The following is a 57671-nucleotide window of genomic DNA, read 5'->3' as shown; positions in this document are numbered from 1 at the left end:
GGAAGTTCTGTTGCATCAAGTACGCCGGTAAAGAACATTTCCTTACTGAGAAAACCGTTAAATGGCGGCAGACCGGCCATGGAAGCAAGACCGATTAAACTTATGGTAAAGGTAATCGGCATTACAGACATAAGACCGCCGAGTTTGCGGATGTCCCTGGTGCCGGTTTCATGGTCAATGATGCCTACAGCCATAAACAGGCCGCCTTTAAAGGTAGCATGGTTAATCAGATGAAAGACGGCTGCCATGACGGCGAATGTGTAGTACTGTCCCTCATTGGCCACATCAAAGTAAAGAGCAGCAGAACCGAGCCCGAGCAGAGTCATAATCAGTCCCAGCTGACTGACTGTTGAAAAGGCGAGAATTGCCTTCAGATCTTTCTGCCTTACAGCAGAAATAGAACCCCAGGTGAGCGTAATAATACCCGCTGCAGAAACGATCCAGAACCATTCCGGCATCCCGCCGAACACCGGAGTGAACCGGGCAACAAGATATATACCGGCTTTAACCATTGTAGCTGAGTGAAGATAGGCACTTACGGGTGTCGGGGCCTCCATGGCATCCGGCAGCCAGATGTGAAATGGAAACTGAGCCGATTTGGTAAAGGCGCCGGCAAGTACAAGCAGCATGGCAGGGACCGCCAGCGGACTGGCAATGACCTGGGCACTTTGTTCAATAATGCCCTGGATGCTGAATGTGCCTGTTATCACATAAAGAAGCGAAAAGCCGGCAAGCATGGCAAATCCGCCCGAAACTGTGATCAGCATTGATTTCTGGGCACCGTAGCGTGACTTTTCCTTATGGAACCAGTAGGCGATTAAGAGAGATGAAGCCAGACTGGTTAACTCCCAGAATACATAAATCACAATCAGGTTATCAGTAAGGACAACCCCGAGCATGGCACCCATAAACATTAACAGATATACATAGAAGTTATTAAGCGGCTCGTCCTTTTTGTTTGCAATATAGAAGATGGAATACAAAACGACGAGCGCTCCGATTCCCGTAATAAGGAGAGCAAACAGCAGACTTAGTCCGTCAAGATAAACGGTAAAGTTGATTCCAAGTGACGGAACCCACGGAACTGTTTCCTCGACAACTTCCATTCCCTGTCCGGTTGTCACAAAAGTGAGCAGATAGCCAAACAGGATGACTGGTAAAGGCAGGATAAACCACCCTGTATGTACGTTCCGGAACCATTTATATAAAAAAGGAATGAAGATCGCTAATATAAACGGTGATAAAACGAGATAATGCAGTAACGACAAGTGAGAGACCTCCTCTTTATTCTTAGTTGGGCTGGCGGTTTCAGGGTGCTCCTTACAAACATACGTAAGATTATAATATAAAACGAAAAGCCTTGCATCCAATAACCACAGGGATTCCGCGGACTTTTCACCGGTTTGTTAAATAGGAAGAAACCGAAATTAAAGGAGCTGGATTTTTATTTTTCTGAATACGGCAGCGGAAAACAGATTAGCATTTAAATCCCTCTATGAAGGGATTCAGGGCTTTTCAGATGGCTTTTTTAAGTCCCGGGATTTTTTTATGGCCATATCCCGTATAAATGGCTGTTCACGGGTCTGGGCTGGCGGATTTACTTTGCTGGTCCGATATTTAATCGTAGTGTATCCCTGCTTTACCCGTACTATTAGTTAATGGTGCTTTCGTGTGGTAAAGCAATTCCCTTAAGGAGCTGGACAGAAACGCGGTTATCACCATGAAACAGCAGAATCCGCTGTTTTTTTCATCAGCAAGTATACGAGTCCAAAAAAAATACCACCCTAAAAGTAAGATTAGGAGTGGTTTATTTTATGAAGCGAAGATGGTTCATTTCCATTAGTGTATTTACTCTTCTCTGTCTGGCTGCTGTTCCTGTCCATCTGCAGGCAACCAAAACGATTGTTGACCGGCAGACCGATGCGTTTGAATATGACCGGGAACGCTTTGAAGGACTTGAAGCAGATGACAGAACATTGCTGGACGAATGGAAATTCAAGCCCCGGGAATACATTAAGCGTTCAAGAGGAAACCGGGACTGAAAAATTAATGCAGCTTTTCGGGGTGTCGTGACGTACTTGCTATGTCACGACGTTTTAATTCCTGTGTAATAAGGAAAATGAAATCATCATGCAGCTGCAGTTCCCTTGCTTTATAGTAGGTTTCAATCAGAAGATCATCGGTGAGATGTCGCATAGCCCCTTGCCGCCTCATGGCAGCTTCACCTCCTGTGATATATCCGGCCCTCCGGCCATTCGTTAGTCCGCTCGCCTGGTGGTGATTTGATAGTAACAGAAAAAAAACAGAGGAACAACCGTTCGTGATATCCACAGAACACGGTGGATAAACTGTGGATATCCTGTTTATAAAAGGGGGGATTCCCCGCAGGATAAACGGGGTTTTGTGAGTATGTTTTTCCACAGCTCATTAAATCCGGAAGAATGTCGAAAAATATATGTAATTATTCTGAAAAAAGCACTTTCCTTCATTATAAAAAGGTCTTTTTGTTTATCAGGTAAATCTAAAAGGAATATCGATTATTAAAGACAAATGATACTTTATCCGGATTTTAAAAGGAATGTTTGAAAAAACAGGCACAATAAGGGTATTATGAAGGGTAGCGAAAAACTGGCCGGGTGCATCGTCTCAGGAATTGGAGTGCATAAGTCTGCCGGCTTACCGCTTTACATATGGAACAGAAAAGAACAGGCACCGCTGTTGTCAGCGGGCAGCCTTATAACAATGGAGGGCTTAGCGTGATTAAACGATTTGTACCTGACCAGTATGTTCCTTCAATTTTTGAAATATCCATAGAGGAACTAAAGGAAAAAGGCATTAAAGGAATTATTACCGATCTGGACAACACCCTGGTGGAATGGGACAGGCCTGATGCCACTGAGGAACTTATTGAATGGTTCCGCAAAGTAAAAGCCGAGGGAATCGATATTGTGGTAGTTTCAAACAATAACGAAAAGAGAGTGAAGGCTTTTTCCGATCCCCACGAAATCACGTTCATTCACAGTGCAAAAAAACCGCTGACAAGGGCTTTCAAAACTGCCTGTAATATCATGAAAATCAAACGGAGTGAAGCAGTTGTGGTGGGTGACCAGCTGCTTACGGATATATTCGGAGGCAACCGGGGTGGATTTCATACGATCCTCGTCGTACCGGTTGCAAAGACCGATGGAGTATTTACAAGAGTCAACCGCCGTATGGAACGGGTTGTCTTCAGATGGATGAAACGAAAGGGGCTGATCGAATGGGAGAACAAGAAGGACAGCACCCGGTAATCTGTGCGGGCTGCGGAATAACCATTCAGACAGAAAATAAATCAAAGCCGGGTTATACACCGCCTCAGGCACTGGAGCGTGATGTAGTCATCTGCCAGCGCTGCTTCCGCCTCAAGCACTATAATGAAGTGCAGGATGTACCGCTGAATGATGATGATTTTCTGAAAATCCTTAACGAAGTGGGTTCAAAGGATGCTCTCGTCGTTAAGATCGTGGACATTTTCGATTTTCATGGAAGCTGGCTACCGGGGCTCCACAGGTTTGTGAGTAAAAACCCGGTTCTGCTTGTGGGGAATAAATCAGACGTACTGCCGAAATCAATCAAGCATCCGAAGCTTAAGCAGTGGATGATGGAAACGGCAAATGAATATGGTCTCAAACCGGTTGACGTTCATCTGATGAGCGCCGAAAAAGGGACTGGGGTCATGGAAACGGCAGATCTTATTGAAAAATACCGCAAGGGCCGGGATGTTTATATCGTCGGCTGTACGAATGTGGGGAAATCCACATTTATCAATCGCCTGATTAAAGATTTTGGCGGCGATGACGAGTTCCTTATAACAACCTCCAACGTGCCGGGAACGACGCTTGATATGATTGACATCCCTCTTGATGACGGTTCGTCCCTCTTCGATACACCGGGAATTGTCAATCACCACCAGATGGCACACCTGCTTACTCCGGAAGAACTGAAAACTGTTACTCCCCGTAGGGAAATTAAGACAAAGACCTATCAGCTCAATGAAGGTCAGACGCTTTATTTCGGGGGTCTTGCGAGGTTTGACTTTATTCAGGGTGAACCGCAGTCTTTTACGGTTCATATGAGCAACGAACTGTATGTTCACCGGACAAAAACCGCAACGGCAGACGAGCTTTACAGCAGCCATCTCGGAGAACTGCTGAGTCCGCCTTTTAAGGAGAATGCAGGGGATTTCCCTGAACTGAAAGGCCGTGAATACAAGATTTCAGAAGAAAAAACCGATATCGTATTTTCGGGGCTCGGGTGGGTAACTGTTCACGGCAGTGGAACTGTGGTCCGTGCAAGTGTACCGGAGGGTGTACAGACAGGAATCCGCCGGTCGTTTTACTGATGGAAGGAGTGGATGAATCCATGAAAATGCAAATGGGCGTGTTTGGACACCCCGTAGCCCACTCCATGTCTCCTGTTATGCACCAGGCTGCCCTCAGGGAACTGAATCTGGAAGGAAGCTACGAAGCTTATGACATTGCACCGGACGAACTGAAAGAGGGAATAGAAAGTGTAAGAAGTGAAGGGTACCGCGGCATCAATATCACCCTTCCTCATAAAGTGGCTGTTATGGAGTACCTCGACCACGTATCCGAAGAGGCGCAGGCCATCGGAGCTGTAAACACGGTTGTAAACGAAGACGGAAAACTGACGGGCTATAATACAGACGGCCAGGGGTTTCTTGAATCCGTCCTTGAACGTACGGGTGATCTTCCGGACAAACGTGTTCTCATTATTGGAGCGGGCGGAGCAGCCCGTGCAGTAAGTGTTTCCTTTGCCCGCCACGGAGTTGAGGAACTGGTCATTACGAACCGGACTCTTTCAAAGGCAAGGGAAATAGCGGAACGCTGCAGGCAGTGGTGCGAGGTCCGGGTACTGCCGGCAACAATGGCCCAGGCTGCTTTTACCGGTTTTGACCTGATTGTAAATACAACACCCATTGGCATGTTTCCCGACACTGACCGCATGCCTATGTCCCTTGAGACGGTCAGAAGGAACGCTCTTGTTTGTGATCTGATCTATAACCCGGAGCGGACCAGGTGGCTGTCAGAAGCTGAAAAAAGAGGGGCAAAGACGCTAAATGGAATTGGTATGTTCGTCAACCAGGGGGCACTGGCCCTTGAGATGTGGACCGGAAAAAAGGCACCGCGTATCGCCATGGAAAAAGCGGTTGTGGAAGAACTGAAAAAGAAGCTATAGCTGAGACAGGATGCCGGGCCGGACAGAGTGGCGAATTGACGCTGGTTTCATAGATCCCAATAACCTGTAAACAGACGTCCGGTTCAGGGCGGAAACGCACGAACAGAAAGGAGAAGCATCATGACACTCACAGGTAAACAGAAACGTTTTCTTCGCGCCGAGGCGCATCACCTCAAGCCAATCTTCCAGGTAGGCAAAGGCGGGGTGAATGAAAACCTGATCACTCAGATTGAAGAAGCGCTCGAAGTACGGGAGCTTATTAAAGTGAGCATCCTGCAGAACTGCTTTGAAGACAAGCACCAGGTGGCAGATGAACTGGCACAGGGAGCAGGGGCGCACAAAGTTCAGGTCATCGGAAACACGATTATTCTGTATAAAGAATCTGAAAACCAGAAATCGATTGAACTACCGTAAGGATGTGACAGCATGGGCAGACGGATCGGGATTTTCGGCGGCACCTTTGATCCTCCGCATCTTGGACACGCGCTGATCGCCGAAACGGCTTTTCACGGTCTATCTCTTGATGAAGTGTGGTGGGTGCCGAACAGGCGGCCGCCGCACAAGGAAAAAAAGAGTGAAACAACTGACGAGGAACGATTGTCGATGGTCTCGCTCCTCTGCAGTATGCGTCCTTATTTCCGGATGAGTACAATTGAGTTTGAGCGGGAAGGTCCCTCATATACAGTTGAAACACTCGAACATTTTCGCAGTAAATACCCTGACTGCAGATTTTATTTTATAATTGGCGGGGACAGCATCGAGACGCTGGGGGACTGGCATGAAATTGACCGTATATTGGAGCTGGTATCATTTGCGGGGGTTAGTCGCCCGGGATATAAATCCAGACCGGACAGAGAATATCCGGTTGAGCTGCTGGAGGGGCCCGTATTTGATGTTTCATCCACACAGATCAGAAACATGATAAAAGAAAAACGGCTTAATTCCTTCCTGCTTCCTGATCCTGTTATATCCTATATTAAGGAGCACGGTCTGTATGAATGAACAGGATGCACTGAAAGCCGTGGAAAAAGAACTGAGGCCCAGCAGGTATGCGCATACGCTCCGCGTTAGGGACAGTGCCGTAACACTTGCTGAAAAGTACGGAGTCAGCAGGGAGGATGCCCGTCTGGCAGCTGTTCTGCACGATTATGCCAAATACCGGCCTGCCGACCGGATGAAGCAGGTGATACTGGAAGCCGACTGGCTGGACGATGAGTGGACGAAGTACGGGGAGCCGATACTCCACGCACCTGCTGGGGCTGTTTATGTAAAAAACGAGCTCGGCTGTACCGATCCGGACATTCTCGATGCCATCGTGTACCATACAACGGGGAAAGCCGGGATGACACTGCTTGAAAAAGTTATTTTTCTGGCAGACTATATAGAACCGGGGCGAACCACTCCCGGAGTGGATTCTGTCAGGGAGGAGGCTGAACATTCCCTTGACAGAGCATGTTTCCTGGCTCTTTCAGGCACCATACAATTTCTTGTCCGGAGAAGACAGCTCATTTTCCCGGACACAATTCACGCCTATAATGATCTGGCAGGTAAAATTATGCGTAAAAACTGATCAAATAAACAGACATGCAGACGGACTTCCGTCATAAAAAAGGAGGCTTTATTTTCCCTATGAAATCAAAGGAATTACTGGACCTTGCTGTAACAGCCGCGGATGACAAGCGGGCGGAAAATATAATAGCACTGGATATGGAAGGGATTTCGCTGATGGCAGATTACTTTGTTATCTGTCACGGTAACTCACCTAAGCAGGTTGAAGCGATAGCCCACGAAATTAAATCCAAGGCGCAGGAATCAGGGGCAGATGTGAAACGTATGGAAGGAACAGACGAAGCGCGCTGGATTCTGATTGACCTGAATGATGTTATTGTTCATGTTTTCCATAAGGACGACAGAACGTATTACAATCTGGAAAAACTCTGGGCAGATGCTTCTGAAGTTGATCTCGCTCCTGTGCTTAATCCGTAGGGGAGCAGCGAAATGGTATATAAGCACTTTGCCTATGTCTACGATCTTCTGATGGAGGATGCCCCCTACGATTCATGGACCCGGTATGCAGGTGAGCGTCTGCCCGAGCGGGCGAAACTGCTTGATGTGGCCTGTGGCACCGGCACTTTTACCGTGCGTATGGCTAAAGCAGGCCACAGCGTAACCGGCGTGGATCTGTCCCCGGACATGCTGGCAGTTGCCCAGCAGAAGGCTGTGGAAGAAGGTCAGAATATAACATTTATCAGCCAGAATATGAAGGAGCTTGACGGCTTTACAGAGATGGATGCCGTTACTGTTTTCTGTGACGGCATGAATTATCTGCTTGACGAGGATGAGATCAGGAAAGCATTTGAATCTTTTTCCCGCGTCCTGAAAGAAGGGGGCACACTTCTGTTTGATGTGCACAGCTCCTTTAAAGTGGACTCGGAATTTGATTATAAGGTTTACGCGGAAAACGGGGAGGACGTATCGTATATCTGGTACGCTTCTCCGGGGGAATATGAGAACAGTGTGAACCACGACCTCACCTTTTTCATCCGCAGGGAAAATAATACATACGAGCGAGTGGATGAAGCACATACCCAGCGCACATTTGATTCGTCTGTTTATGCTTCTCTTCTCGATGAATGCGGGTTCGATATTGTTGAGATCTCATCCGAGTTTGGAGAGAAGGCTCCCGTTCATCAGACCGACCGGATTTTTTTTCAGGCAGAAAAAAGAAGGAAATAAGCGACCTGTGTCGAATAAAGAAAAGGAGCTGCGGGGATTATGTACCCCTGCGCTCCTTTTCCATCTGCTTTTGGATTAGATATTTGTCTTCATCAAACTTTTCATGAGTTCTGACGAAAAGCTTATGAAACATATCTCCTGTTTCGTCGTTTAATACCTTCAGCCCTTCCCCGGTCACTCCGCCCGGAACGGTCACTCTCTTTTGCAGGGTGGAAAGCGTGAACAGCTTTTCCTGCAGCAGCGCCCCGTACCCGATCATCATATGTTCTGCAATATGGGTTGCTTCCTCACGGGTGATCTTTGTTTCTGCAACAGCCGCTTCAATCATTTTTTCCACCAGAAAACTGATAAACGCCGGTCCGCAGCTGGCGAGGTCCGATGATACTCTTGTAATCGCCTCATCGATTTCAAGGGGCGCCGAGAACGTTGTGAAAAAGTCATCCATTTCCTTTTTATGAACCTTGTCGATCTTAGAGCCGTAAGTGACCAGTGATGCACCTTGGCCTGCCCTGTTGACAATGCTTGGCACAAACCGCACAGCCCTGCATGTCACCATGCTTTCAAGCTGGGATATGGAAAGTGGGCTGGTAATGGAAATGAGTGTCTTATTACCGGTGAGCTCCTCATTATATTCTTCGAGAATCGGAATCATCTGGAGTGGTTTTACACACAGAAAGATCCAGTCACATTTCTGAATCAGCTGACGAAGACCTGCGGAAACGGTAACCCCTTTATACTGTTCTGCTATTACGCAGGCTTTTTCCATCGTGCGATTGTGAATGGTCAATTGAGAGGGCAGTGCCGCCTTAGATTCCAGGATTGCCTCGATGAGAATCCTCCCCATGCTGCCGGTACCAATAAAACCGATTTTCCTCAATCGATTCCCCTCCTTTTCACACGTATTTTCCTTTCATTGTATGACCCTGCAAAACCGGATAGAACTTTACCCGGGTCAAATCCATACTGAGGAGTCCAGGATCATGAATATTCCCCCGCGAGTTAAACGATTGATCCCATACCTGCTGGCTGCAGGGGTGGTTACTGCCGTTTTATTTTACGTGCTGTGGAATCAGCATAAAACTGACACGGTCTTTGATGACTGGGAAATGCCGGCTGCAGAGGCAGAAACGAATCCTGAATTACCACCGGATGAAGTGGAGATTGTGATTGTCGTTGATGTAAAAGGAGAGGTTTCTGTTCCGGGTGTCTATCTGCTCGAAGAAGGGATGCGTGTTCTCGATGCAGTGGAAATGGCAGGCGGGTTTACGGAGAAAGGGAATCGTGATGGTGTAAATCTTGCACAGCGGGTGAGTGATGAAATGGTAATTTATGTTCCTGCGGAAGGGGAGGATGTGATGCCGGAAATGGCTGCGCCAACTGCGGGAGGAGCGGGTGAAGCACTCATTAACATAAATACAGCCAGTCAGTCGGAGCTTGAGAACCTTCCGGGAATCGGTCCCGGGAAAGCCCAGGCGATCGTTTCCTACAGAGATGAACATGGCTCGTTTTCCATATCGGCTGACCTGATCAATGTTCCCGGAATCGGGGAGCGTACACTTGAACAGCTTGAACCCCTGATCCGGGTAAAGTAAATGGTTGGAAGGGGAGCAGGAATTGACGGATCGTGATCATTTTGTCTAAACTGAGAGGGAAAATATCAGCACCAAGGAGGCACCAATAGTGGAACGAATTTCGTGGCATCAGTATTTCATGGCCCAGAGCCATCTTCTTGCGCTCAGGTCAACGTGTACGAGGTTAATGGTCGGCACGACCATTGTGAGAGATAAAAGAATCATTGCCGGAGGCTATAATGGTTCCATTTCCGGCGGCAAACACTGTATTGATGAAGGCTGTTACGTCATCGATTCCCATTGTGTCCGCACCATACATGCGGAAATGAACGCTCTGCTTCAGTGCGCCAAGTTCGGTGTACCTGCTGCCGGTGCGGAAATGTACGTCACTCATTTTCCGTGTCTGAACTGCTGCAAAGCGATCATTCAGGCAGGTATCAGAAAGGTTTACTTTGCCACTGAATACAAGAACCACCCATATGCCATAGAGCTTTTTGAACAGGCAGGAGTTGAAGTTCAACAGGTGGAACTCGAGGAAATGGTTCTTGATACTAAGAACAGTGAGAAACTGGCCTTTACGGCGGGTCTCCTGAGTGAGCTTGAAAAACTTGGACTCGGCAGTGAAGAACTGGAGGAGCTCAAAGAGCAGGCGAACGAGCTCTATACCGGGTCAGTGTAAAGTACCGCCCATTATTTTACCCTGATTTCATTAAGTTCTTTTCGGAAAGATTGTTGTTTTTCTACGCTGCTGGCGGACGCTTTCCGCGGGCATCGCTTCAGCCTCCTCGGGAAAAACGCCCTGCGGGGTCTTCACCGGATGCTACTCCCGCAGGAGTCGCCGCCCTTCACTCCGTAATTTCCTAAAAAAGGAACAATCAATCCGAAAACAGCGTTTTATTAATGATGAAGTCAGGGTAAACCGGGCCGGATTGTAATATCCTCTTTAAAGACCTCTCCATCAACAGAAATTCCCCCCAAAAAAAAATATCAAATTTAATTAGAATTTTCCTCACATCAAATTCCCCGAAAGAAGGAACTTTCCCATGATTCGTCCTGCGCTTTTTTATGCCTTCATTACCCTTTCTGCCGTGATGTGGTTTCTGGACGGACCGGGTTTATGGACATTTACGGTTACTGCAATGACCTTCATCCTGATTTTTGTACACCGAAAAAAACTGAACCGGTCAGCGCTTCTGGGGATGCCCGTCTGGTTTCTCGCTGTGTCGGCTCTGACTTTTTACCATGGCATCAGCAGTGAAACGTTATTAACAGGAACGGAAACGGTACTCCAGGGGACAGTTCACTCTGTGCCATCTGAAGGAGTGTCGGGATTAAGGTTTGTGTTAAAAACGGAGAGTGGTGAGAAAGTTCAGGCTGTCGTACCGGATCCCACTGGAAATCCGCCGGACTATAACAGCCTATGCCGTCTGTCCGGAAACCTCGAAGAGCCGGCTAAGCAATACAATGAGTTTGGGTTTGATTATAAACGCTACTTGAATCAGCAGCGGATTTCCTGGCTGTTTTATGCAGGGGAATACAACTGTGTGCAGAAAACATCGGTGAAAAGTCTCCTTTACTCTTTCAGGGCGGACGGTATTGAGCGGCTTGGTTTACTTGCAGAAGAGGATAAAGGAAGACACGGGGCTTCGGTTATACAGGCTCTTGTGTACGGAGAGAGGGGGACAATGGAAGAGGGCCATCGTGAAGCGTACCGGGTCATCGGTGTCAGTCACCTGCTGGCTGTCTCCGGTCTGCACGTGGGCCTTGTAGTATTTCTGCTTCTTTTCGTTCTTCAGAGAACAGGTGTCACAAAGGAAACTTCATTTACGCTTGCTATTTGTTTTCTCCCTTTTTATGTGGTGCTGGCCGGAGGAGCTCCCAGCGTCACACGTGCAGCAATGATGGTAATGGCGGTGCTCATCGCGCTGAAGATCAGCCTCCCCTTAAAGCCGGTGGACAGTATTTCAGGTGTATTTATTGTTCTTCTGCTCTGGGATCCGGCCAATATATATCACATCGGTTTTCAGCTTTCCTTTCTTACAACATTTGTCCTTATTCTCTCAGGACGGATTCTCAGCCGGTCCCAAAGCTGGTTTGGAACAATCGTCAGGGTGACTGTGCTTGCCCAGCTGGCATCATTTCCTGTAGTCATTTATCAGTTCCATGAGTTTTCGCTTCTGAGTATTCCGTTTAACTTCGTGTTTATTCCCTATATTTCATTTGCTGTTCTTCCCCTTTCCCTTCTTATTGCCATCCTTCTGCCTTTTGCTGCTCTTCCCGCACAATTACTGTTCTCTTTTGTAAGCTCCACACTTGACGTGTTCCACGGTATCATGTTTTTTCTGAATGATTTATCACTGTTCAGGATCACGTTTGGACAGCCGTCTGACCTGATGGTTTTTCTGCTGTATTCCATGACTGTTTTGCTTTTTTACTTTTGGGAACAGGAGTTTCGGCAAAGGGTGCTTGCGGCTTCCGCAGTTTTGGCTGGTCTGTCTGTTCTGCAGGTCATGCTTCCATACATTGATCCGGAGGGACGGGTTACGATGCTCGATGTGGGACAGGGAGATGCTTTTCTGGTTGAGCTTCCCTACAGGGAGCGCGTTTACCTGATTGATACGGGAGGCGCTGTTTATTTTGGAGAAGAGGCGGTTTCTGCCGGCCCGGGCGAGCGGGTTCTCCTTCCTCATCTCCGGGGAAGGGGGATTACAAAAATCGACAAGCTCATTCTCACCCACGGTCACGCAGACCATATTGGTGAAACGTGTCTGCTGACTGAACATGTAAATATCGGCGCTGCTCTTTACCCTGCCGGAGGAATGCACTCACTTCTTGAACTGGAGGTGAAGGACTGTCTGGAGGAGGCCGGGATTCCACTGATTGTGACATATGTAGGTCTCAGCTGGACGAGAAATGGAGGGCAGTTCAGAGTTCTGTCCCCAAACGGGTCTGAGTCGTCCGAGAACGACCGTTCCATAGTGCTGGAAGCTGTGATGGGCGGGTATAACTGGCTGTTTACGGGCGACATTGAGGAGGAGGCTGAAAAGAGAATTACCGCTGATTATCCGGATCTGGAGACAGATGTGCTCAAAGTGGCACACCACGGGAGTATCAGCTCGTCTACTCACGAATTTATGGAGATTGTGAAGCCGCAAATAGCTTTAATTTCTGCAGGGAGAAAAAACCGGCACGGTCATCCGTCTGCAGAAGTAACGGACAGGCTTGAAAATGCGGGTGCCCTTGTATACAGAACGGATCAGGACGGCGATGTTACTGTTACATTCCGGAACAAAAAAGGGATTACGGAAGTGAGGGCCGTGGCGGGGAGGGAATAATGGGATAGTGCATGCTGGTTTATGTGATCAGCATGCTTTTTTGACGGCAAAATAAAACACAACGCTTTTAGGCGTTGTGTGCGGAACGGACTATTGCTATGTAGACTGTGCAGTCTGACGGCTGCTCGTATTACCAGATCAGGTCGATTGCCTGGGCAATAACAAAAATGGTTGCGAAGAAACCGAAAACTACAACAAAACCTACAGCACTGTCAATAAAGTCGTTTCGTTTGGACTGTACATTCTTTTCGAATTCGTTCATCGTTATCCCTCCTGTATCCTTCTTTAGTATACGTGAACAGGTGTTAAAAATCCAGCACTTAATGTGGCTGTTCTTTGTCTGTTTTTCCCTGAATTTAAAAAATCAATCGTATTGGGGCACATTTTGCCATGTGCGGCCATATACTTTCGATTAAGTACCGCAGCACCACGAGGACTGGGTACGGAGGCAGGTTCTGTTATGTTTTTGCTAAGAGTTGTCACCTATACAGTGTCTGGGCATAGGATATCATAATTAACGACAGAGAGAAAAGTGGTTCGTGAAAAAAGAATATGGATTATCGCTTGAGGTCTTCAACCGCGGGGAAGGCTGACAGCGTTTATCATAAATGGGGAATGATTTAACGGCATCATTCCCCTCTTACTTTCCTGCGGACAGGCATCTCATTCAGGATTCGGCTGGCCTGTTTTTTTTTATTTGTGATAAACTATCCGGGAGAGGAGCGGGTCTGATTGTCGTATTTTGATATCATTAAACATCTGAAACGCGAAGAACCATCCGGCCTTTATCTGCTGTACGGCAGTGAAGACTTTCTGATTACAGATACATTACAGCGGATTGTGGGCAAAGTACTTCGCCAGGAGGAAATGGAATTTAACCTGTCCAGGCTGGACATGAAGGAAACGCCTGTTGAAATAGCGGTGGAAGAGGCTTATACGTTTCCGTTTATGGGCTCCCGCCGGGTTGTTATTTTAAAGGAAGCGTGGTTTTTTACAGGAAGCAGGGTGAACTGGAAAACCGAGCATGATCTTAAAAAGCTTGAAGCATACATACAGAATCCGGCACCGGAAACAGTTTTTATTGCCGTGGTACCGAGTGAAAAAGTGGATGAACGAAAGAAAATTACGAAACTCATAAAAAAACACGGTAAAGTAATGGAAGGGAAACCCTTTGAGGAGCGGGAACTTCTTGGATGGATGGACGAAAAGTCAAAAGAATACGGTGTGGAAATTGAAAAGGAAGCAAAGGAGCAGCTCCTTGCTCTTACAGCTTCCGATCTGATGATGATTACATCGGAGCTCAATAAACTCGCGGTTTACTCCGGTGAAGGCGGAACAATTACAAAACAGGCAGTGGATGATCTGGTAGCCAGATCGCTTGAGCAGAATATTTTTGCTCTCGTGGACGGAGTTGTTAAAGGACGGATCGACGTGGCATGGAGGATTTTTGATGACCTGCTGAAGCAGAAAGAAGAGCCGATAAAAATCCTCAGTCTTCTGGCAAGGCAGTTTCGGATTCTCTACCAGGTCAAACAGCTCTCCCAGCAGGGATATTCCCAGAAACAGATGGCCGGACAGCTGAAGCTTCACCCCTATGCGGTAAAACTTGCGGCACAGCAGGCAGGCCGGTTCGATGATCGCCATCTCCTCGGTCTGCTCGACGACCTGGCGGATACCGATTACCGTATCAAAACGGGACAGCTGGACAAGGTGCTGGCTGTGGAACTGTTTCTCTCACGCCAGAAAAAGCGGGCTTAGCTTCGCCTGACGATTATCCCCGGGCAGAAGCGAATAAAGTGCCGGCAGTCGTTAACAATGAAAAAACCGGAGTCCCTGGGGGCTCCGGTTTTTTATGTACAGCCATTGAAAGGAAAATAAAATGGCATTCGCCCTGGAGGCGATCATGCCATGTTATTTTACCTTATGCGTTTACGCCGTTAAGAAGTCTCTGAAGACGGGACTTTTGACGGTTCGCTGCGTTCTTATGAAGAAGACCTTTGTCAGAAGCTTTATCGATCTTTTTGGTTGCCACCAAGAATGATTGCTGTGCAGCTTCTGCGTTGTTAGCTTCAACTTGCTTTTCAAAAGTCTTAACAGATGTACGAAGGTCTGATTTAAAAGCAGCGTTCTGAGCACGACGCTTTTCAGTCGTACGGCCACGCTTAATTGCAGATTTAATATTTGCCATGCCTTTCACCTCCCTGATGCAACCGTAATTCGTAAAAGTACGTTGTTATAATCATTTGTGTGCAACATAATGGATTGTACCAAATGGCATTTTAAAAATCAACAAAAGAATGAAAGGCGCGCGGTTGGTTCATCCTAACCCTGAGTAAATTTTGTATAGAGGTGAAGGGATATGGAGCAGAAGGAACTTGATCTGAGTAAATACACCGTCCGCACGGATCTGGCCGTTGAAGCACACGAGATTGTTCAGGAGGAACAGCAGGGGGGCAGACCCGAAGAGGAAGCCGAACAGCACATTGAAGGAGTTATTATAAAGGAAAGAGAAGAAGAGGGCATTAACATTACCCTGGTGGATATTGACGAGCAGGGCGCGGAAACCATGGGTAAAAAACCGGGAAAATACTTAACTCTCCAGGTGCAGGGAATCCGGAAAAAGGACAGCGAACTCCAGGATAAAGTGGAGGAAGTGTTTGCAAGGGAATTCAGTCGATACCTTGAGGAGCTGGGCATTGACAGGGATGCAAGCTGTCTTGTGGTGGGTCTTGGCAACTGGAATGTCACCCCGGATGCCCTGGGACCGCTTGTAGTGGAAAATCTTCTCGTAACCAATCATCTGTTTGAGCTCCAGCCTGAGCAGGTGAGTGAGGGTTTCCGGCCGGTAAGCGCCATTACGCCGGGGGTCATGGGCCTTACCGGGATTGAGACGAGCGATATCATTTTCGGAGTGGTTGAAAAATCGAAGCCTGATTTTATCATAGCTGTAGATGCTCTTGCCTCCCGGTCCATAGAGCGCGTAAACACGACGATCCAGATTTCTGATGCCGGCATTCATCCGGGCTCCGGGGTAGGGAATAAACGCAAGTCCATTGATAAAAATACCCTTGGAATCCCGGTTATTGCTGTAGGTATTCCAACGGTGGTGGATGCGGTGTCCATTACAAGTGATACGATCGACTATGTGCTTAAGCACTTTGGCCGAGAAATGAAGGAAAAGGACGATCCGAAACGATCCCTTGCACCGGCAGGAATGAGCTTCGGGGAAAAGCGTGAGCTCACCGAAGAGGATCTTCCTGCCGAAGAGCAGCGCCAGCAGTATATGGGGATTGTCGGAAGCCTGGAGGAGCATGAAAAACGGAAGCTGATTCAGGAAGTGCTCGCACCGCTCGGCCATAATCTGATGGTGACGCCAAAAGAAGTGGATGAGTTTATCGAGGATATGGGCAATGTTCTGGCACTTGGTTTGAATGCGGCCCTTCATGGTGCAGTTAATCAGGACAACACGGCAGCGTATACGAAGTAAGTGAACGGAACCGGAAATGGCAGGTTAGGCCATTTCCGGTTTTTTGCGCTTCTAATCCCTGCACCGAGAGCCTGTCCTATTTTGTGGTTCTGCCGGCCTGTCTGCCTGCATAGGCTGAATTAACAGGTGACAACGGGAGGTGGCAGAGTGAGGCAGGGACCTTACAGGCCGGCTTTTAAGAGCCGGACAAGCAGTTTCAGAAAATATCTGTTCACGTCGGTCACCGGCGTTCTTTCTATTTTTATTATGGCGTCGATTCTTACGGCTTTCGGGCCTGGTTATTCACTCAGTTCCGCATCCATCAGCGATTTCAGCGATCATCTGACAGGTGAAATGCTCGTGCACGTAATAGGAACGGAAAACCGATATCTGACGCAGGAACTTCCTGAAGACAGTGCGCCGCCTCAGCTTTCGTCTCTTGTGTTTGAACTTGCCACAAGTATCGATCCGGATGATCCGAGAAGTCTTCTGGCCAGGGAACTGCCCGGCATCGCCCTTTTCGGCGGTGAAATTCTCGTTGCCGGGGAGGGGACAGACTTTACCACAATGCCGATGGAGTCGGCCCCGCCTGCCGAAGTAATGATGGAGGAGCGGGAGGCAGCGACCGAGCGCCTTGAGGAAATGGACGAAATGAAAGAAGCGATAGCAGAGCTGACGGCGGGAAAAGATCCGCCAAAAACAGTTCATATCATACATTCACATAACCGGGAGTCGTTTCTTCCTGAGTTGAAGGACCCGGATATTCCCAGGCATGAAGTTTTCCATGAATCAGTTAATATTACCCTTGCAGGGGAAAGACTCGGGCAGGAACTTGCGAAACGGGGAATCGGGAGCGTGGTGGATACTTCCGATGTTACGAGTGAACTGAGGACGAGAGGCTGGCAGTACGGCCGGTCCTACGATATGAGCCGTGAACTTGTTGAGGAAGCGATCAGCGAACACGAAGATCTTAAATTCTTCTTTGACCTCCACCGGGACAGCGTGCCCCGCGAGGTAACGACCGCGACAATAAATGGTGAGGTTTATGCCCGGACATTCTTTGTAATAGGGCGGAACCATGAAAGCTTCGAAAAGAACAAAGCACTTGCGGAGGACCTTCACTCGAGAATAGAGGAAAAGTTTCCCGGTTTAAGCCGTGGGGTATTCGTGCCAGACGGTCCCGGATCCAACTCTTTATATAACCAGGACCTATCGGAAAATTCCCTGGTCGTTGAATTTGGCGGCATAGACAATACACTTGACGAAGTCTACAGATCGGTGGAAGCTTTTGCTGAAGTGTTCGCAGACTTCTACTTTGAAAAGGATGAGAGCTAAACCAGCTGAGGAGGAGAAAACAGATGGCCCCATTTTTACTGCGCTGCTTTTTTATCACGACGGTCTTCTTTGGCGGATTTGTATTTGGAATCGTCTATGTGAATCATCTGAGCGGGTCGTTTGGGACAGCCGGTGAACCCTCTTCTCTTCAGCTTCAAATACCTGATATTCATCTGAATGAAACTGTCCCTGATCAAATTGAAATGGAAGACGGAGATCATCTCGTTATATACGGCGAAGGTGATGAAGAAATAAAAAAAGACCTGATAACTTCCGCGGATGTTAAAAGGGATCTGGCTGAAAAACAGAGCGGGTCTGGCAGCGGAAACTTCTTTTCTGATGTGGGACTGGGGATTGCCGGAGCACTGGAAGCGGTTTTTAAAGGAATATATGCAGGATTTGGTTCCAGCTGAATATCTTAGAGGCTGGTACAAAAGAGTTTTCGATTTAAAAACAATGCTGATAATCGGTTTTCGATAGTTCGCACCGTTTTGCTGATCTTAAATAGGCTGATAAGCCTTTCGGGCAATGTACTTTCTTAATGTCATCGCCATCAGGGAGAATCCATATTCGTTGATTGTTCAAAAATCACGAGACGCCTGCGGGAAAAGCAAGAGCTGAAGATCCGCCGGGACGCTCTATCCCGGCTGGCTGAAGCCTTGCCCGCGGCAAGCGAGTGTATTTTTAAACAATCAACTTTTAGAATACTGAAGAAAGGCTCTCGCCCATGGTGAGGGCTTTTTTTATCAGCTTGGTTATTTGCGAACTTCTTTGCTTTTCCCGGGCTGCAGGTGGGGCTCCCGGAACTATTTAGTGTTTGTTACCCCCGGTGATTATTGCTATAATGATGGATAGCCTTAAGAATGGTTACATATGGGGAATACAGGCGCATGCCGGTCGAACCGGAACAGGCGGCCTGTCACATAATAGAGAAAACAGAAGTGACGCAGCCCTATGAGCCGGTCTGCTGCACCAGTTTATGATACCGGTAGGAGTGAATGTGAATGAATAACGAACAGCGTATCCAGAGGCGCGAGAAGATCCGTAACTTCTCGATTATCGCCCATATCGACCACGGAAAATCCACGCTTGCAGACCGGATACTCGAAAAAACGAGTGCGCTGACACAGCGTGAAATGAAAGACCAGATGCTCGATGCCATGGACCTTGAACGGGAACGGGGAATCACGATTAAACTGAACGCCGTTCAGCTTAAATACAAAGCAAACGATGGTGAGGAATATATCTTTCACCTGATCGACACCCCTGGACACGTGGACTTTTCATATGAAGTTTCCCGGAGTCTGGCTGCCTGTGAAGGAGCCCTGCTGATTGTTGATGCTGCGCAGGGGATCGAGGCCCAGACACTGGCTAACGTCTACCTGGCCCTTGATAATGACCTTGAAATCATCCCTGTTGTCAACAAGATTGATCTTCCGAGCGCCGAGCCTGACCGCGTAATGCAGGAAGTGGAGGATATCATCGGTCTTCCGAAAGAAGATGCCATTATGGCCTCTGCCAAAAACGGAATCGGCATCGAGGAGATTCTCGAAACGATCGTTGACAAAGTGCCGGCACCGCCGGGCGATCCCGAAGCGCCGCTGAAAGCGATGATTTTTGACTCCCTTTATGACCCTTACCGCGGGGTGATCGTCTACATCCGGGTTGTGGAAGGAACGGTCAAGCCGGGTGATAAAATTAAGATGATGGCGACCAATAAGCAATTTGAAGTTCAGGAGATCGGTGTATTTACTCCGAAACCGACTGTTCAGGATGAACTGACTGTCGGCGACGTAGGGTACCTGGTAGCTTCGATCAAAAATGTAAGTGACAGCCGTGTGGGGGATACGATCACCAGTGCAGAGCGGCCGGCCGCCGATATGCTCCCCGGCTACCGTAAACTGAACCCGATGGTGTTCTGCGGACTTTATCCGGTGGATACGAATGATTACAATGCGCTCCGCGACGCACTTGAAAAGCTCGAGCTCAATGATGCTTCCCTTCAATATGAGGCGGAAACGTCCCAGGCACTCGGATTTGGTTTCCGGTGCGGATTCCTCGGTCTGCTCCATATGGAAATTATCCAGGAGCGGATTGAGCGTGAATTTGACATCACACTGATTACAACAGCACCAAGTGTTATCTATAAAGTTCATACCACCGATGGCGAATTGAAGCAGATTGACAATCCGTCCATGATGCCGGACGCACAGAAAGTCGACCACGTGGAAGAGCCTTACGTAAAAGCCGAAGTGATGGTGCCAAACGATTTCGTTGGCCCGGTCATGGAACTCTGCCAGAAAAAGCGCGGAGACTATCAGGACATGAAGTATCTCGATGAGAACCGTGTTGTGATTACGTACCATATTCCTCTTTCCGAAATTGTCTATGACTTTTTCGATACCCTTAAGTCGAGTACAAAAGGGTATGCCAGCTTCGATTACGAACTGATCGGGTACAAGGAAAGCCGTCTTGTGAAGATGGATATCCTGCTGAACGGGGAACCGATCGATGCCCTTTCTGTCATTGTTCACCGCGACAGTGCCTATCAGCGCGGGAAATCAATCGTGGAGAAGCTGAAGGAGCTTATCCCGAGGCAGCAGTTCGAAGTGCCGGTTCAGGCAAGTATCGGTCAGAAAATCATTGCCCGCTCAACGATTAAGGCGATGCGTAAAAACGTTCTTGCCAAATGTTACGGCGGAGATATTTCCCGTAAACGGAAACTTCTTGAAAAGCAGAAAGAAGGTAAACGCCGCATGAAGAGTGTGGGAAATGTGGAAGTGCCTCAGGAAGCATTCATGAGTGTACTGAGCATGGATGATTCGGAAAAGAAGTAAATCAGCAGAGTGTTCCGGGAGTGCGTTAATCTGCCTGTCCGGGGCACTTTTCTTTTACGAAGCAGTATGGGTGTAAAGGAAGCAGAGGGCCTGCGCCGGAGCTCCTGCTGAAATAAGAGGAAAGGTCAAATTTTACAATAAAGAAAGGCGGTGAGCAGATGGGGCCGAGAGCCGTCTATGTTCATGTTCCGTTCTGTGAACAGATCTGTCACTACTGTGACTTCAATAAGTTTTTCCTGAAAAACCAGCCGGTGGACGAGTACCTGAATGACTGTGAAACCGAGATGAGCCGGACAGTCGCCCGGTTCCCGTTTGACCGGATAGAAAGCATCTACGTAGGGGGAGGCACTCCTACATCCCTGTCGACCGTCCAGCTTGAAAAGCTTCTTCTGGCGATCCGCCATCACTTTAGGATCAATGAGCCGGACCGTATCGAATTTACCGTGGAAGTAAATCCCGGCAGTGCAGAACCGGACAAACTGGCGATGATGAGACGAAACGGCGTAAACCGTCTGAGTATTGGCGTACAGACTTTCGACGGGGATCTCCTTAAAAAAATCGGTCGGGATCATAAGCCGGAAGATGTGACCGATACGATTGAAAAGTGCCGTGAAGCTGGATTTGAAAACATCTCCATTGACCTCATGTTCGGCCTTCCGGGGCAGACGCTCAGCAATTTCGAGGATACGATCGACCGTGCCGTATCCCTCGGAATCGAGCACGTGAGCGCCTACTCCCTTAAAATTGAAGAGAAAACTGTCTTTTACCAGCTTGCAAAAAAAGGCAGACTTTCCCTTCCGCATGAAGATACGGAAGCGGATATGTACGATCTTCTGATCTCAAAGCTTGCGGAAGCCGGTTTTCATATGTATGAAATCAGTAATTTTGCCAGAGGGAATAAAGAAAGCGTTCATAACATCACTTATTGGAACAACGAAGAATATTACGGGATCGGTGCCGGCGCCCACAGCTATATGGAAGGTGTGCGCAGGCAGAATCACGGTCCCCTGCCGAAGTATATGAAGGCAATAGCTGATGGAGAGCTCCCCTACAGGGAGGAGCATGCTGTTCCTGTAAAAGAGCAGATGGAGGAAGAGCTCTTTATGGGTCTGAGAAAGACAGAAGGTGTTTCTCTTTCCCGTTTTGAAAAGCGGTACGGAAAACCGGTCACCGAAGTATTCGGCGCCACTGTCGATAAGCTCATGAAGCAGGGGCTGCTTGAGCGCTCCGGAAGCTGTCTCAGACTGACTGAAAAGGGCCGTTTTCTTGGTAACGAAGTGTTTGAGCATTTCCTGCTCGATTGACTGGTAACAGGGGATTTCCGACGGTACAATCAAGTGCCGCGGAACAGCCCCTTTTATCTTGACAACCGGAAATGAAATTGATACTTTATATTATAGATTTAGCACTCGTTAACCGGGAGTGCTAACAGGGAGGGATGTTCATGCTCACAGAACGACAGCTGCTCATACTTAAAGCGATCATTGATGATTATGTTTGCCATGCAGAGCCCGTCGGTTCCCGGAGTGTTTCCAAAAGGGACGACATGAACTTCAGCCCGGCGACAATCCGGAACGAAATGGCGGATCTCGAAGAACTCGGTTTTCTTGAGAAGCCGCACAGTTCTGCAGGCAGAATTCCGTCTCAGAAAGGGTACCGGTACTTTGTCGATCACATGTTATCACCTGCGGCGCTCAGTAAAAATGAAGTGTCCGATATCAGGCTTATGTACGAACAGCGTTTTCTCGAGTTTGAAAAAATCATTCAGCAGAGCGCAAAAATTCTGTCGAGCCTGACGAGCTACACGTCAATTGTTCTCGGCCCCGAAATATTTGAATCCAGGCTTCACCAGATTCAGCTTGTGCCGATTTCAAAAGACAATGCAGTAGCCATAATAGTGACGGATACAGGTCATGTTGAAAATCAGGCGGTTTCAATTCCTGAAGGTCTGGATATAGGAGAGATTGAGAAGATCGTCAATATTCTCAATGAGCGTCTGAGAGGGGTTCCCCTCATTCACCTGCGCCACAAGCTCACAACCGAGATCCGTAATGTCCTGGCGAAGTATATCGATCACCACGAACAGGCGATAGAGCTTCTGAACAGCGCATTTAAGGACTCCCACAATGAGAAAGTGTATTACGCAGGCAAAACGAACATCCTTTCGCAGCCTGAATTTAACGATGTGAACAGAGTAAGAGAGCTGCTAAATACACTGGAAGAGGATGCTCTCGTATCCAGGCTGTTCCGTTCAGAGGAACAGGGAGTAAGAATCAGGATCGGGGAGGAAAACCAGTTTGCCCCGTTTGATGACTGCTCTGTTATTACAGCAACCTATTCGATGGACGGCAAGCACCTTGGCACCGTGGGCATACTCGGTCCGACAAGGATGGAATATCAGCGTGTTGTAGGTCTGCTTGACTTCTTTTCAAAGGATCTGACGAACCTGCTTAAACAGCGGTATCAAAAATCCGATTAACGGAAATATTGACAAATGTATGCAACGGTATTATTCTCACATACTGGGTAGTTACCGGGTCTCTTTTGCCGGCTTCGTGCAGGTAAAAGAGACTGTTCCATGAATAGAAACATATTTTTTATGCTTTTGAGGAGGTGAACGGAATGGAACAGCAGGATAAAAAAACACACACAATTGAAGAAGAGGAACTCGAGCGTGTGGAAAAAGAAGCAGACGCTGAGCAGACGGCGGATGAAAACCCGGCTGCAGAGGCGGAAGCTGAACAAACCGAGCAGTCAGAATCAGAGGATAACAGCATCGGTGTGGAGGAACTTGAAGCAAAGATTGAGGAACTCAACAACCGTATTCTCCGCAACCAGGCTGATTACGATAATTTTCGACGCCGTACACGCAAGGAAAAGGAAGAGGACGCTAAATACCGCGCCCAGAAGCTTGCAGAAAAGCTGCTTCCGGCTCTCGATAACTTCGAGCGGGCGATGATGGTTGAGGTTGAGTCAGAAGACGGCAAAAGTCTTCTCCAGGGAATGGAAATGGTTTACCGTCAGATCAGGGAAGCACTTGAAGCTGAAGGAATTAAACCGATTGAAGCAGTTGGAACACCATTTGATCCCCACTACCATCAGGCGGTTATGCAGGTACAGTCCGATGAACACGAATCAAACACTGTAGTCGAGGAAATGCAGAAAGGCTACATGCTGAACGATCGCGTCATCAGACCGGCTATGGTCAAAGTGAGCGAATAAAACTACATACTTTAACAGGAAATGGAGGAATTTAGAATGAGTAAAGTAATTGGTATTGACTTAGGAACAACAAACTCATGTGTGGCAGTTATGGAAGGTGGCGAAGCGACGGTTATCCCGAACGCGGAAGGAAGCCGTACAACACCATCAGTCGTTTCCTTTAAGGATGGTGAGCGTCAGACAGGTGAAGTGGCTAAGCGCCAGATGATCACCAACCCGAACACCATCGTATCCATTAAGCGTCACATGGGTACAGACTATAAAGTCGAGGCAGAGGGCAAAGAGTACTCTCCTCAGGAAATCTCTGCGATCATCCTTCAGAAACTGAAAGAGGATGCAGAAGCATACCTTGGTGAGAAAGTAACCAAAGCGGTTATTACCGTACCTGCCTACTTCAATGACTCCCAGCGTCAGGCAACAAAAGATGCAGGTAAAATTGCCGGTCTTGAAGTGGAAAGAATCGTCAACGAGCCGACTGCAGCTGCGCTTGCGTACGGTTTTGAAAAAGAAGAAGATCAGACGATCCTCGTATACGACCTCGGGGGCGGTACATTTGATGTATCCATCCTTGAGCTTGGAGACGGTTTCTTCGAAGTACGCGCCACTTCCGGAGACAACAAACTCGGTGGTGACGATTTCGACCAGGTGATCATTGACCACCTTGTGGACCAGTTCAAAAAAGACAACGGCATCGACCTTGGCCAGGATAAAATGGCTCTTCAGCGCCTTAAGGATGCCGCTGAAAAAGCGAAGAAGGATCTTTCCGGTGTTTCCCAGACTCAGATTTCCCTTCCGTTCATCACAGCGGACGCGTCAGGCCCTAAACACCTTGAACTGAACCTGACCCGCGCGAAGTTTGAAGAAATGAGTGCAGACCTTGTGGAGCGTACAATGGGGCCTACCCGTCAGGCAATGAGCGATGCCGGTCTTTCTGCAAACGAAATCGACAAGATTGTTCTTGTTGGTGGATCCACGCGTATTCCTGCTGTTCAGGAAGCGATTAAGAAAGTAACAGGCAAAGATCCTCATAAAGGTGTAAACCCGGATGAGGTTGTTGCTCTTGGTGCTGCTGTTCAGGCCGGTGTACTCACTGGAGACGTTAAGGACGTTGTTCTTCTTGACGTAACACCTCTTTCACTTGGAATTGAGACGATGGGCGGCGTATTTACAAAGCTGATCGACCGCAACACAACGATTCCAACAAGCAAATCCCAGACGTTCTCCACTGCAGCTGACAACCAGCCGTCCGTGGATATCCACGTTCTTCAGGGTGAGCGCGAAATGGCAGCAGACAACAAAACTCTTGGCCGTTTCCAGCTGACTGATATTCCACCGGCACCGCGTGGAGTACCGCAGATTGAAGTATCGTTCGATATCGATGCCAACGGTATTGTAAACGTACGTGCGAAAGATCTCGGTACAAATAAAGAGCAGTCCATTACGATCACTTCCTCTTCAGGTCTTGATGAGGATGAAATCGAGCGCATGGTAAAAGAAGCTGAGGAAAATGCCGAAGCGGACAAGAAGCGCCGTGAGGAAGTGGACCTTCGCAACGAAGCGGATCAGCTCGTCTTTACAACAGATAAGACGATTAAAGAGCTTGGCGAAAGTGTCGAGCAGGAAGACAAGGACAAAGCGGAAGCTGCAAAAGAAAAAGTCCAGGAAGCCCTGAAAGGTGAGGACCTCGAAGCGATCCGCACAGCAAAGGACGAACTCCAGGAAGTCGTTCAGCAGCTGTCTACGAAAATGTACGAGCAGGCAGCCCAGGCGGCTCAGGCCCAGCAGGAAGCCGAGGGCGGAGAAGCAGGCCAGGAGCAGCAGTCTGAAGACGACAACGTTGTTGACGCTGAGTATGAAGAAGTAAACAACGACGATAAAAAACAATAAGCAGTGCTGATATGAGAGAGGGTGTCCCGAATCTGAAGTGCCAGGCACCTCCGATATGGTATACGGCATAGGAAAAGAAAGACGCTGTATACGACATCTGTTGGAGAGAGCCGGGCACCTGAGAGGGGGAGACCCTCTTTTTCATGCACTGTAGAATGTTGCGGGAGAAACGAGTCAGTGATAAGATATTCGTTATGGATTAGCAGTCGGGAGTGGATACGATGAGCAAAAAAGATTTTTATGATGTGCTCGGAGTCGGACAGGATGCCTCCGAGGCGGATATAAAGAAAGCATACCGGAAGCTCGCGCGCCAGTACCATCCGGACGTGAACAAGGAAGCGGGAGCAGAGGAAAAGTTCAAAGAAGTCAAGGAAGCGTACGATACGCTCAGTGACTCACAGAAACGTGCCCATTATGACCGCTTCGGTCATACCGATCCGAACCAGTTCGGTGGCGGAGGTGCCGGTGGAGGTGACTTTGGCGGTTTTGGTGATATCTTTGACATGTTCTTCGGAGGCGGCGGGCGCCGTGATCCAAATGCCCCGCGTCAGGGATCGGATCTTCAGTACACCATGACTCTGGAGTTTAAGGAAGCGGTTTTCGGCAAAGAAATGGATATAGAGATCCCACGTGAAGAAACGTGTGAGACGTGTCACGGTTCCGGGGCAAAACCGGGAACGCAGCCGGAGACTTGCAGGCACTGCGGTGGTGCCGGACAGCTTAACGTGGAGCAGAACACACCGTTTGGCCGTGTCGTCAATCGCCGTGTCTGTAACCACTGTCAGGGTACCGGCCAGATGATCAAGGACCGCTGTAAGACTTGCGGCGGCCAGGGTAAAGTGAAAAAACGCAAGAAGATTCACATTAAAATACCTGCAGGTGTCGATACAGGCCAGCAGATCCGCGTAGCAGGACAGGGCGAACCGGGTGCCAATGGAGGACCTCCCGGAGACCTGTTTGTCGTCTTCAACGTGAAGCCGCACGAGTTCTTCAAGCGCGATGGCGATAACCTGTACTGTGACATGCCGCTTACTTTTGCCCAGGCTGCACTCGGTGATGAAATCGAAGTGCCTACCCTGAAAGGCAAAATCAGCCTGAAAATTCCTGCGGGCACACAGACGGGTACGGAATTCCGTCTGAAAGGCAAAGGAGTGCCGAATGTACGCGGTGCCGGACAGGGCGACCAGTTTGTCCGCGTCCGTGTTGTCACACCGAAAAACCTTTCTGAAAAACAAAAGGAAATTCTGCGCAGTTTTGCAGAAGAAACCGGATCGTCACCAGATGAGCAGAATGACAACTTCTTTGCCAAGGCAAAGCGGGCGTTTAAAAGCTTCGGTGAATAAAATCAAGCTGGGGAGCTGATGGATTATGAAATGGTCTGAAATTAGTATTCACACTACACAGGAGGCAGTTGAACCGGTAAGCAACATCCTGCATGAAGCCGGTGCCAGCGGGGTCGTTATTGAAGATCCCGGGGATCTGACCCGTGAATGGGAAACTGCATTCGGTGAAATCTATCAGCTTTCCCCGGATGATTATCCGGAAGAGGGAATTATTCTTAAGGCGTATCTGCCGGTAAACAGTTTTCTTGGTGATACGGTGGATGAAATCAAGGGTGCAATCAGTAACCTGATCACCTATGATATTGATATCGGCCACAACCATGTTACCCTCAGCGAAGTGAACGAAGAGGAGTGGGCAACAGCCTGGAAAAAATACTACAAGCCGGTAAAAGTGTCGGACCGGCTGACCATTACCCCTACGTGGGAAGAGTACGAGAAAGTGTCCGACCAGGAACTGATCATCGAACTGGATCCGGGTATGGCATTTGGAACCGGTACGCACCCCACCACTGTTCTGTGCATGCAGGCTATTGAAAAATATATGCAGGAAGGTGACCACGTTATCGATGTGGGAACAGGTTCCGGTGTACTCAGTATTGCCTGTGCCAAACTTGGGGCGGGCCGGGTGCTGGCAATGGACCTGGATGACGTAGCGGTGAGAACAGCCAATATCAATGTGAAGCTCAATAAAGCCCAGGACGTCGTTTCCATCCGCCAGAACAACCTGCTTAAAAACGTGGATGAAACGCCGGATCTGATCGTGGCTAATATTCTCGCTGAAGTCATTGTACGCATGACAGACGATGCTTTTGAACAGCTGAATCCAGGTGGGACAATCATTACATCCGGTATCATCAGCGCCAAACGCAATCTCGTCAAGGATGCTCTAAGGAAGAGCGGATTCACGATTGCCGAAGTCATTGAAATGGAAGACTGGCTGTCGATTGTGGCAGAAAAGCCGGAGGCATAGGCCATCGGTCTGCCGATTAAGTACAGACAGAATCGGTTTAATTAAAACCTGTTTCAGGACAGAAAAATAATCCCATTCCTATAGGGAACGGACTTTAGGTGATTCAGATGCAGAGGTATTTTCTGGATGATGCGCAATTCCAGCATGACGGTGTTATAATGACTGGAGACGAAGCGAAACATACAGCGAAAGTGATGCGAATGTCAGAAGGTGACGAGGTGGTATGCTGCAACCGCTCCGGCACCTGTTTTCGTGTGCGTCTCACCAGCGTAAGCGCGGAGAGAACCGAAGGAACAGTTCTTGAAAGAGAAGCGCGTTCCGCTGAACTTCCGGTGCATGTCACCATTGCATGCGGTCTGCCGAAAGCAGATAAGCTTGAACTCGTCATTCAGAAAGGCACTGAGCTCGGAGCAGCTGAATTTATCCCTTTCGAAGCAGAGCGTTCCGTTGTAAAGCTTAATGCCGGAAAAGTGCAGAAAAAGCTGGAACGCTGGACGAAAATTGCCCAGGAAGCAGCCGAACAATCCCATCGGAGCCGTGTTCCGTCCGTTCGGGAAGTCATGACATTTAAGCAGCTTGTTTCCCTCGTATCCGAGTATGACAGCGTTGTTGCTGCATACGAAGAAGAGGCAAGAAACGATGAGAAAAGCCGCCTGTCACAGGTGTTAAACGAAACAGACCCGGGAAGCCGCATACTTGTTATTGCCGGTCCCGAAGGCGGTTTTTCTGATCGTGAAATTGAAGATCTGACCCGGGCCAAAGCCGTGTCCTGTGCTCTCGGTCCCCGGATTCTGCGGGCTGAAACAGCCCCGCTCTATGCCCTTTCGGCAATTTCCTACCATTTTGAATTATCGAGGTGATCACACATGCCTTCCGTTGCATTTCATACATTAGGCTGTAAAGTAAACCATTACGAAACTGAAGCGATCTGGCAGCTTTTTAAAAAAGCCGGCTACGAAAAGACAGAATTTGATCAGACATCGGATGTATACGTCATTAATACGTGTACAGTTACGAATACCGGAGACAAGAAGAGCCGTCAGGTGATCCGGCGTGCGATCCGGAAAAATCCGGATGCCGTTATCTGCGTGACGGGGTGCTACGCCCAGACTTCACCTGCAGAAATTATGGCGATTCCCGGAGTGGATATTGTTGTAGGTACACAGGACCGTCACAAAATGATTCCCTACATTGAACAGTTCCGTGAAGAACGTGAACCGATTAATGGTGTGGGCAATATTATGAAAACACGTGTGTACGAGGAACTTGATGTGCCTGCATTTACGGATCGTACCCGTGCCAGCCTCAAAATTCAGGAAGGCTGCAATAACTTCTGTACGTTCTGTATCATCCCGTGGGCACGCGGACTTCTCCGTTCCCGGAAACCGGAAGACGTTCTCGTACAGGCCCGTCAGCTCGTGGACGCCGGCTATAAGGAAATTGTCCTTACCGGAATCCATACCGGAGGGTACGGGGAGGATATGAAGGATTACAGCCTGGCTGACCTTCTTCTTGAGCTTGAAAAAGTGGAGGGGCTTAAAAGGATCCGGATTTCCTCCATTGAAGCAAGTCAGATCACAGACCGTGTTATTGAGGTTATTGACCAGTCCGAAAAAATCGTCCGGCATCTTCACGTACCGCTGCAGTCCGGTTCCGATACGGTTCTTAAGCGCATGCGCAGAAAGTATACAAATGCATTCTTTGCCGAGCGTGTCGGCCGTCTTCACAAGGCCCTGCCCGGGCTGGCAGTAACAACTGATGTCATTGTCGGCTTTCCCGGCGAAACCGATGAGGAATTTCAGGAGACTTTTGATTTTATCCGGGATCTGCATTTCTCCGAACTTCACGTATTCCCTTATTCCAAGCGTACGGGAACTCCCGCTGCACGAATGGATGACCAGGTGGATGACCAGGTTAAGAACGACAGAGTGCACCGTCTGATTGAACTGAGCAATCAGCTCGCCAAGGAGTACGCTTCGCGGTTTGAAGACGATGTTCTCGAAGTGATTCCCGAGGAAAAAGGAAGCGAAGGAAACCTTCTCGTGGGATACAGTGACAACTATATGAAAGTGACCTTCGACGGTGACGAGAGTCTGATCGGAGAGATCTGTAAAGTGAAGATTACGAAAGCAGGCTACCCGTATAACGAGGGGCAATTTGTCCGTATCGTGGAAGATGATGCGCGTCAGCCTGTAGCTTCAGCAGAATAGATTCCGTACCACCCCGTAACCGTCCTGGCTGCGGGGTGTTTTTCTGGAGACAGCGATTGAGGGTATTTCTGAGAGGTACTGCACCGTGTAACGTATATGGGAGATTTACCCGAAGGCACGGAATGTATGAACGGCTTTTCTCGTCAAACAATAATAAACGTGCTATGATAATTAAGGTTGCCTGAGAGGTACGTACCTCTTTGGCCAGATCATCCGTGAAAGTGAGTGTTTTAATATGAACAGCAACCTTGACCTTGCATCCTATATTGACCATACGCTGCTGAAACCCGAGGTAACCAAAGATCAGATTGAAACCCTTGCAGAAGAAGCGAAGGAATATTCTTTTGCATCTGTATGTGTAAATCCTGCATGGATTGAAACTGCATACAGCATTCTTAAAGATACTCCGAACGTGAAAGTATGTACGGTAATCGGCTTCCCGCTCGGATCCTCAACTCCCGAAACCAAAGCGTTCGAAACGAAGGACGCGATTGAAAAAGGAGCAGGCGAAGTTGATATGGTTATCAACATTGGTGCTTTAAAAGCGGGAGATGACGAGCATGTGCTCCGTGACATTAAAGCAGTGGTTGATTCTGCATCCGGAAAGGCCCTTACAAAAGTAATTATTGAGACTGCCCTTCTCACAGAGGAGGAAAAAGTGCGTGCCTGCGAGCTTTCCGTAAAAGCAGGTGCCGATTACGTTAAAACTTCCACCGGTTTTTCTTCAGGAGGAGCGACGGTGGAGGATATCGCTCTTATGCGCAAAACGGTCGGCCCTGACATTGGCGTAAAAGCATCCGGCGGCGTTCGTGACAGAGCAGCCACACTGGAAATGATTGATGCAGGCGCAACGAGGATCGGTGCAAGCGCAGGAATTGCCATTGTAACGGGCGGTACATCAGACTCCGATTATTAATGTGCTCTCTGACCGGTTGTCTAATGTCGGAAAAAATATTTAAAAAAGGATGCCCCATGCAGCCGTGCTGCTTCAAATGGGCATCCTTTTTTCTGTTTAAATACGCGGATCCCGTATCCTGTGAATCCAGATCAGGAAGCCGGCAAAACGGTCCGTAAACGGCAGGAGAACCGCAGAAGAAATAATATTAAATACTGTGGCAGCATGTGCCAGTTGTACTGCCGGAGTTTCAGCAGTTAATCTGAGCAGATCCGAAAAGACGTGAAGGAACGGAAAAAACACGATCACACCTATAACATTAATCCATATGTGTGCATAGGCCGTAAGGCGTGATTCCACACTGCCCCCAATACTCGCAAGCCAGGCTGTTATACAGGTACCGATATTTGCTCCCAGCATAATGGCAATTCCAGTAGGAAGTGAAAAAATCTGTTCGTTCATAAAGGACATGGTAATGGCAGAAACAGCCGAACTGGACTGGATCACCCCGCTCAGCACAATCCCTGCCAGAAGAGCCAGTGTGCTTTTTTCATCGGTGCCTGTCAGCCAGTCATATACCGATGCAATGGAAGACAGGGGATAAGCCAGTGTTTCAAAACCGTGCATGGCAACAAAAATACTGCCAAGTCCAAACGAAAAACAGCCGATACAGAACAGTATATGATTTCTGGTCATAAGAAGCGGAACGCCAATCACAAGAAGGGGAACAATAAGCCACGTTGTATTCATCGCCACAATTTCAAGAGTGAGACAGGTACCAATGTTCGCTCCGAGCATAATGCCAATCGAATGACGAAAGGAAATAACTCTCGCAGCCACCAGACCGACCGTCATCACCATCACAGCGGAACTGCTCTGGAGAAGTCCCGTCACCACCGCCCCCATCAGCAGGCCTTTATACGGGCGGTCTACAAACCGGACAAGCCACGCTGAAAGGCTCCGCCCCTGCATGTTTAAGAGCCCCTGCCGCATGACTGTCATACCGAAGAGAAACAGCGCCACATATATTGCAAATAAAGAAAACAGCTCTCCCATGGACAACACCTCTACTCAGATGTTTATGAGCGGAACGGACAGGCATGACCAGGAAATCTTTTTTGCATGAAAGTTGACCAGTGGAGCTCAGTCATATATAATAACCGAAGACATGCAAATTGGGTGTGTCTCTGATTGGTTGTTTGGAGGGAGGGAAATAGAATGGCAGAAACACGAGTACGTAAAAACGAATCCATCGATGCTGCCCTTCGTCGCTTCAAAAAAACGATGTCAAAAGAGGGTACAATGGCAGAGGTTCGTAAACGTAAACATTATGAAAAACCGAGCATCAAGCGTAAGAAAAAATCAGAAGCAGCTCGTAAGCGTAAGTTCTAAGGAGAGGATGTTTCTTGGATCTTCAAAAGCAACTTAATGAAGATATGAAACAGGCGATGAAGAACAGGGAGAAACAACGTCTCGTTGTCATTCGTTCTGTGAAATCCGCTTTACAAAACGAACAGATCAATAAGGGCTCCGACCTTACTGAAGAGGAAGTTCTTACTGTTCTGAACCGTGAAATGAAACAGCGTAAAGAATCCCTCCATGAGTTCGAAAATGCCAATCGAGATGATCTGGTAGCAAAAATTGAGGCTGAAATGAATGTACTGCAGACTTATCTGCCAAAGCAGCTTTCCGATGATGAACTGCAGCAGATCGTTGACGAAACGATTGCAGAAACCGGTGCATCAGCTAAAGCTGACATGGGAAAAGTCATGGGTGCCATTATGCCGAAAGTAAAAGGAAAAGCGGACGGCGGACAGGTTAACCGCCTGGTGCTTAAATCCCTTTCATAAAAAACAAGAAGAGAGGATGCCTTCCTATGAAGGACATCCTCTTTTTTATTTAGGAGCAAAAATAATACATAAGGGTTCAAATTCCTATTAAAAAGGATGAAACTTTCCTATAATAGTATACGTATACACAGGTATCAGCGGTTATTGAATCTGACCGGAAAGGGGGATTGGCAAAATTGATGAAGAGCTTTCGACTGACGGTTTATACCCTCTTTATTCTCACTTCGGTTTTTATGCTGCTTCTCCCGCCGCAGGCAGAGAGTGGCGGAGAAGGCAAGATTGTGTATTATGTTCCGGTCGAGCAGGCAGTTGAGAGGGGCCTTCTTGCATTTATGGAACGCTCTTTTGAACAGGCTGCCGAAGAAGGAGCCGACCACATTGTACTGGAGGTGGACACCCCCGGGGGATTTGTGGATGCAGCAGGCCGGATCGCCAGCCTGATGAATAATACTGATATCCCGATTACCGCTTTTGTTGTTAATGAGGCGTTAAGTGCCGGAGCCTACATCTCGCTCATGGCTGACGAGATTGTCATGATGCCGGGAACCGACATGGGTTCAGCTGCGGTTGTTGACGGAACGGGAAATGCAGCGGATACGAAAGCACAGTCTGTCTGGCTTGCCCGGATGCAGGATGCGGCTGACAAAAATGACCGCGATCCCCGGTATGCCCTGGCCATGGCTGATGAAACGATTGACCTGCCTGAGTATCGTGCCGGGGAGGGTCAGCTTCTCACCTTCAACGCCTCAGAAGCTTATGAAGAAGGGTATGCAGAAGCGATTGCATCGAACAGGGAGGAGCTCCTGGAGTATCTCGGTCTCGAAAATGCCATTGAGCAGGAGATGGAAATAAGCCTGGCAGAACAGATTGCCCGGTTTGTGACACATCCTATTGTGATACCAATTCTCATGTCCATCGGCAGTCTGGGTCTTATTCTGGAACTGTATTCCCCGGGATTCGGTATTCCCGGCTTTATGGGTATTTCAGCTCTTCTGCTGTATTTTTTCGGACATATGGTTGCCGGTTTTGCCGGCTGGGAAGCTTTCATCCTATTTGGGGCCGGTATGGTGCTCCTGGTGATCGAGCTCCTTGTTCCGGGGTTCGGAATCTTTGGAGCCCTTGGCATAGGAGCCATTATCGGAAGTCTGTTTCTTGGGTCCGCCGATACGATGACTGTACTTACCTCGGTTATGATTGCGGCGGCAGTCTCCATTACTGCAGTCATCCTGCTCTTTAAATACGTTGGATTTAAGGGTCCCATGAAGCGGTTTGTGCTGATGGAGGCCACGAACACGGAAGAGGGATATGTTTCAAATGAAACGAAAAAAGAACTTGTAGGAAGTACAGGCGAGGCCCTCACAGTTCTGAGACCTTCGGGGACCGCCTTAATCAATGACGAACGACTTGACGTGGTTTCTGAAGGAGGCTATATTGAACAAGGAAGGAAAGTAAAGGTAATCTCGACATCCGGTTCCAGAATTGTTGTCAGGGAAAGTACTGAAGACCGGACACAGAGCGGAACATAGATGATTGGGAGTACTGAAAAATTGATGAATAGTTAAGGGAGGATTACAGATGCCAACAGATCAGTTAATGATTCTTGTGGGAATCGGACTGCTTATCATTTTCCTGGTGGTACTTTTTACTTTTGTACCGGTAACACTATGGATTTCCGCGTGGGCAGCCGGAGTTAAAATCGGAATCTGGCAGCTTGTCGGTATGCGGCTCCGCCGCGTTGTACCGCAGCGTGTTGTTGTACCGCTCATTAAAGCCGTTAAAGCGGGGCTTGATCTCAGCACGAACAAACTAGAAGGGCATTATCTTGCAGGGGGTAACGTAGACCGCGTTGTTAACGCACTTATTGCCGCCCAGCGTGCCAACATTGAACTGAGCTTCGAGCGTTGTGCCGCCATCGACCTTGCCGGCCGGGATGTACTTGAAGCCGTTCAGATGAGTGTAAACCCGAAAGTGATTGAAACGCCATTTATCGCCGGTGTGGCCATGGATGGTATCGAAGTAAAGGCGAAAGCGCGTATTACTGTGCGTGCCAACATTGACCGCCTCGTCGGGGGTGCCGGTGAAGATACGGTTATTGCCCGTGTAGGTGAAGGTATTGTATCTACAATCGGTTCTTCCGAGAACCACAAGAAAGTACTTGAAAACCCTGATAGGATTTCCCAGACCGTACTTAGCAAAGGTCTTGATTCAGGAACGGCTTTCGAAATTCTTTCCATCGATATTGCCGACATTGACATCGGTAAAAACATCGGTGCAGGCCTCCAGACCGATCAGGCAGAGGCAGACAAGAAGATTGCCCAGGCGAAAGCCGAGGAACGCCGTGCGATGGCCGTCGCAAAAGAGCAGGAAATGAAGGCCCGCGTAGAGGAAATGCGTGCGAAAGTAGTGGAAGCGGAAGCGGAAGTACCGCTTGCCATGTCCGAAGCACTCCGTTCCGGAAACCTTGGGGTTATGGACTACCTGAACTTCAACAACGTTAAAGCTGATACGGATATGCGTGAATCAATCGGGAAAGCGACCGACGATGGAGAAGAGGACGACCGGACAAAACGCCCGACAGACCGGTAGGATGACTGAGCGTTTATCGGGTCGCTTTCATAAAGGAGGCGCTTGACGATGGAAGGTTTAATCCGGATGATCGCTGAAAATCCGTTCATTCTACTTCCGCTTATCTTCATTCTTCTCAGTATTTTCGGTGGAATCGGCAATGCGAACAGAGATGAAGGCGGAGGTCAGCAGAGACAGCGGCCTCAGCGTCAGCCTGCCCGGGACAGCCGGGATAACCGGAATAACCGGGGTGAGGATGAAGTGAGCTGGAGGGATATCATTCTTCAGGAGTCAGAAGACACCCATCCGACCGACCGTCAGCCTCGGGCTGAATCTGAAATGTACCGGACGGAGCGTTCCGACAGCAGAAATACTCCATCAAGGGATGAGTATGCAGCTGACAACCGGGGGCGCAGGGAACTGGCAGAATCGAACGATCAACTCAGCGAACAGTACTCAGAGATGAAAGCGCGGAAAAAGGAAGCGGAGCGCCGGGCGAAAAAACTTGGCAGTGATTCCCCGCTCATTGAGAAAGAACCAAAAAAGAAAAGCCGCATCGAACTCGATTTCAGCGAGATCAGCGGAGAGGATGCCGTGAAAGGTGTTGTCTGGTCCGAAATTCTTGGTCCCCCAAAAGGACGAAGAGGAGCAGGGCGGGGCACAGGCGGTTATCCGCGCAGAAGACAGGGGTCTTAAAGACCTCTGTTTTTTTTTGGCTCTGTTAAATCTTTATGTTGATATTTAATAGTTGATTGGAGCGAACGCGTGACACTCCCGCGGAAAGGGAGCGCAGTGAGCGAAAATCAAGAACGAACTTTAACAGAGTCTTTGTTTTTGAAAAATGACGGAAGTCCCCACCTCATAAATCCCCTTTTTACCTCCCTGTAAGCAGCAGGTTCCTGCTGACACTTTTTCTCCTAAACAGTGATACACCTCTCTTACACGTCATAGATATGAGTGGAAAGGGGGTTCATCATGAAGAAGATGAGACGTTGGGTCAAACAGTGGATGACAGAAACAATGGAACTGCCCGCTGATGCCATGATGGACCTCCCCAGGATCACAATGGTCGGTCATCTGCACATCTACATAGAGAATCACCGTGGTGTGCTGCGGTTTTCCAAAGAGGAAATGCGGCTCAGGCTCGACGATGGACAGCTGCTGATCAGAGGAGATGGTTTTGTTATTAAGACCATACTTCCTGAAGAGATTCTTCTCGAAGGAAAAATAATCAGCGTTCAGTACGTATTCGAGAATTAGACAGGCAGGGGATGAGCGTAATGAAAAATATGTGGGTAAATACATTTTCGGGATACGTCCGAGTGAAGGTGGAGGGAACCTATCCGGAGCTTTTTATCAACCGGTGCGGGGAAAGAAAAATAATGATATGGGATATCCGTCAGGCCGGGGAGAAGACTTACATCTGCTCGGTTCTTCTGGATGACGTTAAGCACCTCCGTCCGGTCTGCAGGGAATCCGGGTGTAAAATCCGGTTTCTTGAGCGCCATGGTGCTCCTTTCATCTGGCGGAAAATGCTTGTTCGTACAGGCTTTGTCACGGGAGCAGCCGCCTTTATTGCCATCCTGTTTCTGATGGCCAATATGGTATGGAACGTAGAGATTGAAGGGGCATCTCCGGCAGTTGAGCATGAGATTCGCCAGAAAGTGGACGAACTGGGTATTAAAACAGGCCAGTTTCAGTTCAGGCTTCCTCCCCCCGAGATCATTCAGCAGGAAATCAGTGACCAGATTCCAGACGCCACCTGGATTGGTGTGACCATTCGTGGTACAACCTATCATTTTCAGGTGGTGGAAAAGGAACTGGCAGTAAAAGAACCTCCTGAAGCTGCCGGACACCTTGTTGCAGACAGAAAAGCCGTCATTCACCGGCTGTTTGTTGAGGATGGAAGTGCGGTAGTAAAAGCAAATGACGTGGTTCAGAAAGGTGACCTTCTCGTAGCAGGACTGATTGGAAAGGAAGGCAAGGAACAGCGCGTAGCAGCAAAAGGAGAAGTTTACGGGGAAGTGTGGTACAGAGCAGAGGTGACAGTGCCTCTTGAACAGCAGTACTTTGCTGTAACCGGTGAAACGTTCTCAAAACACAAAATGAATGTCGCAGACTGGACGGTTCCGGTCTGGGGGTTTGGATCACCCGAGTATGAAAACAGAAAAGACGAAGTCCACAGCCGGGCATTCGACCTTTTCGGTTACCAGCTTCCATTCACCTATACGAGGGAGACCATCCGTGAAACCGAACCGGCTTTAAGAACACTCTCACCTGAAGAGGCCGTTGAGGAAGCACTGGAAAAAGGGCGTTCTGAAGTACTTGAACAATTCAGCAGTAAAGCCGAAATTGCGGGTGAAAAAGTTTTGCACGAAGAACATGTGAATGGTAAAGTTAGAGTAACCATACACTATCGCATAATCGATAATATCGCGCGTAAACAGCCGATTATTCAAGGAGACTGAGACTATTGGCAGAGATCAGACAGACAATTGATTTGCAGGTGCAGGACGGAAACGAAGTACAGGCCCTATTCGGTCCCAACGATCGTCATCTTACCCGTCTGGAAGAAAAACTGAATGTGACGATTTTGACGAGGGGCGAGCAGGTCACTGTGGTCGGTAAAGAAGACACAGTGGGGCTCGTCCAAAATGTCTTGTATACGCTTTTACAGCTGATCAGGAAAGGATCCTCCCTTCAGGAGCGGGATGTTGTTTATGCTGCTCAAATGGCGGAGAAAGGTCAGCTTGACCAGCTGCTCGATCTCTTTGATGAGAAAATAACCGTAAATGCAAAAGGAAAACCGATCCTCGCCAAGACGATCGGTCAGCGTCATTATGTTTCATCAATCCGCAAAAGAGATATCGTTTTCGGTATCGGTCCTGCCGGTACAGGTAAAACCTACCTTGCTGTTGTAATGGCCGTTCACGCCCTGAAAGAAGGCCATGTGAAACGGATCGTTCTTACTCGCCCTGCTGTTGAAGCAGGAGAGAACCTTGGTTTTCTCCCGGGGGATCTTAAGGAGAAAGTCGATCCTTATCTTAGACCACTGTATGATGGCCTTCACGATGTTCTTGGAATGGAGCAGACCGAACGCCTGCTCGAAAGAGGAACCATTGAAATTGCCCCCCTTGCCTATATGCGGGGACGCACGCTGGATGACAGCTTCGTGATCCTTGATGAAGCGCAGAACACTACAAAGGAACAGATCAAGATGTTCCTTACCCGCCTGGGATTTGGATCCAAAATGGTTATTACAGGGGATTTAACACAGATTGACCTTCCACGGGGAAAACAGTCGGGCCTTAAGGCAGCGATCGGTATTCTCTCGGGTGTCCATGGAATTGATTTTCATTATCTTGAAGCCTCCGACGTCGTGAGACATACACTCGTTCAGAAAATCATAGATGCTTATGATCAGGGGGAAAACGAAAGCTCCGACCGCGGCGAATAACCTGTCCTGAACAGGAACCTGCGGCCAAAGAGGTATGAGGTGAATCAAGTGGGGAAACATTCATCACCAATCGATCAGCAGAAATGGTGGAAGAAACTGAAAGAGCATCGATATATCCGCCTCAGTTTATTTGTATTGCTCGGTTTCCTGTTATATGCGGCGATGGTGTCAAATGTTATTCCTGAATCGCTGGATGTAAGTGTAGGCTCTAATGCAGAACAGGATATCCGTTCTCCGGTTTCAATTGAAGACAGGGAAGAGACCGAACAGAAGCGCCAGGAAGCAGCAGCGGAAGTGGATTCGGTCTACACCTTTGAAAGCCGTTATATGGACAGCAGAGTTGAACAGGCAAATGTCATTTTTGATATGGTATCAGAGGTAGCGGCAGAAGCAGAAGAAAGACAGCAGGAAATCGAAGCCTTTGAAGCACGTCAGGAAGAAAGGGGAAACGGGGAGGAATCGCCTGAAGATTCCGGTGAGGCAGGAGGAACCGCTGATGATGGAGCGGAAGCCCCCGGGGAACCTATGACTGAGGAGGAACAGCTCGACAGGCTCCGAGCACTCCTGCCTACACGTGCAGCGGAAGAGCTTGATGAAGACGTTCTGCTCGCACTTCTGAACCTGTCAGAAGAGCAACGTGAAGATGCAAGAGATGTGCTGACGAACGTGATTGCCACGGTGATGAACAGCAACATCCGCCTCGATGAAGTGGAAGAAGCCAGGGAAGAGGCCATGAACCAGGTTTCCATGTCGGGTGTGGAAAGGCCGCTGCTGGCACCATTGAAGGAACTTGCTGAATTCAGTATTACGGCCAACTATGTTTATGATCAGGAAGCTACTGAGCTTGCAAGGCAGACCGCGGTTGAAAATGTGGATCGTGTGGAGATTCGTGAGGGTCAGCTTCTGGTGGCAGAGGGAGACCCGATTACGAGCGAAGTGTACAATCAGCTGACCCTTGCCGGCCTTCTGGATGAACATATCAATCTGTTTCCCTATATCGGTCTTGCCATTCTTGTTCTGATTATGACATCGATGCTCGGCTACTTTCTGAGTGATGCCAAGACATCGCTTCAGACAAATAATACACATCTCCTAATGTATGTGATTATCTTTTCACTTGGTTTACTTGTTCTGAAACTGGCAAGCTATGGACATATCGTTAACCTGACTGGAGTTACGCTTGTGGCCCCTGTTGCCATGACGGTGATGCTTATTACTGTGCTGCTGAACCCGCGGGTCGCTCTCTTTACAAGTATGATGCTTGCCATTACAGCCAGCGTGATCTTTAACCACGATTCAGCGGGTGTAGTCAACTATGTTCAAGGCATGTTTGTCTTTTTCAGCTGCGTAGGGAGCACGTTTTTCCTGATTAAGTCCCACCGCATGGTAAGAATTCTCCAGGCCGGTCTGTTTACAGCGGCACTGAATATCCTGATTATTGTCGCGATTATGATGCTGAGAGGCACACAGCTTACGATTCTGGAGGTAAGTATGAGTGCAGGTTTCGCGGCCTCAGCCGGGATTCTGGCTGCCGTTCTAACGATCGGGCTGATTCCGTTTTTTGAAGCCGGTTTCGGTATTCTTTCCACAATGAAACTGATTGAACTCTCGAGCCCGAATCATCCCCTGCTCAGGAAAATTCTGCTAGATGCGCCAGGTACCTATCATCACAGCGTAATTGTAGCCAATCTTTCAGAAGGAGCGTGTGAGGCAATCGGCGCAAACGGCCTTCTGGCGAGAGTGGGTTCCTACTATCATGATCTCGGAAAAACCAAACGGCCCCACTTTTTCATTGAAAATCAGATGAAGATGGAGAACCCCCATGATAAAATTTCTCCCCGGCTGAGCAGGACGATCATTATTGATCATCCATATGACGGGGCAGCTATGTTACGGGAGCATCGCATGCCAAAGGAGATCATCGATATTGCCGAACAGCATCATGGAACGACACTCCTAAAATTCTTTTACTACAAAGCGAAAAACGAAACGGAGCTTGAGGTGAAGGAAGAGGACTTCAGGTATCCGGGACCGAAAGCACAGACAAGAGAATCAGCGGTAATCGGCATCGCCGATTCGGTTGAAGCAGCTGTCCGGTCCATGCAGCACCCTACTCCGGAGAAAATTGAATCGCTTGTAAGGAAAATCATAAGTGACCGGCTCGAGGACGGCCAGTTCGATGAGTGCGATCTTACGATGAAGGAACTGAATACAGTCGCACGCTCGATCTGTGAAACGCTTCAGGGAACTTTCCACTCGCGAATTGAATATCCGGAGGAAATTCAGGAGAAAAATGTGGAAAAAGAGAAGGTGAAGATTCATGGCTGAACAAATTGACATCATAGACGAAACGGGAAGACTTGAGGAGCGGCACCTGACCCTTGTACACGAGCTTCTGTCCACTGCCTATGAGGTAAAGGGCATCGATCCGGACTCGGAAGTATCGGTTACCTTTACCGGAAACGAAGAGATCAGGGAGCTGAACCGCGATTATCGCGGGCTTGATAAAGCAACGGATGTGCTGTCTTTTGCTCTCAATGATGGTGAAGAGGAAAACGTTCATTTTGAGGAAGCAGAGGAAATCCCCGATCTGCTTGGTGATATTATTATCTCTGTTGACCGGGCCAGGGAACAGGCGGAGGAATACGGGCATACGTTTGAAAGAGAACTCGGCTTTCTTGCGGTGCACGGGTTCCTTCATCTGATCGGCTACGATCATCAGAACGAAGCGGAGGAAAAGGAAATGTTTTCCCTTCAGGAGGAGATTCTGAAACAGCATGACCTCAAAAAATAAAAAACCGTTTATCTCCTGGTCAAGGCTGATTAAAAGTTTTCAATATGCTTCAGAGGGAATTCGTCATACATGGGTTCACGAACAGAACTTTCGTATTCATTCCATTCTTGGAGCCCTCGTCATCACAGCCGGATGGATCATAAATGTGAGTGTGGTTGAGCAGGCCCTTCTGATCCTGGTTATAGGCGGGGTTCTTGGCCTTGAACTCATTAACACAGCACTGGAACGTTCTGTCGATATGGTGACTTCCGAGTACAGACTCGAAGCCAAAATCATTAAAGATGTAGCAGCCGGGGCTGTAATGGTTTTCTCCATAACAGCGGTTCTTGTGGGAATAACGATCTTTCTGCCAAGAATAATTCAATTATTTACCCTGTAGGATGGAAACGGATGATTTTGTCATGAGAGGGGACGAGAAGCAATGTGGAAGAGGTTTCAGCGGAATCTTGTAACAGGCTTTCTGTTTTTACTCCCTGCAATTGCGACTATTTACGTTCTGCAGCTTCTCTTTTCTATCATTGACAACTTTCTCGGACCTTTTATTACCGATGTCCTCCGGGTGATGAGAGTCGTGAGCGTGGACGAAGGTACAATTTATTTTCTTGGTGTTTATACGCCGTTTACGGAACGGCTCGTTGGTTTCGGTTTTATATTTACTGTCATTTTTGTTGCCTGGATCGGTGCCGTTAAGCAGAAAGGGAATAACGAAGAGGCCTTTGTAAATGTGGACCGGTTTTTCAGAAGAATTCCTGTGGCAAACTACATATACGGTTCTGTAGATCAGCTTATTAATGCGTTCACGCAGGAACGCTCGTCTTTTCAGAAGGTGGTAATGGTTGAATACCCGAGGGAAGGGGTCTATACCCTCGGATTTCTGACGGGCGAAACGAAGGGCGAGGTACAGCGGATTACACAGCGTGACTGTATCAATGTTTTTCTTCCCACTACTCCAAACCCGACATCGGGCTGGCTTGTCGTCGTTCCGCTCGAAGACGTAACCATTTTACATATGACCGTGGAAGAGGGGCTGAAATTTATCATTTCCGGCGGGGTTGTCGTTCCTCAGGATAAAGCTGAGGAACTGAAAGTTGAATTCAGGGAGCATCAGGAAAAGGAAAAAAGGAAACTGTTTAAGGATATGGTAGTAAAGGTAGGTAAACATCGAAAGGATGAGAAGCATGACAGACGCAAAAACATTGATCAGTGAAGCGAAAATAGCAAGAGAGCGGGCATACGTTCCTTATTCCAGATTCAAGGTGGGCGCAGCCCTGCTGTCTGAGGACGGTCAGATTTTTCATGGATGCAATATTGAAAATGCTGCCTACAGCATGTGCAACTGTGCGGAAAGAACCGCACTTTTTAAAGCCTATTCCGACGGGGTAACGAAATTTGAAGCCATTGCAGTTGTGGCGGATACGGAAGGGCCGGTGTCCCCGTGCGGAGCATGCCGTCAGGTAATGAGCGAGCTTTGTCAGCCGGAAACAAAAGTTATTCTCACGAACCTGAATGGTGATGTGTCCGAATGGACGGTAAAAGACATTCTGCCTGGTGCCTTTTCGGGAGCGGATCTTCATGAATAGTCAGCCATTTAAGAGCGGTTTCGTATCACTCATCGGCCGCCCGAATGTAGGGAAGTCGACGCTCCTTAATCAGATGCTCGGCCAGAAAATCGCGATCATGAGTGATAAGGCACAGACGACGAGAAATAAGATTCAGGGGGTTTACACCGAAGACCGTGGACAGGTTGTTTTTATCGATACGCCAGGGATACATAAACCCAAGCATAAACTGGGTGACTTTATGATGAAAACAGTCAGCACCACGTTCAACGAAGTCGATGTCATCCTGTTTCTCGTGGACGCAAAGGAAGGAATGGGCCGCGGGGACGAATATATTATGGACCGTCTCCAGACTGTGCGCACACCGGTGTTTCTTGTTGTGAACAAAATCGATGAAGTTCATCCTGACGAACTTCTGCCGTTTATTGATCAGTACAGACAGAAGCTTGATTTCCAGGAAGTCATTCCGGTATCAGCCCTGCATGGGAATAACGTGGAAACCCTCAAGGAACAGATTTTCGCCAATCTTGAGGAAGGGCCCCAGTATTATCCGGAGGATCAGGTTACAGACCACCCTGAACGTTTCCTTATCAGTGAAATGATCCGGGAAAAAGTGCTGCACCTGACACGTGATGAGGTGCCGCATTCGATTGCGGTGGACATTGAGCAGATTAAGGTCCGTGAAGACGGGGAAACAGTCTATGTATCGGCTGTCGTTATTGTTGAACGTAAATCCCAGAAAGGCATCATCATCGGCAAAGGCGGTGCCATGCTCAGGGAGATTGGAAAGCGGTCCCGGGAAGACATACAGGCACTGCTCGGCTCAAATGTTTATCTGGAACTCTTCGTGAAAGTTGAAAAAGACTGGCGTAACAAAGCGAAGTACCTTAAGGATTTTGGCTACAGGGAAGACGAGTATTAAGTTTATTTAGTTTCCCGGTAACAGCAAGCCGGTTTGCAGGCTGGATGCATCCCCCTGTCAGCAGATGAATCAGAAAACCTGATCTGGAAATTATTCCTTTCATGAAAAAAGCAGTGAATGGCTATTCTATGAGGTAACGAAAGAATCATTCAGGTAAATACGGAGCTCAGCCGGCATGGCTGTCCGTAGTGCCGGTTAAAGTCTGTTTGAAAGGGTGGAACCATTATGAAAGAATTTTCGTGGAAGGTTTTCTCAGTCACAGGCAGTATTGATTCGTATTTGTTGTACAGGGAAATGGAAACAGCAGACGTATCCCCGGATGGTCTGGAAGAAGAAGACGAGGCAGGGCAGGAGATCCAGCCTCCAATTTCCTGAAGGGTGCGTCCGGCATACTCCGGTAAACCAATTCGGCCTGTTCTGCAGGTGGTAATGTGTGGTGAAGGAGATGCTTCAGAAGGCGGAAGGCATCGTAATCCGCACAAACGATTACGGTGAAACCAACAAAATTGTTACTTTATTTACGCGTGAGCACGGCAAGCTGGCACTGATGGCGAGAGGAGCAAAACGGCCCAAAAGCCGTTTCGCCTCCAGTGCTCAGCTTTTTATTTACGGTATCTTTATCTATAGACAGTCAAGCGGAATCGGAACACTGAATCAGGCTGACATTACAGACTCGTTCCGTACTGTCCGCAGTGATCTCATGCTCACGTCCTACGGAGCCTACATGGTGGAGATCACTGACCGGCTGATGGAGGACAGGCAGCGCAATCCCTTTCTGTTTGAGCTTCTGTATCAGCTCCTTCACCGTATGAATGAAGGGGAGGATGCAGAAGTGCTGGTGCGGATCTTCGAAACGAAAATGCTTCAGACAGCCGGGATTGCCCCAATGCTTGATGCTTGTGTGAACTGCGGAAGGCAGGATGGGAGCTTTGCCTTTTCCATCCGGGAAGCAGGGATCCTGTGCGGGCAGTGTTTTGATATCGACCCCTACCGTGTTGCTGCTTCTCCCGGTACGCTGAAACTTTTAAGGCTGTTCCATCATCTGGATGTGAAACGCCTGGGGAATATCAGTGTAAAGGAAGAAACAAAAAAGCAGCTCAAAAACATTCTGCACCTGTATTATGATGAGTATTCAGGGCTTCGTCTTAAATCGCGGCGCTTTCTTGAACAGATGGAAAAGTTCTGAACTGTATAAAGTTGACACACCTGCTGTATATAAAGTATTATGTGATTAATTCGATAGCTGTGAACGTGCGCTGAAGGAAAGTAGTACCTGCGGCCGCCTGTATTTGTTTTCCCGGCCGGGAAAGCGAGCGAACCCGGGATGGTGGAAGCCGGGCATACAGAGCGCAGGGAAGGCGTTCCCGAGCACCATATGGAAAAGCCGGCTGCAGTAACTGCAGCAAGTAGGGTGGAACCGCGGGTAACTCTCGTCCCTATGTCTGCACCACAGACATAGAGGCGGGAGTTTTTTGTTTTCCTGTTAATACGAGCAGGGGTTCTATTACACGATGGCAGATTAGCAGCTCATTCGTTCCACTAAGAACAAGATTGGTTCCGTGGTTACAAGCGAAGTGAAGCGCCTGAAGCGAGACTCCTGCGGCAGTAGGGGGGCAGGATGAGACCCCGCAGGGCAAAGCTCGAGGAGGCTCAGCGCCACCGCCGCGGAAAGCAAGCGCAAGGCGTGAAACGGAGCCTCTGCTTAAACCATTTACAAAAGGGCCATCTACGGACCAGTCGATTGGTGTACCAGGAACAAAGATTGTTCTTTGGGTTATGAGCGAAGTGAAGCGCCTGAAGCGAGACTCCTGCGGCAATAGAGGCCAGGCGAGACCCCACAGGCGAAGCCGAGGAGGCTTGCCGGCATCGCCGCGGAAAGCGAGCGTAAGGCGTGAAACGAAGCCTCTACTGGATCTATTTCGCAGCACCATCAGGCAAAGCGCCGCAGACAGAGCTTTTACCAAACCGGGATTACCTGCTTCAGCACTACAGGGTCACCCGTTCACAGACGATCAGTATTGAAATGGAGGGAACGTAAAATGAACGTTCAGGATATGATATTGACGCTTCAGAACTTCTGGGCAAAACAGAACTGCCTTGTCATGCAGGCCTACGACGTTGAAAAAGGGGCAGGAACGATGAACCCCATGACATTCCTAAAAAGCATCGGACCCGAACCATGGAATGTTGCCTATGTGGAACCGTCCAGGCGCCCGGCAGACGGCCGTTACGGTGAAAACCCGAACCGCCTCTACCAGCACCACCAGTTTCAGGTGATTATGAAACCTTCGCCTGACAACATCCAGGAACTCTATCTTGAAAGCCTCAAAGAGCTCGGTATTAATCCAGAGGAGCACGATATCCGTTTTGTTGAAGACAACTGGGAGCACCCTGCCCTCGCAGCATGGGGACTCGGCTGGGAAGTGTGGCTCGACGGAATGGAAATCACACAGTTTACCTACTTCCAGCAGGTCGGCGGAATCGAGGCAAGCCCGGTAAGTGCCGAAATCACTTACGGAATCGAGCGCCTTGCGTCCTACATTCAGGACGTGGAAAACGTCTACGATCTCGAGTGGGTCAACGGATTTACCTACGGCGATGTGTTTTTACAGAACGAGTATGAACAGAGTAAGTACGCTTTTGAAACAGCGGATGCAAAAATGTGGTTCAGTCTTTTCTCCACCTACGAACAGGAAGGGATCCGCACCCTTGAGGAAGGCCTTGTGATTCCTGCATACGATTACGTGCTGAAATGTTCCCACGCCTTTAACATGCTTGACGCGCAGGGAGCCGTGTCGGTTACAGAACGGACAGGATACATCGGCAGAATCAGAAACCTTGCAAGAAAGTGTGCCAGGGCCTATTACGATGAACGGGAACGACTTGGATTTCCGTTACTGAAGGAAAAGGAGGAAGCGAAAGATGAGTAACCGTACATTTCTGATTGAAATTGGGCTGGAGGAAATGCCGGCACGTTTCATCACAGATGCCATGAACCAGCTTGAAGAAAAAATGACCGACTGGCTCGGGGAAAACCGTCTGAACTATACTTCCGTGGAAGCTTTCTCCACACCACGCCGTCTGGCTGTTCTCGTTTCCGATCTTGCGGAAAAACAGGATGACCGCAGTGAAGAAGCGAAAGGACCTTCCAAGAAAATTGCCCTTGATGATGAAGGAAACTGGTCAAAAGCAGCCCAGGGATTTGCACGTGGACAGAAATGCGATGTGAATGACCTGTACTTTAAGGACGTTAAAGGCGAGGAATACGTGTTTGTTACACGATTTATTCCCGGAAAAGCATCCATTCAGCTTCTTTCCGAACTGCACGAGCTGATTAGTGGTCTGACTTTCCCTAAAAACATGCGCTGGGGAAGCGGATCCCTTCGTTATGTAAGGCCGATCAAATGGGTGGCAGCCCTTTTCGGAAATGAAATCGTGGATATGAATGCAGCAGGAGTTCAGGCGTCCAATGTTACATACGGGCACCGCTTTCTCGGAGACCGTTCCATTATTGAAGAGGCATCCGATTACCGTTTTGCCCTCTTAAAAGAACACGTCCTTGCTGATCCGGTGGAAAGAAAACAGGCAATCCGCAAGCAGCTTGAGGAACTCGCTGCCTCAGAAGGCTGGGTCATTCCGATCGATGAGGATCTCCTTGAGGAAGTGAACAACCTCGTGGAATACCCGACCGTTCTTTACGGTACTTTTGATGAAAGCTTTCTGCGGGTTCCGGACGATGTACTTGTTACTTCGATGAAAGAGCACCAGCGCTACTTCCCGGTGCAGGACAGCAGCGGAAATCTTCTGCCCTACTTTGTAACGGTGAGAAATGGTGATCACCGCCATCTGGAAAATGTGCAGAAAGGGAACGAAAAAGTGCTCAGAGCCCGTCTGGCAGATTCCGAGTTTTTCTTTAACGAGGACCTGAAGCTGGATATCGATGAAGCTGCCGGTAAGCTGGAGAATGTTGTTTACCACGAGGAACTTGGGAGTATCGGTGATAAAGTACGGCGCGTGAAGACCCTCGCACTTACGATTGCCGATCGTCTTAACCTGGGCGAACAGGAGAAGAAGACGGTGGAAAGGGCTGCTCAACTGAGTAAGTTCGATCTGGTAACCCATATGGTGGATGAATTCCCTGAACTGGAAGGCCGTATGGGGGAGGTTTACGCAGAGAAGGCAGGAGAGTCTTCCGAAGTCACCTCGGCGATCCGGGAACATTACCTCCCGCGTCACGGGAAAGATGATCTCCCCGGGTCCGCTGTATCTGCTGTAATCAGCGTGGCTGACAAACTGGATACCGTTGTGACAAGCTTCGGCATCGGCCAGATCCCTACCGGTTCCCAGGATCCACACGGACTGCGCCGCCTGACTGCAGGTGCAGTGGCAGTTCTTCACGACAGAAAGTGGAATCTTGAACTTCCGTCTCTCTTTGACGACGCACTTTCCGTCTGTGAGCAGCGGGGTATTCTTAAACGGAGCCCGGAGGAGGTAAAGGAGGATCTTCTTTCTTTTGCCAGACTGCGTATTAAAACACTTCTGCAGGAACGCGGTGTACGTTACGACATGATTGAAGCCGTACTGAGCGCTGAACTTGCAAGAGTGGATACACTCGTAGAAAAAGGCGTGTTCCTTACAGAGAAAGCAGAAAACAGCCCTGAATTTAAAGGAGCCGTCGAAGCGTTCAGCCGTGTGACAAACATTGCCTCAAAAGCAGCTGATTCAGATAAAGGGCCGGTTTCGGATCTCTTTGAGAAGGAAGAAGAGCGGGAACTGTTTGAGAAAACTGCAGAAGTTAAGGTGCTTGTTAAAACCGCGAGGGAAGATGGAAACCCTGCCGGCGAGTTTGAAGCACTGCGTAAACTTGAACCTGCCATTCACACGTATTTTGATAACATCATGGTCATGGCGAAAGATGAAGCTGTGAAAAAGAACAGACTTGCCCAGATGAAACAGACTGCAGAGCTGATCCTCTCATTTGCGGATTTTCAGGCCGTTGTGTTCCACTCCGAGTCCTGATTGAATGCTTCGTGTTTTATATCAAAGCAGTGAAGGTGTACAATAAAAGAAGATTTAGTATCTGATACGAAGTGATAAAAATTCAGCTGTCTTAAACAGAGGGCGGTGAGACCAATCGAGCTGAATAAACGCCAGCAGCATATACTGGAAATAGTAAAAGACAAAGGACCGATCACAGGGGAGCAGATTGCCGAAAAACTGTCACTCACCCGTGCAACGCTCAGGCCGGATCTTGCCATTCTTACAATGGCGGGATTTCTGGATGCCCGTCCCCGGGTGGGCTACTTCTACACCGGCAAAACAGGGGCACAGCTGCTGACCGAAAAGATCGGAAAGCTTACTGTAAAGGAATATCAGTCCATACCCGTTGTCGTGAACGAATCGGCATCTGTCTATGATGCGATCTGCACGATGTTCCTTGAAGACGTTGGCACTCTTTTTGTAGTAAATCAGTCTTCTTTTCTGGTGGGGATTCTTTCAAGAAAGGATCTCCTTAGAGCCAGTATGGGTAAACAGGACCTGGAACAGATGCCGGTAAATATTATTATGACAAGGATGCCGAACATTACGACCTGTTCACCTGACGATCTTCTCTCGGATGTGGCTCAGATTCTGATAACCAAACAGATCGACGGTCTCCCGGTTGTGAAGTTCAGGGAAACCGATGGTGAGTCGAAAATGGAAGTGATCGGCCGGATTACAAAAACAAGCATCACGAAAGCATTTGTTGATATTGCAAACAACCGGATCGTGTAACCCGGCCGGTTGACTGCAGCGAAAAGTTATTTTCTCGGGGACAGAGGAGGCCGGAATAAAGATGAAGAAAAATACAGTGGTCTATGTAGTATCCGATTCTGTGGGTGAAACTGCCGAGCTGGTTGTAAAAGCATCGGCAAGCCAGTTCAGTCACGCCGGTCTGGACATCCGCCGCATTCCGTATGTGGAAGATGAGGGAACGATTGACGAAGTGATTGTCCAGGCAAAAGAAAACGACGGCATGATTGCATTTACTCTTGTTGTTCCGGAACTCCGGGACTACCTGCTGGGTAAAGCAAAACAGGAGAGTATCCCTGTTCACGACATCATTACTCCCATGATGAATCTTCTGGAAAAAAAGACCGGTCAGGAGCCGCGTCTCGAGCCGGGCCTTGTTCATACGCTTGATGAAGACTATTTTCGAAAAGTAGAAGCGATCGAATTCGCCGTAAAGTACGACGACGGCAGGGATCCCAGGGGAATTAAACGGGCGGATATTGTTCTGATCGGGGTATCCCGGACATCGAAGACGCCGCTATCACAGTACCTGGCCCATAAACGGCTCAAGGTGGCCAATATCCCCCTTGTGCCTGAAGTGGAACCTCCGGCAGAGCTGTTTCATCTGGACAAAAAGAAAGTCATCGGTCTTAAAATCAGCCCTGAAAAACTGACGAGCATCCGCTCGGAGCGGCTGAAAAGCCTTGGTCTCAAAGAAGAGGCAAACTATGCTACGGTGAAAAGAATTGAGGAAGAACTCACATTTTCCGAAAGCATCATGGACCGGATCGGCTGCCACGTGATTGATGTATCCAACAAGGCAGTGGAGGAAACTGCGAATCTTATTTACAGCGTATACAGAAAAAACAACGGGTGATTATACACCCTGTACTGCCCCGGGGAGATTATATATTCCCCGGTTTTTTCTGTATTTACCGATGATGAAAATGACACCCCGGCAAAGGGAAAAATAATGCTCTTCCGGGGAAGATTCCAAAAACAAAAAAACGGTTGCAAAATCATAAATTTTATCAGGCAAAAACGTAGCGAAAACAGCTTCCTTGCTATATAATGAAAAATTGTGATTAATTTTTTATAAATGAGCCGGAATAATGTGCAAAAGAACAAATAAATTTAGTATGTCAAGATTTATTATTGTATTTTTGGTAAAGATAGTAAGTGTGTAACGGAAAAAATGGCCGAAAAGAAGGATTCGGACAGGGGATGTAGAACTAAGAGTTATGACAAATAAGAAAACGGTTTTTATTGATGGAGATGCCTGCCCCGTTAAAGATGAAGCAATCGGCCTCTGCGGGAAATACAGCCTGCCTGTCGTGTTTATCAGCTCCTATGCACACGACACAGCAAAGCCTTTCCCTGCTCATGTTCACAAGATCACAGTGGATCAGGAAGCTGAAGCTGCGGACATGGCGATTCTGAAGCGTGCCGGGAAAGGGGACGTGGTCATCACACAGGATCACGGGCTCGGGGGACTTCTTCTGGCTAAAGGCATTACCGTAATATCACCACGGGGGAAGGTTATAACTGATCTTTACATCAACACACTGCTTACCATTCGTCATGATCAGGGAAAACAGAGGAGAGCGGGAAAAAAAACAAAAGGTCCGAAGAAAATGACGGACGAAGACCGCCGTTTTTTTTGTGCGCAACTCGAAAAAATTTTGTCAAACCGGCAGGAATTATGACGACAAAGGCGAATGTATTAGAGCCAGCCCTTACTGTTAATAAAGAATGGGGTGGTGAAACGTGAGTGGAAGAATACCGGAAGAAAAGATTGAGGAAATAAGAAAAGCCAGTGATATCGTAGATGTGATCGGGGATTATATTCAGCTGAAAAAGCAAGGACGTAATATGACAGGGCTGTGCCCTTTCCATGGGGAAAAGACCCCTTCCTTTTCAGTGAGTCCCGATAAGCAGCTCTATCACTGCTTTGGATGCGGTGCCGGAGGAAATGTTTTTTCCTTCATAATGGAGTCCGAAGGCATCAGTTTTATTGAATCGGTTCAGAGGCTGGGTGAACGTGCAGGGATCGATCTACCCGAACTGGCCGGCCAGTCCCAGGGCGACTCGAAGGAGAAAAAACGAGAAAAATACTGGATCTCGGCACACGAACTTACGGTGAAACTTTTTCAGCACGTTTTACTGAATACAGAAGAAGGCAGAGATGCAAGAGAGTACCTTGAAAACAGGGGGATGGACCATGACATGATTGAACGGTTCCAGCTCGGATATGCTCCTGATTCGTGGGATTTTCTTACTTCATTTCTTTCACGGAGAAACTTTGATATGGATGAAATGATGGAAGCTGGTCTTCTTGCCAGACGGGAATTTGATAAAAAGCCGTTTGACCGTTTCCGGGACCGGATTATGTTTCCGGTTTGGAACAGGGACGGAAAAGCAATCGGTTTTACGGGCAGGGTTCTTGGTGACGGGAAGCCTAAATATATGAACAGTCCTGAATCGTCACTCTTCGATAAAAGCCGGATTCTGTACGGCTTTCATCTTGCACGGCCGTCCATGAGGAAGAAAAACGAGGCCGTCCTTTTTGAGGGGAACGCCGATGTTATTTCCGCATGGCGAGCGGGTATAGATAATGGTATTGCCGCCATGGGTACAGCTCTCACCGACCGGCAGGTGAAGATGATCAAACGGAACGCCGACCGGGTGCTTCTCTGTTACGATGCCGATGATGCAGGACAGAATGCAGCATATAAAAATGCGGAACTGCTCGAAAAAGCAGGAATGTCCGTCCGGGTGGCGAAAATGGAAGAAGGCCTTGATCCTGATGATTTTATCAGGGAGAAAGGCGCCGAACGTTTCCGGAATGAAGTCATTGATGGTTCTCTGACGTATATGGGGTTTAAATTCCGCTATTTCAGGAAAGGAATAAACCTCCAGGATGAAGGAGACCGGATTGAATATGTGGAAAAGGTACTTCAGGAAATCAGTAAACTGCCGAGAGCGGTTGAAAGAGACCACTACGTCAGGCAGCTTGCCGAGGAATTCAATCTTTCTCTTGATGCGTTAAAACAGGAACTTATACAGCTTTTTAAGGCAGGAAAACGAAAGAAACAACGTGAGTCCGGCCCGGAAGTGAAAGAACGCAGACCCTTTGCTGCACAGGCGGGGAAACGTCTTCTGCCGGCCTACGCAAACGCGGAACGTCATCTGCTGGCCCATATGCTCAGGGATGCCGAAGCTGCGTTTCGTGTTCAGGATAAGCTGGGCGCCGCATTTAATATAGATAATTACCATGCCATTGCCGCACATCTTTACAGCTATTATGCAGAAGGCCACGAGCCGTCAATCAGCCGTTTCGTTGAGAAGCTTGAGGATGAAAAGCTCCGGCGGATTGTCAGCGAACTTGCGATGATGACGATCAGCAGTGATCTGTCTGAGCAGGAGCTGGACGATTATGCAAGGCAGATTCTCAATTACCCTAAGAAACTTGAAATTGAGAAGAAAAAGCAGGAGCAGCGGGCAGCAGAGGATGCGAAAGATTATCCTGAGGCTGCGAGAATTGCTATGGAAATTCAGCAAATGGAACAACAGCTTAAAAATAGTATGGCTTGATCCAACAGGATGTTGTCGTGAACCAATGGAAGGAGGGGTCGTATGGCTGAGAAACCTATTCGCCCAATGGCGGAAGGCGATCTAACCATCGATCAGGTGAAGGAACAGTTAGTGGAGCTCGGTAAGAAGCGGGGCGTACTCACTTATGCCGAGATTACAGAGCGTCTGTCGGCGTTCGATCAGGACTCTGAACAAATGGACGAATTTTTCGAATACCTCGGTGAACAGGGCGTTGAAATCATGAATGACAATGACGGCGCTGTGAGTGTACCAAGCATGCAGCAGGTTGAAAAAGAGGATGAATTCGATCTGAACGACCTGAGTGTACCTCCGGGGATTAAAATAAATGACCCGGTCAGAATGTATCTTAAGGAAATCGGCCGTGTTCCCCTATTATCGGCAAAAGAGGAAATCAGTCTTGCCAAGCGGATTGAAGACGGTGACGAAGAAGCAAAACGCCGTCTGGCAGAAGCCAATCTCCGTCTTGTGGTCAGTATCGCCAAACGCTATGTTGGCCGCGGTATGCTGTTTCTTGATCTTATCCAGGAAGGAAACATGGGTCTGATTAAAGCCGTGGAAAAGTTCGACTACAATAAAGGGTATAAGTTCAGTACCTACGCCACCTGGTGGATCCGTCAGGCGATTACCCGTGCCATTGCAGACCAGGCACGAACAATCCGGATTCCTGTCCATATGGTTGAGACGATCAACAAGCTGATCCGTGTTCAGCGTCAGCTGCTTCAGGACCTTGGCCGTGAGCCGACGCCTGAAGAGGTTTCCAAGGAAATGGATCTGACACCGGAAAAAGTGCGCGAAATCCTCAAGATTGCCCAGGAACCTGTTTCTCTTGAAACGCCAATTGGGGAGGAAGATGATTCCCACCTCGGTGATTTTATTGAGGACCAGGAAGCACTGGCTCCATCCGATGCTGCAGCGTACGAACTTCTCAAGGAACAGCTTGAGGATGTTCTTGATACCCTGACGGACCGGGAGGAAAATGTTCTTCGCCTCCGTTTCGGGCTCGACGACGGCCGCACCCGTACACTTGAGGAAGTCGGGAAAGTCTTTGGCGTCACGCGTGAGCGGATCCGTCAGATTGAGGCAAAAGCGCTCCGTAAACTGCGTCACCCAAGCCGCAGTAAGCGTCTGAAAGATTTCCTCGAATAGAATTGATATAAATTGAGCCTGGCTGTGAGACTCGTGTCTCCTGCCAGGTTTTCTGTTTTAACAATTTCCGTGCAGCAGGGCGGCAGCGGTGTGTACACTTTAAGTTTACTCACAATTTCCAGCTAATGCAAATTACCATGGTACTGTACGGTTTGGACTGTTTTGTAGTAAGCTTAAATTAACTGCCGAACAGGGTATCCGGTATATGTAATAAGTCTGCAGGTTTTCGGAGTCTGGTGCAAAGGAGTCGGTATCTCGTGGAGATCATTGCCCACCGCGGAAATAAACGCTACACCCCTGAAAATACGATGGCTGCGTTTATGTCGGCGGCAACAAGTGGAGCAGATGGAATAGAACTTGACGTACAGTGGACGAAAGACGGCGTTCCGGTTGTGTTTCATGATGAAAAAATCGACAGAACCACAAATGGGAGCGGATGGCTTCGGGATTTTACATATAAGGAACTGAGACAGTTTGATGCAGGCAGCTGGTTTAACTCTTCTTTTTTTGGTGAAAAGGTACCGGCCCTGGAAGACGTTCTTGACTGGCTTCAGGAACAGCCGCAGCTAACACTGCACCTGGAAGTGAAAAAGCCGCCAAGAGACTTCCAGTATAATCTGGAGCAGACATTCGAACTGTTAAGATCGTACAGCATGACAGGCCGGACAGTTGTTTCCACCTTTTATCATCCGCTTCTCACCTACATGGCAAAAGAGGGATCCGAATCGGGGATAGAACGGGCTCTGCTTACGAAAACGCCACTGTTTCGCGGCACAAGGTATGCAGGGACAATAATGGCTAATGCTATTCACATTCGCCACTCTCTTCAGGCAGTTTCTTTTTATCCGTTATGGGCCCGGGCAGGCATCCCTGTGAGAGCCTATAAGGTCAACCGCGTGAGAGAGGCTTTGAGGTGCCGGAGGCTGAATGTTACCGGAATTATTACTGATGATCCGAAAGCCATGGTGGAAGCTTTAAAACGCTGATCCAAAGCCGGAAATTCCGTATGCCGGCTGTGCCGTTCCTTCAGGGATAAGCCAATGTTCAAGAATTTGTAACAGAATATTCCGGTAAAGGACAATAATTTACCTTCCCTCTTTTTTCTTCAGCGGTTTTAGAGTAAAATATAAAATAGCTTTGTAAAGCTGGGCCGGTTTGGCCCGTCATAACATTAACATATTTTTTTGACAGACGAAGGAGGTACATACACATGAAAGGGAAACCTTTTTACCCGTTTGCCGTTACGGCAATGCTTGGTATTCTCGTAATGATTGTTTTATCCTTCATTGGTAACTTCCAGCAGGCTGATATCGCACAGGAAGGCGAAAACGGTGAAGAAGAGGCTGCGGAGGAAGAATTTGACGATCCAATTGAACTCGGTGAGCACCTCTACGAACAGAACTGTCTTGCCTGTCACGGTGGCGATCTTGGAGGCGGTTCAGGACCTGCGCTTGATGGTGGCTACTCTGAAGAGGAAATTATCACTGCCATTGATGAAGGGCCGGGATCCATGCCTGCGGGACTTGTCAGCGGTGAAGAAGCTGAAGCTGTAGCTGAATATATTATCAGTGAAACCGAATAATGAATAATGCGGATAAAAGAAGGGCGTGCCACGTACCTTCTTTTTCTCTATACAGAAAACGACTACATAAATTAACAGGGTGAAAGAGATGAAAACAACAGATTTATCAGAAAGACTTAAAGAAGTTGCCTCCTTTATTCCTCCAGGGGCGAAACTCGCCGATATCGGATCAGATCATGCGAAGCTTCCCTGCTATGCGCTGGAAAAGGAGCTTATTGCCTCCGCTGTTGCCGGAGAAGTGGCACAGGGGCCTCTCAGTGCTGCAGAACGGAACATCAGGGCGAGGGGCCACTCAGGAAAAATCCGGGCCAGACTGGGGGACGGACTTGCTGTTCTTCAGGGTGAAGATGTAGACACCGTCACCATTGCAGGCATGGGTGGACCTCTTATTGCCCGCATTCTTGAAGAAGGAAAACAGCAGCTGAAGGATGTCAGGAAGCTGATTCTTCAGCCCAATGTTGCAGCTGATCACATTAGAAGGTGGCTGCTTGAAAACGGATGGTCACTCACGGATGAAAGAATTCTTGAGGAAGACGGGCACGTCTATGAAATACTGGCTGCAGAACCTGGTGATCCCGTTACAGCCTATGAGGGAAAAAATCAGGAAAAAGCGGTCTGGCTCGGTCCTTTCCTTCTGGAGGAAAGAAACCCGGCGTTTAAAAAGAAGTGGGCAAAGGAAAAGGAACAACTGAAAAACATACTGGCCCAGCTGGAGCGTGGTGAGGAAACACCTGCTCTTGCTGAAAAGAAAGGGAAACTTGAACGTCAGCTAAGCTGGCTTGAGGAGGCGTTATCGTGAAGCAGGCAAACGGACAGACGATTATTCAGGCATTCGAGTCGTTTTCCCCGAAACATTTCGCAGTCGAAGGCGACAAAGTCGGACTCCAGATCGGATCACTCAATAAGGCGGTCTCAAAAGTAATGGTGGCCCTTGACGTAAATGAAAACGTAGTTGACGAAGCGATTGAAGAAGGCGCGGAACTGATCATCGCCCACCACCCTCTCATCTTTAAGCCCATCAAACAGCTCAGAACAGATGAGGTATACGGAAGAACGGTGGAAAAGCTCATAAAAAACGATATCGCGGTGTACGCAGCCCATACAAACCTGGATGTGGCTCCCGGCGGGGTCAATGACATGATGGCAGAAGCGCTTGGTCTGGAAGGCACCGAAGTGCTTGCCGAGACTGCGGAGGACAAACTGAAAAAAGTAGCTGTCTTCGTTCCCGAAGAACAGGCGGACGACGTGCGTGACGCACTTGGCAAGGCCGGTGCAGGGGCCATTGGCGCCTACAGTCACTGTTCCTTTAATACAAAGGGAACAGGCGCTTTTAAACCCGGGGAAGGGACCGACCCTTTTATCGG

60 protein-coding genes (2 of these 60 cut by a window edge) are annotated in these 57671 nt (G+C 48.5%); 54 read left to right on the top strand and 6 right to left on the bottom strand.

What is annotated here, in order from left to right; translation table 11 throughout:
- Positions 1-1268, bottom strand: the 5' portion of a protein-coding gene (locus FGB90_RS06340) for a Na+/H+ antiporter subunit A (RefSeq protein ID WP_138809674.1). 1144 nt of this gene lie to the left of the window's left edge; 1268 of the gene's 2412 nt are visible here — the first part of the coding sequence; its start codon is at positions 1266-1268; its stop codon lies beyond the left edge, outside the window.
- Positions 1269-1814: 546 nt separating this feature from the next.
- Here FGB90_RS06340 and FGB90_RS06335 point away from each other — a divergent pair.
- On the top strand, positions 1815-2042 hold the full coding sequence (locus FGB90_RS06335) for a hypothetical protein (RefSeq protein WP_138809673.1): 228 nt from the start codon (positions 1815-1817) through the stop codon (positions 2040-2042).
- A 4-nt stretch (positions 2043-2046) separates the two neighbouring features.
- Here the strand turns inward: FGB90_RS06335 and FGB90_RS06330 are convergent, their stop codons facing one another.
- The gene (locus FGB90_RS06330; protein ID WP_138810067.1) at positions 2047-2196 is read right to left on the bottom strand and encodes a sporulation histidine kinase inhibitor Sda; all 150 of its coding nucleotides are present in this window, start codon (positions 2194-2196) and stop codon (positions 2047-2049) included.
- Positions 2197-2756: 560 nt separating this feature from the next.
- On the opposite strand from FGB90_RS06330, the gene FGB90_RS06325 reads away from it, so the two are divergent.
- The 8 genes from FGB90_RS06325 (at position 2757) to FGB90_RS06290 (ending at position 7974) form a co-directional block, all read left to right on the top strand.
- Positions 2757-3290: a YqeG family HAD IIIA-type phosphatase gene (locus tag FGB90_RS06325; protein ID WP_246056064.1), complete on the top strand. Its 534-nt coding sequence runs from the start codon at positions 2757-2759 to the stop codon at positions 3288-3290.
- Positions 3260-4381: a ribosome biogenesis GTPase YqeH gene (gene yqeH / locus FGB90_RS06320; protein WP_138809671.1), complete on the top strand. Its 1122-nt coding sequence runs from the start codon at positions 3260-3262 to the stop codon at positions 4379-4381. The genes FGB90_RS06325 and yqeH overlap by 31 nt, the downstream gene beginning before the upstream one ends.
- A gap of 20 nt (positions 4382-4401) precedes the next feature.
- Positions 4402-5238 (top strand): shikimate dehydrogenase, encoded by an 837-nt coding sequence (aroE, locus tag FGB90_RS06315; RefSeq protein WP_138809670.1) that lies wholly within the window; start codon positions 4402-4404, stop codon positions 5236-5238.
- A gap of 120 nt (positions 5239-5358) precedes the next feature.
- The gene (gene yhbY, locus FGB90_RS06310) at positions 5359-5652 is read left to right on the top strand and encodes a ribosome assembly RNA-binding protein YhbY (protein ID WP_138809669.1); all 294 of its coding nucleotides are present in this window, start codon (positions 5359-5361) and stop codon (positions 5650-5652) included.
- Between the two features lie 12 nt (positions 5653-5664).
- A complete protein-coding gene (locus FGB90_RS06305; protein WP_138809668.1) occupies positions 5665-6240 on the top strand; it encodes a nicotinate-nucleotide adenylyltransferase in 576 nt (191 codons plus the stop codon).
- Positions 6233-6808 (top strand): bis(5'-nucleosyl)-tetraphosphatase (symmetrical) YqeK, encoded by a 576-nt coding sequence (gene yqeK, locus FGB90_RS06300; RefSeq protein ID WP_138809667.1) that lies wholly within the window; start codon positions 6233-6235, stop codon positions 6806-6808. Before FGB90_RS06305 ends, yqeK begins: the two co-directional genes overlap by 8 nt.
- Before the next feature lie 59 nt (positions 6809-6867).
- Entirely contained in the window at positions 6868-7224 is a 357-nt protein-coding gene (gene rsfS, locus FGB90_RS06295) for a ribosome silencing factor (protein ID WP_138809666.1), read from the top strand.
- Positions 7225-7236: 12 nt separating this feature from the next.
- Complete coding sequence (locus tag FGB90_RS06290) at positions 7237-7974, top strand: class I SAM-dependent DNA methyltransferase (RefSeq protein ID WP_138809665.1); 738 nt, start codon at positions 7237-7239, stop codon at positions 7972-7974.
- Between the two features lie 37 nt (positions 7975-8011).
- On the opposite strand, the gene comER is transcribed toward FGB90_RS06290, so the two are convergent.
- Positions 8012-8851 carry a late competence protein ComER gene (comER, locus tag FGB90_RS06285; RefSeq protein ID WP_281280021.1) on the bottom strand — a complete coding sequence of 280 codons (840 nt, stop codon included), beginning with the start codon at positions 8849-8851 and terminating at the stop codon, positions 8012-8014.
- A 103-nt stretch (positions 8852-8954) separates the two neighbouring features.
- Between comER and FGB90_RS06280 the strand changes: the two genes are divergently transcribed.
- From FGB90_RS06280 to FGB90_RS06270, 3 genes are all read left to right on the top strand, one after another.
- Positions 8955-9566, top strand: coding sequence for a helix-hairpin-helix domain-containing protein (locus tag FGB90_RS06280; protein ID WP_171051721.1), 612 nt, complete (start codon positions 8955-8957; stop codon positions 9564-9566).
- Between the two features lie 88 nt (positions 9567-9654).
- On the top strand, positions 9655-10224 hold the full coding sequence (locus FGB90_RS06275; RefSeq protein ID WP_138809663.1) for a ComE operon protein 2: 570 nt from the start codon (positions 9655-9657) through the stop codon (positions 10222-10224).
- Positions 10225-10588: 364 nt separating this feature from the next.
- Positions 10589-12880 carry a DNA internalization-related competence protein ComEC/Rec2 gene (locus FGB90_RS06270; protein WP_138809662.1) on the top strand — a complete coding sequence of 764 codons (2292 nt, stop codon included), beginning with the start codon at positions 10589-10591 and terminating at the stop codon, positions 12878-12880.
- 130 nt (positions 12881-13010) lie between these two features.
- On the opposite strand, the gene FGB90_RS06265 is transcribed toward FGB90_RS06270, so the two are convergent.
- Complete coding sequence (locus FGB90_RS06265) at positions 13011-13142, bottom strand: YqzM family protein (protein ID WP_138809661.1); 132 nt, start codon at positions 13140-13142, stop codon at positions 13011-13013.
- A 470-nt stretch (positions 13143-13612) separates the two neighbouring features.
- Here FGB90_RS06265 and holA point away from each other — a divergent pair, with 470 nt between their 5' ends.
- Complete coding sequence (gene holA / locus FGB90_RS06260; RefSeq protein WP_138809660.1) at positions 13613-14638, top strand: DNA polymerase III subunit delta; 1026 nt, start codon at positions 13613-13615, stop codon at positions 14636-14638.
- Between the two features lie 163 nt (positions 14639-14801).
- On the opposite strand, the gene rpsT is transcribed toward holA, so the two are convergent.
- Positions 14802-15068: a 30S ribosomal protein S20 gene (gene rpsT / locus FGB90_RS06255; protein ID WP_138809659.1), complete on the bottom strand. Its 267-nt coding sequence runs from the start codon at positions 15066-15068 to the stop codon at positions 14802-14804.
- Between the two features lie 171 nt (positions 15069-15239).
- On the opposite strand from rpsT, the gene gpr reads away from it, so the two are divergent.
- The 13 genes from gpr to deoC all read left to right on the top strand — a co-directional run bounded on the left by gpr (position 15240) and on the right by deoC (position 31066).
- Positions 15240-16367, top strand: coding sequence for a GPR endopeptidase (gene gpr, locus FGB90_RS06250; protein ID WP_138809658.1), 1128 nt, complete (start codon positions 15240-15242; stop codon positions 16365-16367).
- A 147-nt stretch (positions 16368-16514) separates the two neighbouring features.
- The gene (locus FGB90_RS06245) at positions 16515-17681 is read left to right on the top strand and encodes a stage II sporulation protein P (RefSeq protein ID WP_138809657.1); all 1167 of its coding nucleotides are present in this window, start codon (positions 16515-16517) and stop codon (positions 17679-17681) included.
- A gap of 23 nt (positions 17682-17704) precedes the next feature.
- Positions 17705-18094 (top strand): hypothetical protein, encoded by a 390-nt coding sequence (locus FGB90_RS06240; protein ID WP_138809656.1) that lies wholly within the window; start codon positions 17705-17707, stop codon positions 18092-18094.
- Between the two features lie 591 nt (positions 18095-18685).
- On the top strand, positions 18686-20518 hold the full coding sequence (gene lepA / locus FGB90_RS06235; protein WP_138809655.1) for a translation elongation factor 4: 1833 nt from the start codon (positions 18686-18688) through the stop codon (positions 20516-20518).
- 158 nt (positions 20519-20676) lie between these two features.
- A complete protein-coding gene (hemW, locus tag FGB90_RS06230; protein WP_138809654.1) occupies positions 20677-21822 on the top strand; it encodes a radical SAM family heme chaperone HemW in 1146 nt (381 codons plus the stop codon).
- A 140-nt stretch (positions 21823-21962) separates the two neighbouring features.
- The gene (gene hrcA, locus FGB90_RS06225; protein ID WP_138809653.1) at positions 21963-22997 is read left to right on the top strand and encodes a heat-inducible transcriptional repressor HrcA; all 1035 of its coding nucleotides are present in this window, start codon (positions 21963-21965) and stop codon (positions 22995-22997) included.
- Positions 22998-23140: 143 nt separating this feature from the next.
- Positions 23141-23740, top strand: coding sequence for a nucleotide exchange factor GrpE (gene grpE, locus FGB90_RS06220; protein ID WP_281280020.1), 600 nt, complete (start codon positions 23141-23143; stop codon positions 23738-23740).
- Between the two features lie 36 nt (positions 23741-23776).
- A complete protein-coding gene (gene dnaK / locus FGB90_RS06215; protein WP_138809652.1) occupies positions 23777-25627 on the top strand; it encodes a molecular chaperone DnaK in 1851 nt (616 codons plus the stop codon).
- Between the two features lie 221 nt (positions 25628-25848).
- The gene (gene dnaJ / locus FGB90_RS06210; protein WP_138809651.1) at positions 25849-26970 is read left to right on the top strand and encodes a molecular chaperone DnaJ; all 1122 of its coding nucleotides are present in this window, start codon (positions 25849-25851) and stop codon (positions 26968-26970) included.
- A 25-nt stretch (positions 26971-26995) separates the two neighbouring features.
- Positions 26996-27940: a 50S ribosomal protein L11 methyltransferase gene (gene prmA, locus FGB90_RS06205; RefSeq protein ID WP_138809650.1), complete on the top strand. Its 945-nt coding sequence runs from the start codon at positions 26996-26998 to the stop codon at positions 27938-27940.
- A gap of 107 nt (positions 27941-28047) precedes the next feature.
- Positions 28048-28800 carry a 16S rRNA (uracil(1498)-N(3))-methyltransferase gene (locus FGB90_RS06200; RefSeq protein ID WP_138809649.1) on the top strand — a complete coding sequence of 251 codons (753 nt, stop codon included), beginning with the start codon at positions 28048-28050 and terminating at the stop codon, positions 28798-28800.
- A 6-nt stretch (positions 28801-28806) separates the two neighbouring features.
- On the top strand, positions 28807-30150 hold the full coding sequence (gene mtaB / locus FGB90_RS06195) for a tRNA (N(6)-L-threonylcarbamoyladenosine(37)-C(2))-methylthiotransferase MtaB (RefSeq protein WP_138809648.1): 1344 nt from the start codon (positions 28807-28809) through the stop codon (positions 30148-30150).
- A gap of 235 nt (positions 30151-30385) precedes the next feature.
- Positions 30386-31066: a deoxyribose-phosphate aldolase gene (gene deoC, locus FGB90_RS06190; protein WP_138809647.1), complete on the top strand. Its 681-nt coding sequence runs from the start codon at positions 30386-30388 to the stop codon at positions 31064-31066.
- Positions 31067-31162: 96 nt separating this feature from the next.
- Here deoC and FGB90_RS06185 read toward each other — a convergent pair whose 3' ends face one another.
- Positions 31163-32101, bottom strand: coding sequence for a Na/Pi symporter (locus FGB90_RS06185; RefSeq protein ID WP_138809646.1), 939 nt, complete (start codon positions 32099-32101; stop codon positions 31163-31165).
- 162 nt (positions 32102-32263) lie between these two features.
- Between FGB90_RS06185 and rpsU the strand changes: the two genes are divergently transcribed.
- From rpsU to FGB90_RS06050, 28 genes are all read left to right on the top strand, one after another.
- Positions 32264-32437, top strand: coding sequence for a 30S ribosomal protein S21 (gene rpsU, locus FGB90_RS06180; protein ID WP_078577114.1), 174 nt, complete (start codon positions 32264-32266; stop codon positions 32435-32437).
- Between the two features lie 14 nt (positions 32438-32451).
- The gene (locus FGB90_RS06175; RefSeq protein WP_138809645.1) at positions 32452-32895 is read left to right on the top strand and encodes a GatB/YqeY domain-containing protein; all 444 of its coding nucleotides are present in this window, start codon (positions 32452-32454) and stop codon (positions 32893-32895) included.
- A gap of 179 nt (positions 32896-33074) precedes the next feature.
- Positions 33075-34421 carry an NfeD family protein gene (locus FGB90_RS06170; RefSeq protein WP_138810062.1) on the top strand — a complete coding sequence of 449 codons (1347 nt, stop codon included), beginning with the start codon at positions 33075-33077 and terminating at the stop codon, positions 34419-34421.
- 49 nt (positions 34422-34470) lie between these two features.
- Positions 34471-35481: a flotillin-like protein FloA gene (floA, locus tag FGB90_RS06165; RefSeq protein ID WP_138809644.1), complete on the top strand. Its 1011-nt coding sequence runs from the start codon at positions 34471-34473 to the stop codon at positions 35479-35481.
- Between the two features lie 48 nt (positions 35482-35529).
- Positions 35530-36156 (top strand): YqfB family membrane protein, encoded by a 627-nt coding sequence (locus tag FGB90_RS06160; RefSeq protein WP_138809643.1) that lies wholly within the window; start codon positions 35530-35532, stop codon positions 36154-36156.
- A 279-nt stretch (positions 36157-36435) separates the two neighbouring features.
- Complete coding sequence (gene yqfC, locus FGB90_RS06155; RefSeq protein ID WP_171051720.1) at positions 36436-36720, top strand: sporulation protein YqfC; 285 nt, start codon at positions 36436-36438, stop codon at positions 36718-36720.
- Positions 36721-36740: 20 nt separating this feature from the next.
- A complete protein-coding gene (yqfD, locus tag FGB90_RS06150; protein WP_171051719.1) occupies positions 36741-37928 on the top strand; it encodes a sporulation protein YqfD in 1188 nt (395 codons plus the stop codon).
- Positions 37929-37933: 5 nt separating this feature from the next.
- Positions 37934-38917 carry a PhoH family protein gene (locus tag FGB90_RS06145; protein ID WP_138809641.1) on the top strand — a complete coding sequence of 328 codons (984 nt, stop codon included), beginning with the start codon at positions 37934-37936 and terminating at the stop codon, positions 38915-38917.
- A gap of 48 nt (positions 38918-38965) precedes the next feature.
- Entirely contained in the window at positions 38966-41245 is a 2280-nt protein-coding gene (locus tag FGB90_RS06140; protein WP_138809640.1) for an HD family phosphohydrolase, read from the top strand.
- Positions 41238-41711, top strand: a complete 474-nt coding sequence (gene ybeY / locus FGB90_RS06135) for an rRNA maturation RNase YbeY (RefSeq protein WP_138809639.1) — start codon at positions 41238-41240, stop codon at positions 41709-41711. The genes FGB90_RS06140 and ybeY overlap by 8 nt, the downstream gene beginning before the upstream one ends.
- Positions 41695-42090 (top strand): diacylglycerol kinase family protein, encoded by a 396-nt coding sequence (locus FGB90_RS06130; protein ID WP_138809638.1) that lies wholly within the window; start codon positions 41695-41697, stop codon positions 42088-42090. Before ybeY ends, FGB90_RS06130 begins: the two co-directional genes overlap by 17 nt.
- Positions 42091-42132: 42 nt before the next feature.
- Positions 42133-42918 carry a DUF502 domain-containing protein gene (locus FGB90_RS06125; protein WP_138809637.1) on the top strand — a complete coding sequence of 262 codons (786 nt, stop codon included), beginning with the start codon at positions 42133-42135 and terminating at the stop codon, positions 42916-42918.
- Positions 42890-43291 carry a cytidine deaminase gene (locus FGB90_RS06120; RefSeq protein ID WP_138809636.1) on the top strand — a complete coding sequence of 134 codons (402 nt, stop codon included), beginning with the start codon at positions 42890-42892 and terminating at the stop codon, positions 43289-43291. Before FGB90_RS06125 ends, FGB90_RS06120 begins: the two co-directional genes overlap by 29 nt.
- Entirely contained in the window at positions 43284-44192 is a 909-nt protein-coding gene (gene era / locus FGB90_RS06115; protein ID WP_138809635.1) for a GTPase Era, read from the top strand. The genes FGB90_RS06120 and era overlap by 8 nt, the downstream gene beginning before the upstream one ends.
- Positions 44193-44417: 225 nt before the next feature.
- A complete protein-coding gene (locus FGB90_RS06110) occupies positions 44418-44567 on the top strand; it encodes a YqzL family protein (protein ID WP_138809634.1) in 150 nt (49 codons plus the stop codon).
- Positions 44568-44637: 70 nt separating this feature from the next.
- Positions 44638-45378, top strand: a complete 741-nt coding sequence (gene recO, locus FGB90_RS06105; RefSeq protein ID WP_138810058.1) for a DNA repair protein RecO — start codon at positions 44638-44640, stop codon at positions 45376-45378.
- Positions 45379-46083: 705 nt separating this feature from the next.
- The gene (locus tag FGB90_RS19615; RefSeq protein ID WP_171051718.1) at positions 46084-46230 is read left to right on the top strand and encodes a hypothetical protein; all 147 of its coding nucleotides are present in this window, start codon (positions 46084-46086) and stop codon (positions 46228-46230) included.
- 1 nt (position 46231) lies between these two features.
- The gene (gene glyQ / locus FGB90_RS06100; protein WP_138809633.1) at positions 46232-47122 is read left to right on the top strand and encodes a glycine--tRNA ligase subunit alpha; all 891 of its coding nucleotides are present in this window, start codon (positions 46232-46234) and stop codon (positions 47120-47122) included.
- A complete protein-coding gene (gene glyS, locus FGB90_RS06095; RefSeq protein ID WP_138809632.1) occupies positions 47115-49211 on the top strand; it encodes a glycine--tRNA ligase subunit beta in 2097 nt (698 codons plus the stop codon). Before glyQ ends, glyS begins: the two co-directional genes overlap by 8 nt.
- Positions 49212-49316: 105 nt before the next feature.
- Positions 49317-49967, top strand: coding sequence for a transcriptional regulator CcpN (ccpN, locus tag FGB90_RS06090; RefSeq protein WP_138809631.1), 651 nt, complete (start codon positions 49317-49319; stop codon positions 49965-49967).
- A 61-nt stretch (positions 49968-50028) separates the two neighbouring features.
- Positions 50029-50841 carry a pyruvate, water dikinase regulatory protein gene (locus tag FGB90_RS06085; RefSeq protein WP_138809630.1) on the top strand — a complete coding sequence of 271 codons (813 nt, stop codon included), beginning with the start codon at positions 50029-50031 and terminating at the stop codon, positions 50839-50841.
- Positions 50842-51205: 364 nt separating this feature from the next.
- Positions 51206-51670: a YaiI/YqxD family protein gene (locus tag FGB90_RS06080; RefSeq protein ID WP_138809629.1), complete on the top strand. Its 465-nt coding sequence runs from the start codon at positions 51206-51208 to the stop codon at positions 51668-51670.
- A gap of 61 nt (positions 51671-51731) precedes the next feature.
- The gene (gene dnaG, locus FGB90_RS06075; RefSeq protein ID WP_138809628.1) at positions 51732-53558 is read left to right on the top strand and encodes a DNA primase; all 1827 of its coding nucleotides are present in this window, start codon (positions 51732-51734) and stop codon (positions 53556-53558) included.
- A 42-nt stretch (positions 53559-53600) separates the two neighbouring features.
- Positions 53601-54725 (top strand): RNA polymerase sigma factor RpoD, encoded by a 1125-nt coding sequence (rpoD, locus tag FGB90_RS06070; protein WP_138809627.1) that lies wholly within the window; start codon positions 53601-53603, stop codon positions 54723-54725.
- Between the two features lie 257 nt (positions 54726-54982).
- The gene (locus FGB90_RS06065; RefSeq protein ID WP_138809626.1) at positions 54983-55711 is read left to right on the top strand and encodes a glycerophosphodiester phosphodiesterase family protein; all 729 of its coding nucleotides are present in this window, start codon (positions 54983-54985) and stop codon (positions 55709-55711) included.
- Positions 55712-55935: 224 nt separating this feature from the next.
- Entirely contained in the window at positions 55936-56307 is a 372-nt protein-coding gene (locus tag FGB90_RS06060) for a c-type cytochrome (protein ID WP_138809625.1), read from the top strand.
- 88 nt (positions 56308-56395) lie between these two features.
- The gene (locus tag FGB90_RS06055; protein ID WP_138809624.1) at positions 56396-57106 is read left to right on the top strand and encodes a tRNA (adenine(22)-N(1))-methyltransferase; all 711 of its coding nucleotides are present in this window, start codon (positions 56396-56398) and stop codon (positions 57104-57106) included.
- Positions 57100-57671: the 5' portion of a Nif3-like dinuclear metal center hexameric protein gene (locus FGB90_RS06050; protein WP_138809623.1), read on the top strand. It continues 550 nt past the right edge of the window; the window shows 572 of its 1122 coding nt (coding positions 1-572); it begins with the start codon at positions 57100-57102; its stop codon lies off the right edge, out of view. Before FGB90_RS06055 ends, FGB90_RS06050 begins: the two co-directional genes overlap by 7 nt.

It is taken from the genome of Alteribacter natronophilus, assembly GCF_006007885.1.
In the GTDB taxonomy this organism is placed as follows: domain Bacteria; phylum Bacillota; class Bacilli; order Bacillales; family Salisediminibacteriaceae; genus Alteribacter; species Alteribacter natronophilus.
This window is presented reverse-complemented; position numbering and strand designations above follow the sequence as displayed.

Excerpts from the sequence above, each read along its gene's own strand:
- mtaB (WP_138809648.1), top strand. The coding sequence starts at position 28,807 with ATGCCTTCCGTTGCATTTCATACATTAGGCTGTAAAGTAAACCATTAC.
- lepA (WP_138809655.1), top strand. The coding sequence starts at position 18,686 with ATGAATAACGAACAGCGTATCCAGAGGCGCGAGAAGATCCGTAACTTC.
- dnaK (WP_138809652.1), top strand. The coding sequence starts at position 23,777 with ATGAGTAAAGTAATTGGTATTGACTTAGGAACAACAAACTCATGTGTG.
- FGB90_RS06060 (WP_138809625.1), top strand. The coding sequence starts at position 55,936 with ATGAAAGGGAAACCTTTTTACCCGTTTGCCGTTACGGCAATGCTTGGT.
- hemW (WP_138809654.1), top strand. The coding sequence starts at position 20,677 with ATGGGGCCGAGAGCCGTCTATGTTCATGTTCCGTTCTGTGAACAGATC.
- FGB90_RS06125 (WP_138809637.1), top strand. The coding sequence starts at position 42,133 with ATGTGGAAGAGGTTTCAGCGGAATCTTGTAACAGGCTTTCTGTTTTTA.
- FGB90_RS06290 (WP_138809665.1), top strand. The coding sequence starts at position 7,237 with ATGGTATATAAGCACTTTGCCTATGTCTACGATCTTCTGATGGAGGAT.
- FGB90_RS06130 (WP_138809638.1), top strand. The coding sequence starts at position 41,695 with ATGACCTCAAAAAATAAAAAACCGTTTATCTCCTGGTCAAGGCTGATT.
- FGB90_RS06055 (WP_138809624.1), top strand. The coding sequence starts at position 56,396 with ATGAAAACAACAGATTTATCAGAAAGACTTAAAGAAGTTGCCTCCTTT.
- FGB90_RS06330 (WP_138810067.1), bottom strand. The coding sequence starts at position 2,196 with ATGCGACATCTCACCGATGATCTTCTGATTGAAACCTACTATAAAGCA.
- yqeK (WP_138809667.1), top strand. The coding sequence starts at position 6,233 with ATGAATGAACAGGATGCACTGAAAGCCGTGGAAAAAGAACTGAGGCCC.
- FGB90_RS06265 (WP_138809661.1), bottom strand. The coding sequence starts at position 13,142 with ATGAACGAATTCGAAAAGAATGTACAGTCCAAACGAAACGACTTTATT.
- prmA (WP_138809650.1), top strand. The coding sequence starts at position 26,996 with ATGAAATGGTCTGAAATTAGTATTCACACTACACAGGAGGCAGTTGAA.
- FGB90_RS06110 (WP_138809634.1), top strand. The coding sequence starts at position 44,418 with ATGAAAGAATTTTCGTGGAAGGTTTTCTCAGTCACAGGCAGTATTGAT.
- rpsT (WP_138809659.1), bottom strand. The coding sequence starts at position 15,068 with ATGGCAAATATTAAATCTGCAATTAAGCGTGGCCGTACGACTGAAAAG.
- FGB90_RS06305 (WP_138809668.1), top strand. The coding sequence starts at position 5,665 with ATGGGCAGACGGATCGGGATTTTCGGCGGCACCTTTGATCCTCCGCAT.
- recO (WP_138810058.1), top strand. The coding sequence starts at position 44,638 with ATGCTTCAGAAGGCGGAAGGCATCGTAATCCGCACAAACGATTACGGT.
- gpr (WP_138809658.1), top strand. The coding sequence starts at position 15,240 with ATGGAGCAGAAGGAACTTGATCTGAGTAAATACACCGTCCGCACGGAT.
- FGB90_RS06120 (WP_138809636.1), top strand. The coding sequence starts at position 42,890 with ATGACAGACGCAAAAACATTGATCAGTGAAGCGAAAATAGCAAGAGAG.
- glyS (WP_138809632.1), top strand. The coding sequence starts at position 47,115 with ATGAGTAACCGTACATTTCTGATTGAAATTGGGCTGGAGGAAATGCCG.
- yqfD (WP_171051719.1), top strand. The coding sequence starts at position 36,741 with ATGAAAAATATGTGGGTAAATACATTTTCGGGATACGTCCGAGTGAAG.
- hrcA (WP_138809653.1), top strand. The coding sequence starts at position 21,963 with ATGCTCACAGAACGACAGCTGCTCATACTTAAAGCGATCATTGATGAT.
- ybeY (WP_138809639.1), top strand. The coding sequence starts at position 41,238 with ATGGCTGAACAAATTGACATCATAGACGAAACGGGAAGACTTGAGGAG.
- FGB90_RS06335 (WP_138809673.1), top strand. The coding sequence starts at position 1,815 with ATGAAGCGAAGATGGTTCATTTCCATTAGTGTATTTACTCTTCTCTGT.
- FGB90_RS06240 (WP_138809656.1), top strand. The coding sequence starts at position 17,705 with ATGGCCCCATTTTTACTGCGCTGCTTTTTTATCACGACGGTCTTCTTT.
- deoC (WP_138809647.1), top strand. The coding sequence starts at position 30,386 with ATGAACAGCAACCTTGACCTTGCATCCTATATTGACCATACGCTGCTG.
- FGB90_RS06080 (WP_138809629.1), top strand. The coding sequence starts at position 51,206 with ATGACAAATAAGAAAACGGTTTTTATTGATGGAGATGCCTGCCCCGTT.
- era (WP_138809635.1), top strand. The coding sequence starts at position 43,284 with ATGAATAGTCAGCCATTTAAGAGCGGTTTCGTATCACTCATCGGCCGC.
- floA (WP_138809644.1), top strand. The coding sequence starts at position 34,471 with ATGCCAACAGATCAGTTAATGATTCTTGTGGGAATCGGACTGCTTATC.
- glyQ (WP_138809633.1), top strand. The coding sequence starts at position 46,232 with ATGAACGTTCAGGATATGATATTGACGCTTCAGAACTTCTGGGCAAAA.
- grpE (WP_281280020.1), top strand. The coding sequence starts at position 23,141 with ATGGAACAGCAGGATAAAAAAACACACACAATTGAAGAAGAGGAACTC.
- yqfC (WP_171051720.1), top strand. The coding sequence starts at position 36,436 with ATGAAGAAGATGAGACGTTGGGTCAAACAGTGGATGACAGAAACAATG.
- dnaJ (WP_138809651.1), top strand. The coding sequence starts at position 25,849 with ATGAGCAAAAAAGATTTTTATGATGTGCTCGGAGTCGGACAGGATGCC.
- rpoD (WP_138809627.1), top strand. The coding sequence starts at position 53,601 with ATGGCTGAGAAACCTATTCGCCCAATGGCGGAAGGCGATCTAACCATC.
- FGB90_RS06185 (WP_138809646.1), bottom strand. The coding sequence starts at position 32,101 with ATGGGAGAGCTGTTTTCTTTATTTGCAATATATGTGGCGCTGTTTCTC.
- aroE (WP_138809670.1), top strand. The coding sequence starts at position 4,402 with ATGAAAATGCAAATGGGCGTGTTTGGACACCCCGTAGCCCACTCCATG.
- FGB90_RS06200 (WP_138809649.1), top strand. The coding sequence starts at position 28,048 with ATGCAGAGGTATTTTCTGGATGATGCGCAATTCCAGCATGACGGTGTT.
- rsfS (WP_138809666.1), top strand. The coding sequence starts at position 6,868 with ATGAAATCAAAGGAATTACTGGACCTTGCTGTAACAGCCGCGGATGAC.
- FGB90_RS06085 (WP_138809630.1), top strand. The coding sequence starts at position 50,029 with ATGAAGAAAAATACAGTGGTCTATGTAGTATCCGATTCTGTGGGTGAA.
- yhbY (WP_138809669.1), top strand. The coding sequence starts at position 5,359 with ATGACACTCACAGGTAAACAGAAACGTTTTCTTCGCGCCGAGGCGCAT.
- FGB90_RS06170 (WP_138810062.1), top strand. The coding sequence starts at position 33,075 with ATGAAGAGCTTTCGACTGACGGTTTATACCCTCTTTATTCTCACTTCG.
- FGB90_RS06270 (WP_138809662.1), top strand. The coding sequence starts at position 10,589 with ATGATTCGTCCTGCGCTTTTTTATGCCTTCATTACCCTTTCTGCCGTG.
- rpsU (WP_078577114.1), top strand. The coding sequence starts at position 32,264 with ATGGCAGAAACACGAGTACGTAAAAACGAATCCATCGATGCTGCCCTT.
- FGB90_RS06280 (WP_171051721.1), top strand. The coding sequence starts at position 8,955 with ATGAATATTCCCCCGCGAGTTAAACGATTGATCCCATACCTGCTGGCT.
- yqeH (WP_138809671.1), top strand. The coding sequence starts at position 3,260 with ATGGGAGAACAAGAAGGACAGCACCCGGTAATCTGTGCGGGCTGCGGA.
- FGB90_RS06160 (WP_138809643.1), top strand. The coding sequence starts at position 35,530 with ATGGAAGGTTTAATCCGGATGATCGCTGAAAATCCGTTCATTCTACTT.